Raw genomic sequence first — 57671 nt, 5'->3', positions numbered from 1 at the left:
GCGGTCCTCGACCCGCAAGGCAAGCTGTCCATGTACGAGGCCGTGGCGGCCAACTTCGAAGGCGTGTTCGAGCCCCTGCGGGGCGTGGCCACCATGGTGTTGGAGAAGCTGGCCCAGAAGGCCTGAGCCGCAAGGCAGCCTTGTTGTTCTGCCCCACCTGGACGGGAAAAGCCCGACCCGGGCAGCGTGATATCGTCGACGCGATGAAGCGTACACCCTTGTTCGAGACGCATGAGGAGCTCGGGGCGCGCATGGTCGAGTTCGCCGGTTACGCCATGCCCCTCAACTACCCGACCGGCATCAACGAGGAGCACCTGGCGGTGAGGCAGGGCGTCGGGTTGTTCGACGTGTCGCACATGGGCGAGGTCCGTGTCATCGGGCCCGACGCCACGGAGTTCCTGCAGTTCGCCACCCTCAACGATCCCGGGCGTTTGAAGCTGGGCCGGGGGCAGTACAGCATGCTTCCGAACGACCGTGGAGGGCTGATCGACGACCTGTTCGTGTACCGCGACGGTGAACAGGAGTACCTGATCGTCGCCAACGCCGCCAACAAGGACGCGGTCTTCAGCCACCTCCAAGCACTGGCGCAGGGTAAGGATTGCCACGTGATCGACGAGTCCGACTCGGTCGCGCTGCTCGCCTTGCAGGGCCCGGGCGCCCCGCTGCTGCTCGGGCAACTCACCGACGTCGACCTCGGGCAGGTCAGGCGCAACGCCACCCTCGACATCACCCTCTCGGGCATCCCGGTGCGGGTCAGCCGCACGGGCTACACGGGCGAGGACGGCTTCGAGATCTACCTGCGGCCGACCGACGCGGTGGCGGTGTGGCACATGCTCACGCTGGCCGGCGCCACGCCCTGCGGCCTCGGGGCTCGCGACACCCTGCGGCTCGAGGCCGGGTTCCCGCTTTACGGCCACGAGCTCACCGAGACCTCTAACCCGCTCTGCACGCCGTTCGCGTGGGTGGTCAAGGACAAGCCGTTCTTCGGCCGCGAGGCCATGTGGGCACCCGACTGCACCCGCATGCTCGTTGGCCTGCGGTTGAGCGAGAGGGGCGTGCCGCGCCAGGGCTACCGCGTGCTGAACTTGGCCGGTGACGCCGTCGGTGAGGTCACGTCCGGCGTTCTCTCGCCCCTCACGCGAGACGGCATAGGCTTCGCCTGGATCGACACCGCACTGTGCGAGGCCGGTACGGAGCTGACCGTCGAGATCCGCGGCCAGGCTGTCGCGGCGCGAGTGGCCAAGCCCCCGTTCCACGGGGCATGATGCGAGTAAACGGCCCGCGCCCCGCTGGCGCGGCCTGAGGAGAACAGATGAACACACCCGAAGAACTCCGCTACGCCCCCACTCACGAGTACGCCAGGCGCGAGGACGAGACCGTCACCGTGGGCATCACGGACTTCGCCCAGGACCAGCTCGGCGACGTCGTGTTCGTGGAGCTGCCAGAGTCTGGCCGCCGCGTCAGTAAGGGCGAGCAGGTGGCGGTGGTGGAGTCCGTCAAGACCGCCTCCGACATCTATTCACCTGTCAGCGGCGTCATCACCGACGTGAACGGTGCGCTCGAGAACACACCCGAACTCATCAACGACCAGCCCTACACGGGGGGCTGGCTCTTTCGCGTCGAGATGGAGAACGATGCGGAGCTCAACGAGCTGCTCGACGCCGACGCGTATCAGAAGAGCGCTTTAGAGGAGGGCTGAGTGCGCTACGTCCCCCACACGAGGGAGGACGTCGAGCGGGCGCTGAACAAGGTTGGCGCGCCCTCGATCGACGCACTCTTCGCCGACCTCCCGGCCGCGCTGCGTGACCCCGAGATCGACCTGCCCAGCGGCATGGACGAGGCCGGCCTGCTGGAACACCTGCAAGGGCTGGCGGCCAAGAACGACGTGGCGGGCCCCAACTTCCTGGGCGGCGGCCCTAGGCGCCACTTCATGCCCGCCGTCACCGCCCACCTCGCCATGCAGAGCGAGTTCGTGACCTCCTACACGCCCTACCAGCCCGAGGTGGCGCAAGGACTCCTGCAGGCCACCTTCGAGTACCAGACCGTGATGGCCGAGCTCACGGGCCTGCCCGTGAGCAACGCGAGCATGTACGACGGCGCCAGCGCCGTGGCCGAGGCCGTCCTGCTCGCCATGCGTCAGACGGGCCGCGACCGCGTGCTCGTCAGCCGCGGCGTACATCCCGAAACGCGCGCGGTGATAGCCACCTACCTCACCGCCCTCGACACGGTGGTCGAGGTCGTCGACCTCGACCCTCACACCACGGTCCTGCCCGACATGGACGACGGCGTGGCGTGCCTGGTTGCCCAACAACCCAACTACCTCGGTTACGTCGAGGACATGAGCGCGCTGACCGAGGGCGCCCATGCGGCCGGGGCGTTGATGGTGGCGGCCGTCGACCCGCTGAGCCTCGCCGTCCTCGCGCCTCCGGGAGGGTACGGCGCCGACATAGCCGCCGGCGACGGCCAGACCCTCGGCAACCCCCTCGACTTCGGTGGTCCCGCCTTCGGCTTCATGGTCGTTAGAGACGAGCTCATCCGCCAGCTACCGGGCCGCCTGGTGGGCCAGACCGTGGACGTGGACGGCCGCCGCGCGTTCGTGCTCACGCTGCAGGCCCGAGAGCAGCACATAAGGCGTTCAAAGGCGAAGTCGAACATCTGCTCCAACCACCAGCTGACGGCCGTCATGGCCGCCATCAACGTTGCGGCGTTAGGGCCGCAGGGCCTGCGCGACCTGGCCCTCGGCTCGCTGGCTAACGCCCACGCCCTGGGCGCGGCGCTGAGTAACGCGGGTTTCGAACCCGAGATCGAGCGGCGCTACTTCAACGAGTTCGTCCTGAAGGTGCGGCAGAAGCCGGCGGCGCTTCGCAGCGCGCTGGCAGCGCACGGTGTTCATGCGGGCGTGGAAGTGCCCCCCGAGTACGGCTTCGGCAACGCCATCGTCTTGAGCGCCACGGAGAGCACGACTCGCTCTCACATCGGGGCGCTGGTGGCGGCGCTCACCGCCTCGGGAGAGGGCCTCGGCGCGCCCGCCGGCTACGGGGAGGTGGCCAGCCATGGCTGAGGCCTCCAAGCTCCCCCCCATTCCGCTCCACCCCCAGCTTCCCCTGATCTTCGAACGCTCGAGGCAGGGCCGCCGGGCCTCCCAGCCGCCCACCCCGGCGGCGGTCGACTTGGCCGAGTTGCTGGGTGAGGACAACCTGCGCAAGGAGCCCGCGCGGCTGCCCGAGGTCAGCGAGCTGGACCTCGTGCGGCACTACACCCAACTGGCGCACAGGCAGATGAGCATCGACGCCAACATCTACCCGCTTGGCAGCTGCACCATGAAGTACAACCCCAAGGTCAACGAGGACGCCGCCAAGCTGTTCCAGGACCTACACCCGTACCAGGCCGAGGAGACCGTGCAGGGCGCCCTGGAGCTCCTCTACAACCTGCAGGGCGATCTGGCTGCCATCACGGGCATGGACGCCGTCAGCCTCCAGCCAGCCGCCGGCGCCCACGGGGAGCTGGCGGGCATGCTGATGATCCGGGCCTACCACCGCTCCAGGGGTGAGGGCGAGCAACGCAAGTACGTCTTGGTCCCCGACGGCGCGCACGGCACCAACCCCGCCTCGGCCGCCATGGCGGGCTACGAGGTCGTGGAGGTTCCCACCGGCCCCGACGGCGAGGTCGACCTGGCCGCCTTCAAGGCGCGCCTCAACCCGCAGGTCGCGGGGGTCATGCTCACGAACCCGAACACCTTGGGCCTGTTCGAGCGGCGCATCCTCGAGATCAAGGAGGCCGCCCACGCGGTCGGCGCGCAGCTCTACTACGACGGGGCGAACCTTAACGCCATCGTCGGGCGCGTGCGTCCCGGCGACATGGGTTTCGACGTCGTCCACCTCAACCTCCACAAGACGTTCACTACCCCGCACGGCGGCGGTGGCCCCGGCACGGGTCCTATCGGCGTCAAGGCGCACTTGCGGGAGTTCTTGCCGGTGCCGGTCGTGGCCAGGCGCCCGGGCGGCCAGTTTTACCTCGAGTACGACATCCCGCGCTCCATCGGCCGCATGCGCTCGTTCTACGGCAACTTCGGCAACCTCGTGCGGGCGTACACCTACATCCGTGCCCTCGGCCGCGAGGGGCTCCGGGAGGTGAGCGGCCACGCCGTACTGAACGCCAACTACCTGCGCATCAAGCTCAAGGAACTCGGCTTCACCGTGCCGTTCGACCGGGTGAACATGCACGAGTTCGTGGCACAGCCACCCGGCGGCCTGCGCACGCTCGACATCGCCAAGGCGCAGCTGGATCACGGCATGCACCCGGCCACCGTCTACTTCCCCCTCATAGTGAAGGAAGCGCTGATGGTCGAGCCCACGGAGACGGAGTCGCTCGAGTCGTTGGACGCGTACGCCGAGGGCCTCGCGGACGTGCTACAGCGCGCGGAGGAGGACCCCGAATACCTGCACGGCGCGCCTTACAACACGCCGGTCAGGCGTCTCGACGAGGTGCGCGCCGCCAGACAGCCCGTCCTGAAGTACGAGTTCGGCGCGGACTGAACCACACGAACCGAGGCGCCCCGGGCTCGTTCGTCCGGGGCGCCAAAACTATGCGGTCGTAGCGTTCAGCTACCAGTTACCGGGTTCAAGAAGAGCAGGACGACGAGCCCTCGCCGCTGGGTGGAGCCGCGCCGTCGGTGCGGAAGCTGTGGCCGCAACCGCACTCGCTGGAGGCGTTGGGGTTGCTGACGCTGAAGCCGCCGCCCATCATGTTCTCGACGTAATCGACCTGAGAACCCTTCAGTAGCGGCCAACTCCGCTCGTCCACGACCAGCCTCACGTTGCCTACCTCGAAGACGTGGTCGCCGTCCAGGCGCTGATCGTCGATCTTCATGCCGTACTGATAGCCGCTGCAGCCCCCCGACTTCACGAACACGCGGATGGCCGCGTTCGCCTTGTCGTTGCCTGCGAGGAGCTGGCCGGCCTTCTCGGCGCCCGCCGGCGTGAGGGTCATGTGATCCTGGTCTGCCATCGACTGCTGCATGCGGGCAGGATACAGCACCCGCGCGGCCTTGCGCAGGGGCGAGGTGACGTTCGCACGTCTGGACGTGCCGGCGGGCGCCCGGTATACTTCCTACCCGGCCGCGGCCCATGCGGAAGCCTGGCGCCGGCCACCTGGGGGTATAGCTCAGTCGGTAGAGCGGCGGTCTCCAAAACCGTAGGTCGAGGGTTCAAGTCCTTCTGCCCCCGCCAGACATGCGTCCGGCGCCCGTAGATCACCGGGCGCCGGACGCTTTCTCGACTCGGCGGGCGGCGGTGGGCCCGGCCTGCGGCTGCATCTTGCCGTCTCTAACGGGCAATCCCCCCGTGGTATCTTGGCTGCGTGAACCCGAACACCGTCCGCCCCGCCAAGCCCCTCAGGGTGCTTGCGGCGGTGCTGGCCTGCCTTGCATTCGTAACGCCCGCGCTTGCGGCCACGAACGAGGTCTGGGTGGTGCCGATCGACACCGAGATCACGTCGGCCACCACGGCGTTCGTCCGCAACCGGGTGAAGCTCGCCAACGACGAGCAGCCGTTGGCGCTCGTCTTCTACCTCGATACCCCGGGCGGCGCCGTAAGCGCGATGCAAGACATCGTCGGCATCATCCTTCACGACACCAACGTGCCCACCATCGCCGTGGTTCAGAACGCCTTCAGCGCGGGCGCCCTCATCGCCATGAGCGCCGAGCACCTCGCCATGCTTCCGGGTGCCAGCATCGGCGCTGCGTTGCCGATCCTGTCGACCCCCACCGGCATCCAGGCCGTGGACGAGAAGTTCTCGTCCGCGCTGCGAGGCGAGTTCCGTAGCGTTGCCGAGGCGCGGGGGCGCAACCCCGTCGTGGCCGAAGGGATGGTGGACGCCAAGGTCGAGATCCCGGGGCTGTCGACGAGCTCCGAGCTCGTGACGCTCACGTCCAAGCAAGCCGTCGAGTTCGGCATAGCCGACACGGAGGCCAGGACGGTCGACGCGGCGCTGGCCACCTTCGGCTTCGCCGGCGCCAAGACGGTGCGCCTCGAACCAGGGCTGGCCGAGCGTTTGGCCGGCATCCTGTCGAGACCGCTCATCGCGGCCGCCCTCATCGTCCTGGGGATCGGCGGCCTACTCATCGAGGCGTTCACGCCGGGCTTCGGCGTCCCCGGCGCCATCGGGCTCATCGCGCTGGTGGTGTTCGCCGCCGCCACTTACTTCGCCAACCCCCTCGGGCTGGTCGACGTGGCCATCTTGGTGGTCGGGGTGGTGCTGCTGGCGGTGGAGGTCTTCGTCATCCCGGGCTTCGGGGTGGCGGGCGTCCTCGGGATCGCCGCCATCGTCGTCGCCCTCATCCGCATCTTCGAGGAGGGCGTGGTGCCCGTTCTCGGCTACTCGGTACTCTTCAGCGGGGTGCTGCTGGCGGTGTTGCTCTGGTTGTTGCCGAACAGCCGCCTGGCGTCGGCCTTCCGCCTCACCACCCGCATAGCCACTCCCGACGGGGGCGGCCTGCAGTTCCAGGGCGGCCGCAAGGACCTCGTGGGCCAGGACGGGGTCGCGCTGTCCGACCTCAGGCCGGCGGGGGTGGCGCGCTTCGGTAACGACCGGGTGGACGTGGTCAGCGAGGGCGACTTCGTGAACGCCGGAACACCCGTGCACGTCCTGCGCGTCGAAGGTAATCGCATAACCGTGCGCTCGCTAGCCGAGCCCACCTCCGCCCGTTCGGGCGACAAGGAGACCTAGATGGACATACCGATACTGATCCTCGCCGGTGCCGTACTTCTCTTCTTCATCATCTTGTTCAACTTCATCCCGGTTGGGCTGTGGATCTCGGCGGTGGCGGCGGGCGTCAAGGTATCGCTCTTCTCCCTCGTGGCCATGAGGCTCAGGCGGGTGCCGCCCAACCAGATCATCTTGCCGTTGATCAAGGCCGACAAGGCAGGGATAGCGGTAACCCAAGACCAGCTCGAGGCACATTTCCTGGCGGGCGGCAACGTCAACCGCGTGGTGGATGCGCTCATCGCGGCCGACAAGGCGCAGATCGCGCTGCCCTTCGATCGGGCGGCCGCCATAGACCTGGCCGGGCGAGACGTGCTCGACGCCGTGAAGGTGTCGGTCAACCCGCGCGTCATCCAGACGCCCAACGTGAGCGCCGTGTCGAAGGACGGCATCGAGCTGATCGCCACGGCCCGCATCACGGTGCGCGCCAACTTGGAACGCTTGGTGGGCGGCGCGGGCGAAGAGACCATCATCGCGCGCGTGGGCGAGGGCATCGTCTCCTCCATCGGCTCCACCGACAGCCACAAGCACACGCTCGAGAACCCCGACACCATCTCCAAGACGGTGCTGGCCAAGGGCCTCGACTCGGGCACGGCGTTCGAGATCCTCTCGATCGACATCGCCGACGTGAACGTGGGGCGCAACATCGGGGCACAGTTGCAGACCGACCAGGCCGAGGCCGACAAGCGCGTGGCGCAGGCCAAGGCCGAGGAGCGGCGGGCCATGGCCGTGGCCGCCGAGCAGGAGAACCGTGCCCACGTGGAGGCCATGCGTGCCAAGGTCGTCGAGTCCGAGGCCGAGGTCCCGCTCGCGGTGGCGCAGGCCTTCAGGGACGGCAACCTGGGCATCATGGACTACTACCAGATCCAGAACATCCAGTCAGACACCAAGATGAGGGGCAACATCGGCCGCGCCGCCGAGGAGGGCAGCGACCAAGGGTGAAGATCGGGTTCGAAGAGATCCTCGGCCTGTTGTTCCTGGTCTTCTTCGTGATCGTGCCACTGTTCACGAAGAAGTCGAAGGGGCCGACGAGCCGTCCGCCACGTGCCCCTGGGCCCGGTCAGGGACCGGCCCGGCAGGCGAGTGGCCCGGGCCACTCGGCGCCGGCCGGCGGGGGTGGCGGTCGAGTAGTCGCCGACACGGGCGGCCAGCCCGGCTCGTGGCGCGAGATCCTGCAGGAAGTCCAGCGCCGCGTGCAGAGCGCTGAGGCGACGGAGGCGGCGGCGAGCGGGCGTGGTCCCGTGGTCGGAGAGCCGAGCCTCGCCGGCCGAGCTACGCCGGGCCACATGCCGCAGGCCGCTGCCGGCGGGCAGGCGGGCACGGCGGCGCCTGCGGGCACGGCGGGGGCGAGTGGTCGACCGGGGTCCAGCGGCGGCGGGCTGGTCAGGAGCGACCCGTTCGGCGGAGGGCTCGTACAAGGACAGACCACTTCGAGCAGTCTTGGCCGCGAGGGGGCCCGGTTCGTTCCCCCGGACGAGGCCGACCCCGCGCGCGTCACGCGACTGCGCTCCAAGGGTCGCACCGCGAGCGGCGCCATGGAAGCGGTCGCCGCCCTGGACGCCTCGACCAGGCGACCAAGGGACCTGGCCACAGCGGCTAGACTGGGGACGGCCGTTCCGCATGAGCAACCGTTCATCGGGACGAGCCGGAGCGAACTCGTGCGCGGCATGATCTGGCATGAGATTCTCTCGGAACCGGCCGCTGTTAGGCGGCTCAGGAGGACACGATAGCGACTTCGATGACGCTCAAGCTGCGCAGCCCCGCCGAGGCCCTGTCCTTGTACGGTCAGAACGACGAGAACCTGAAACTAATGCGAACCCGACTCCGGGCCAAGGTAGTGGCGCGGGGCGACGAGCTTAGGCTCAGCGGCGAACCCACGGAGGTGGCGAAGGCCGAGCGCGCGTTCCGTAACTTGTTGACGACCATCCGCAAAGGGGGTGAGGTCAGTCTGGCAGAGATAACGTTCGGCGAGCTCGACCCCGGCTTCGAGGGTGGAGTCGAAGCCGACTCGAACGCCGCGGAAGGGGTCTTGCCGCCTCCCGCACGAGGCGGACTCCCGGGGATCGGGCGGCTGCCCGACGGGGCCGAGGCCCGGCTTCCTGGCCGTACCCGCCCGAAGACCGCGGGCCAGCGGCGTTACGTGAACGCGATAGCCAACAACCCCATAGTGTTCGGGCTCGGACCCGCCGGGACGGGCAAGACGTACTTGGCCGTCGCCATGTCGGTAGAGGCGCTCATGGCCAACCGGGTGAAACGGATCATCCTCACCCGCCCCGCGGTCGAGGCCGGCGAGCGCCTGGGCTTCCTCCCCGGCGACCTGCAGGCCAAGATCGACCCCTACCTGCGCCCCCTGTACGACGCGCTGCATGACATGCTGCCGGCAGACAAGGTCGAGCGCCTGCTGGAGCAGGGCACCATCGAGGTGGCGCCACTGGCGTTCATGCGTGGGCGTACCCTGAACGACGCCTTCATCATCTTGGACGAGGCGCAGAACACGACTCCGGAGCAGATGAAGATGTTCCTTACGCGCATGGGCTTCAACAGTAAGGTCGTCGTGACGGGCGACACCACCCAGACCGACCTGCCGACGACCATACAGAGCGGTCTAGCTACCGCTAGCGCGATTCTGCAGGACATCGAAGGGATCAGGTTCGAGCACTTCAGCAAGGCCGACGTCGTGCGGCATCCTCTGGTGGCTCAGATCGTCCTCGCCTATGAGCGGCACGCCTAGACGCCTAGCGGGGCCGCCCAGGGCGCGCTACTGGGTGCTCGCCGTACTCGCCGCCGCTGCCTTCGCGCTCATCTTGTATAGCGTTTACGGTACGCGCCAGCGCACCCCGCTGCGGGTGGGCCAGGCCAGCCCGCAGGAGTTCGTCGCCCCGGTCGACACTCAAGTGATCGACATGATCGCCACTCAGCGTGAGCGGCAGTCGGCACGCTCCCAGATCGAACCCGTCTACACGCCCGACCCGCAGGTCACGGCCCTGGTGCTGGCCGCCATCACCAGCTCGGGGCTGCCGACTCACGTCGTCGACGAGGTCATCAGTCGTTACCGTGCTGCCGGCGGCGTGCGTGCCTCGGAACTGCCCGGGCTGGTGGATGAGCTAGTGGCCCAGTCACCGCCCGAGAGGCAGCGAGAGGTGCGCCTGGTGCTCGACAAGCGCTTGGTCGCGAACTCCGTGCCCAACGACCGCCTCACACAGGTGGCCCGCGACGCGGCCGCCGCGGCGGTGGCCCCGGTCATGCAGTCGCTGGAGGCCGGCCAGGTGATTGTGCGCGCGGGAGAGCCGCTCACCGAGGATCAACTGCGCGTGCTCGACTCGCTCGGCCTCTACAGCGCACGCACCGAGGCCGCGACCCAAACCGCGTGGATCGTCGTTGGCGTCGCGCTGCTCTCGCTCCTGCTGCTCGCTCCCCTGGTCGTGGCCAGGGTGCAACTGAGCAGGGCCATGACCTTCAGGAAGATCGCGTTCCTGGTGGCGCTCACGCTGGGGATACTGGCGCTCCAACGGGTCGCCCTCGACTTCTCCGCGCATTTCCTCTTCGCCCTGCTGGTGCCCCTGGTAGTCGCCGCACTGCTGGGGCCTCGCCTGGCGCTGCCCTGGGCGGCCTGGATGGCCCTCGCAATGGGCATCATGGTCCCGGCTGCCCCGCTATACGCCGTGGCCGGCACGCTCATCGGGGGGGCCGTGGCGGCGCTGATGGTCCGCAGCGCCGGCAGCCGCCTCACCCTGCTGCTCGCCGGCAGCGTCGGCGGGCTGGCGGCGGCGCTGTCGTTGGTGGCCCTCGTCCTCGTCGGTGGCGGCATGCCCATGGCCTCCATGGCAGCCGGCGCCATGCTTCTGGTCGCCGGCGGCGTACTGGCCGGCGTTCTCGCCCTTGGGCTCCTGCCCATCGCCGAGGGCGGGTTCGGGTTCCTCACGGACTTCCGCCTCACCGAACTCTCGAGCCCCAGCAATCCGTTGCTTCAGCGGCTCATCACGGAGGCCCCGGGAACGTACCAGCATAGCCTGATAATCTCGAACCTCGTCGATCAGGCCGTGAACAGCGTTGGCGGCAACGCCCTCCTCGCGCGGGTGGGCGCCCTCTATCACGACGTGGGCAAGATCAAGCGGCCCGGGTTCTTCGTCGAGAACCAGTTCTCGGGCGACAACCCGCACGACCGGATCAGCCCGCACCTCTCGTACCTCATCGTCACCAGCCACGTTCGCGACGGCGTCGAACTCCTGCAGGAGTACCACCTGCCCGAGGAGCTGCTGCAGTTCGTGGAAGAACATCACGGGACCACCGTTCTCAGCTACTTCTACAAGCGCGCCCTCGACGAGGGCGAGGTCGAGGAGCTCAACTTCCGTTACCCGGGGCCGAAGCCGCGCTCGAAGGAGACGGGCATCCTCATGCTCGCCGACGCGGTCGAGTCGGCGTCCAGGACCCTCACCGACCCAACGCCCACGAGCATCCGTTCTCTCATCGACAAGCTCATCAAGCAGCGGCTGCAAGACGGCCAGCTCGATGAGACGCCCCTGACCTTCAACGACATCGAGGTCATCGCCGCCACGTTCCAGCGCATGCTCACCGCCATCCTGCACCGGCGCATCACCTACCCGAGCGCCGACGAGCTCAAGGGCCTGAAGCGCTCGCGTTCCGAGCGCTTCGCGGCCGTCTCGGGCGGGCATGTCGCCTAAGGTAGAGGTCATCGACGAGACGAGGAGTTACCGCCTCAACCGGCGGTTGCGCGACGTCGTGGCGGCGTACATGGAGGCCACGGGCCTCGGGGGCCGCGAGGTGACGATCGTGTTGACGAGCGACGCGGCGATCGCGGAGCGCAACTCGAGGGACCGCGGCGTCGCGGGCCCCACCGACGTGCTCTCGTATCCGACGTACGAGCCGGACGGGGCCTGGTTCCCCGGCGTCCCGTCTTTAGGCGATCTGTTCATCAGTCTCGACACCGCGAAGAGACAGGCCAAGGCGCACGGCCACGCCCTGGCCGACGAGGTGCTGGTCCTGGCGGCGCATGCGCTCACCCACCTCAGCGGCCACGACCATCAGGACGAGGCGGCCTGGGAGCCCTTCAGGGCGGCACAGGCTCGTATCTTGGAGCTGGCCCGGGAGCGGCCCGACGCGTGACGGGCCGAGGCAACGTGCGGCGCTCCCTCGGCTTCGCGGCGACGGGCCTCGCGAGGGCGTGGCGCGATCAGCGCAACTTCCGCGTGGAAGTGGCCCTGGCGGCGGTCGCCGTCGCCCTGGGCTGGTTGACGGGCGCCGCCCTCGTACCCATCGTCGTGGTGATCGGACTCGTGTTGGCACTCGAACTCGTGAACAGCGCCGTGGAGGCGTTGGTCGACCTGGTACAACCGAGTCATCACGAACTGGCGAAGGCCGCCAAGGACCTGGCCGCGGCCGCCGTCCTCGTGGGCGCCGTCATGGCTGCGGTGGTCGGTGTCCTGGTCATCGGGCCACCGCTCGTGCGCGCGCTGCGTGCGATCTTCTTAGGAGGTTGAGAGGTGACCGACACCGAGCCCGCTCCTGAAAGCGTGCCCCAAGACCTCCTGCGAGCGGCCAGGGCGGCGCTTGCGAACGCCTACGTGCCCTACTCCCACTTCCCCGTCGGCGCCGCGCTGAGGAGCGCCTCGGGCATCGTGTACTCCGGCGCGAACGTGGAGAACGCCAGCTACGGTCTCACGCGCTGCGCTGAACAGTCGGCGGTGCAGGCCATGGTCACCGCCGGAGAGCGTGACTTCACCGAGATCGTCGTGGTATCGGGCTCGGAGGTTCCGGCGTCACCGTGTGGCGCCTGCCGTCAGATCCTCTTCGAGTTCGCGGGGCACGCCCGCGTCTACCAGGTCAACGCCGCCGGCACCGTGGTGGCGTCGACGGTCGCCGGCCTGCTGCCCGGCGGATTCCGTCTGTGACGGTTGCGGCAGGCATGCGTTTTCTCACGACGTCATAGGTATACTTCGGCTTGATGCCTCGACGTCTCCTGATAACGTTCCTCGCGCTGGCGGCAGCGTTTACCCTGCTGCAAGCGCCGGCCGCAGCCCAGGGTGTACCCGCCATAACGCGGGTGGTCATCCTGCCGTTCGACACCGACGCGACCGTCTCGCCCTACCAGCTCGGCCTCCCCACCGCGCTGCAGCACGCGCTCAACCAAGTGCCGAACCTCTACGCGCCACCGGTGGGAGACGCGGCCCTGGTGGCCAACAAGGCCGCCGCCGCACAACTCGACGTTGGCGCCACCATCGGCCGGCTGTTCGATGCCAACGCGGTCATCACAGGCCGCGTGGCCACCGGCGGTGGCGGCGTGAAGGCCACCATCAACGTTGCCATCGGTGGCGCCGTCAAGCCGGTCGAGGTCCAAGGCGCCACGCCGGCGGCCCTCGCGACGGCGGCGGCCGAGGCCGTCTTGCGTATTGTGCTGCCCGAGTCATCGGCAGAGACGTTGAAACGCGTCGGCGACGCGGCCGGGCAGACGCCTTCGGTGCCCAGCCTCGGGCCTACGGGCCTGGCCGCTTCGGGCCTACCGGGCGCACGCGCGGAGGATCTCAAGGCGGCGGCCGATCTCGACGCCGGCTCTGCCTGGGTATTGGTGGAATACGCGCGCGTCCTGGCGCTCGAAGGCGACCTGAGCGCCGCCGTGGCTGCCGCCAAGCAAGCCGCCACCCTGGCCCCAGCCGACGCCGAGGTACAAGCCGGCGCGGGGGTGGTGTTCGATGCAGCCAACGACCTAGAAGCCGCCGGCGCCGCCTTCGCCGCCGCCCTGGCCACCAACCCCGCGCACGCGGTGGCCCTTGCCGGGCGCGCCGCCGTCGAAGCCGCCTCGGCCACCGCTGGCGGGGCCGACCCGAGCGCCGACCTGCAGGCCGCCATAAACGCCTACCCGCGGTTCGTGGACGCCTACGTCAGGCTGAGCGCCCTGCAGCCCGACTCGCAGCGCGCGCTGCAGACCCTCCGCAGGGCCGAGACCTACGCGCCCGAGTCCATCCTGTTGCGCAGCACGGTCATGCACCGCCTGATAGAAGGCGGCGCCGCAGGCGACGCGCTGGCGTACCTGCAACAGGCCCTGGCGGAGCCCCTGGCCCGCTCAGCAGGCCTCTACGCCCTCGCGAGGCTACTGCCATCGACCTATGCCGACAAGGCCCTGGCCATCGTCCAGGACGGCCAGGCCCTCTACCCGGGCAGCACCGACCTCAAGGTCGCCCAGGCGGACCTGCTGCTGCAGAGCGGGCACGCGGAGGAGGCCGAGGCCATCCTGCGCCCCCTCTACACCCAGGCGCCCAACGATCTGGCCGTCGGCAACCTTCTCGCGGTGGCGCAGGCTCGCCGGGGCGACCTGGAAGGCGCGCAGCGCACGTTCGAAGCGATGCGGGGTCAGGGCGCCGACGTGGACCGGAGCCTCGCCGAGCTCTACCTGGCTGCCGGCCGCGCGAGCGGCGCACTCAAGTTGTTGGAGCCGCTGGTCGCCGCCGCTCCCGACGACGCCGAACTGCAGGCGCTCTACGGCACTGCCCTGGTGCGGCTCGGCCGCTTGGACGACGGCAAGCAGGCCCTCGACAAGGCCCTCGCCCTGGAACCTGGCCAGGCGCTGGCCAAGCGCAGCCTCGAGCTCCTCGACCAGCAGCGCCAGCTGACCGGCGGCGCCGACGTGACGTTCGACGAGGAGGCCGGCGTCGCGTTCCAGCAGGGGCTCTACGCCCTGGACGTCAAGGACTACACCGCGGCGGCAAGCGCGTTCGCCCGTTCCAACGCGGCACAGGCGACGGGCCTGGCGTCGTTCTACCTCGGCTACGCCAAGCAGCTCGGCGGCGATACCCGCGGCGCCGTCGACGCCTACCAGGTAGCGCTTCAGTCGTACCCGGACTCCGACATCGTGCTCAACAACCTCGGCTACGCGCAGATCGAGCTCGGGCGCTTCGATCTCGCCCTCGACTACCTCCGCCGGGCGGTGGCGAGCAACCCGGACAACGCGCAGGCACACCTCAACCTGGGCATCGTGTACTACGCCATCCAGCGCTTCGACGAATCGATATCCGAGTTCACGGAAGCCGGCCGGCTCGACCCGAGCCTCCAGGCGACCACCGATGGGCTCATCGCCGACGTCCGCAAGCGCATGGGCCAGTAGGGCCCGCCGCGTAGGGCGACGGGCCGCGACCGGGGCCACGCCGCGGTAGGTTCCGACCGAAGCGCTACCATGGAACGCATGACGATCAGGAACGCCGTGAAGGCGCTGGCCCCCTACCGCTTCACGCCGCATTCGGAGCCCATCAAGCTCGACCAGAACGAGAGTCCCGACGACGTTCCACAGGCCGTCAAAGAGCGCGTCTTCCGGCACATGCTCGAGGTTCCCTGGAACCGCTACCCACACCTCACCCCAACGGCCCTCGAGGGACGCCTGGCCGCGCGGCACGGTTGGGACCCGGCCGGCGTCGTCGTGGCGAATGGTTCGAACACGCTCATACAGGCCCTCACGGTGGTGTCCGGCATAGGCCGCACCGTCGTGACGGTCACGCCGACCTTCGCCGTCTACGCCCAGCAGGCGCGCCTGCTGGGCGCACAGCTCGTCGAAGTGCCGCTCCTTCCGGGCTTCGGACTACCCAGCGCCGACCTCCGGTCGGCCATGGCCGACCGCCCCGGCGTCATGTTCCTCGCCAACCCCGCCGCGCCCACGGGCAACCTCTTCAGCGAGGCGCAGGTCGAGGACCTCATCGAGGCCGCGGGCCAGGCGATGCTCGTGGTCATCGACGAGGCCTACGCGGAGTTCGCCGGCGGCAGCCTGACCGGGCTGGCGCTGCGCCACCCCAACGCCGTCATCCTGCGCACTTTCAGCAAGGCGCTCGGGCTGGCCGGCGCCAGGATAGGCTTCGCCCTCGCCCACCCCGACGTGGCCGAATCCGTGCGCAAGGCGCTCCTGCCGTTCAGCGTGAGCCCCTGGCAGGAAGCGGTTGCCGCGGCGCTGCTCGACGAACCAGAGCTGGTAGCTGCGCGCGTAGAGCACGCGCTCCACGAGCGCGAGCGCATCAGGACCGCCCTGGCCGGGTTGCCGGGGATCGAGCCGTTCCCGACCAGCGCGAACTTCATCCTGTTCAGGACCGCGGACCCGGCCGGCCTCTACCGGCGGCTGCTCGCTGCCGGCGTGGTGATCAGGCGCCAGGACCACCTGCCGGGCGCGGCGGGTTGCCTGCGCGTGTCGGTGGGCACCACGGCCGAGAACGACGCTTTCATCGCCGCCTGCGAGGCGGCCGTGATGGAAGTACCCCAAGCCCACGGAGGAGACCGATGAGCCGCAACGCGCGAGTCGAGCGCAACACGCGCGAGACCCAGATCCAGGTGACCCTAGACCTAGACGGCGCCCCCGGCGCGACCAGTGGCGCGGCGACGGGTCATGGCTTCCTCGACCACCTGCTCGAGCAGGTCGTGCGGCACGGCCGCCTCGACCTGGGGGTGAAGGCCGTCGGCGACCTGCACATAGACGTGCACCACCTGGCGGAGGACACCGGCATCGTCCTCGGTCAGGCCGTGGCGAAGGCGCTAGGCGACCGGACGGGGATCGAGCGTTACGGCAGCTCGTTCGTGCCGATGGACGAGACGCTCGCCCACGTGGTGCTCGACCTGTCGGGCAGGCCCCACATCTCCTTCGAACCGGGCGCTCTCAGCGGCGAGCCGGGAGGTTTCGGCGCCTACCACCTGCGAGAGCTGCTCAGGGGCTTCGCCAACCACGCCGGGGCGACGCTGCACGTGCGACTGCTTGCCGCCGACGAGACGCACCACGCCTGCGAGGCCATCATGAAGGCCTTCGCCCGCGCACTGCGCGACGCGACGCGGGTGACGCACGAGGGACTCCCCTCGACCAAGGGCCTGCTGTGAGTTTCGAGACCGTGGTCATCGACTACGGTGCGGGAAACCTCCACAGCATCGAGCGGGCGCTCGAGCGAGCGGGCCTCTCACCACGGGTCGTAGCCGACCCGCGAGAGGTCAGTGGTCCAGGGCTACTGGTGCTACCCGGCCAAGGCCACTTCGGCCAGGTCGCCAGGGCCTTCCGCGCGTCCGGCTTCGAGGACCTGGTGCGACGGCACATCGCTGCCGGCAGGCCGTTCCTGGGCATCTGCGTGGGACTTCAACTCCTCCTACGGGGCTCCGAGGAGGCGCCCGACGAACCGGGGCTCGGCATCGTCGAGGGCTGGGCGCGGCGCTTCCCCGCCGGCCTGGGGAGCGTGCCGCAGATGGGCTGGAACCAGCTCACGCCTCGCGGGGCCTCCCCCCTGCTCGAGGGCGTCGCGCCCGGGGCTTACGTTTACTTCGCCAACTCGTATTACGCCGACCTTACGGGTCACGGCCCCGCCCTGAACGGGGCGACGACCGAGTACGCCGGCGTGACCTTCCTGTCCGCGATGTCGCTCGGCAACGTGCACGCCACGCAGTTCCACCCCGAGAAGAGCCAGGCGGTCGGCCTGCGGATACTTGCCAACCTCGCGCCTATCGTGCAGCAGGCGGCCGCGTGATCGCCCGCGCGGCCATCACCTTGCTGCTCATGGCCTCGGCGACGTTGGCGACGGCCCAGGCCTGGGCGGTCCAGACGGTTGCGCTGCGCGACTACCGGGAGGCGCAGGCCGCCGCGCAGGAGTTGCGCGACCGCTCGTTCGATGCCTACACGGAGTTCGCCATGCAAGACGGACTGCAGTTCGTGCGGGTAAGGATCGGTTGCTATACGGACAGGGCCGCCGCCGAGGCCATGGCTTCGGTGCTGGCCGGGAAGATCGTCAGCGAGGCTGCGGTCGTGGAGTTCACCTCGGGTGCCCCAGCGCACGCCTGCGCCACGAGCACCGTGGGCTTCGTCAAGCCGGGTGAGTGGGAGCCCTTGACCGAGCCCGGCGCGGTGCCGGCCTTCGCGGTGAAGGTGGCCGGCCGCGAAGCGCGCGTGGTCCACGACGGCACCCGCTGGCGGGTACTACAGGGGCTCGGCCCCATCCCCGAGGCGGCCGCTGAACCCGCGGGTGAGTTCCAGGAACTGGTGAGGGGCGGCGTCCGGTTCGTGGCCCAGAAGCTCGGCAGCAAGGAATATGTCGTCTGCCCGGGCCGCTTGCTGGCTCACGTGGGTAAGGTGGCGATCGTGGAACAGGGGGACCTCCTGGTGGCGTGCGAGTTCACGGAGGAGACGCCGTGACCGACTCCTCAGGCGCTGCCCAGCCCAGGGTGCGCCCGCTCGTCATCCTCACGGGCGTCAGCGGCGCCGGTAAGACCACGGCGCTGCACGCGCTCGAGGACGTCGGCTTCTACACCGTCGACAACCTGCCGCCCGGCCTATGGCGGGGCCTGGTCGAGAAGGTGACCGACGAGTGGAAGGGCATCTGCATCAGCATCGACATCCGCGCGCGCGGCCTTCTGGCCGAGGCGCCGACGGCGCTTGCGGAACTGACGTCGCTGGGCCACGTTCCGCGCCTGCTGTTCCTCGACGCCTCCGACGAGGTGCTCGTGAAGCGCTATAACTTCACGCGCCGCGCGCACCCGGTCTCGACGGGCACACTGACCGGTGACCTCGCCGCCGAGCGCGTGGCCTTGGAGCCGCTGCGGGCCCTGGCAGACGACGTCATCGACACCACGGCAACGAGCGCGAGGGCGCTGACTCAACTCCTGTGGGACCGCTTCTCGGGCGGGACCGGCACGCTCTTGAGGCTCGTGTCGTTCGGCTTCAAGCGTGGTGCCCCCACTGACGTCGACGTGGTTCTCGACGTGCGGGGGATGCCCAACCCGTTCTACTCCGAGACGCTGCGGCCGCTGCCAGGAACCGACGCCGAGGTGCAGCGCTACGTCTTCTCGCCGGAGGCCCTCGAGCTCTACCAGCAGATCCGCTTGCTCGTGCGCTCCCTCGCGTATCTGGCCGAAAGCGGCGGCAGGAGCAACTACGCGGTCGCCGTGGGGTGCACCGGCGGTCAGCACCGCTCGGTGGCGGTGGTGGAGCGCTTGAGCCATGACCTGGCGGGCGCCTACCGCACTCAAACACAGCACCGTGACCTGGCCGCCGCCCTCGCCGAGCATGAGCAAGGGGGCGGTGAAGCGCCATGAGACCCGTGTGGGACGGCGCGCGTAGGCTGCGGCTCTGGTTGGCGCCGGGCATGGGCGTCAAGCGCCACATGGTGGCGGCTATCGGCGGTGGCCTGGCTTTGGTGCTCGGCGCTGTTCTGTTCACGCTCTGGGTCTACGGCGAGGGCCGCGCGGAGCTCTCCCAACCGGTGGAGCGCGTGCTCAGCTCCCGGCCCTGGGGTGCGATCGGCGGCTGGGTCTCGTTCGCCGTGGCCCTGTCGGGCCTGACCCTGACGGTGGTGGCCATCGGCCGCCTCAACCGGTCGCTCCTCTCCAACTGGCTGCCCCACCCCGACGACGCGGCGCGCCTGCTCAACCGCCGCCTCGTCCTGGCCCGCGGCCCCAGGGTGGTCGCCCTGGGAGGTGGCACGGGGCTCTCGAACCTCCTGCGCGGCCTGCGCAAGCACACGTCGAACCTGACTGCCGTGGTGGCCGTCAGCGACGACGGCGGCAGCTCGGGGCGGCTGCGCGAGGCCTACGGCATGCCTGCCCCTGGCGACCTGACGGACTGCCTGGCCGCCCTCTCCGACAACGAGTCCGAGTTCACGCGTCTCCTTCAGTACCGTTTCGACCGCGGCCGAGAGCTGAGCGGCCACACCTTCGGCAACCTGTTCATCACCACCGTTGCCGAGGTCGAGGGCGACTTCGGCAACGCGCTGCGCCTGATCAACCGCCTGCTCGATCTCTCCGGTGCGGTGTACCCCGCGACGGCCGAGGCAGTCACGCTGGTAGTCGAGAAGGAGAACGGGGAGACGGTAAGGGGCGAAGAGAACCTGCGCAACGCGCCGGGGCCGATCAAGACGCTCTCGACCGAACCCGCCGATCCTGAAGGCCTGCCGGAGGTGGAGCAGGCGATCCGCCTTGCCGACCTGATCGTGCTGGGCCCCGGCAGTCTGTTCTCGAGCACGATCCCACCGCTGGTCGTGCCATCGGTTCGCGAGGCCGTCAACCTCAGCAGCGCCAAGCTCGTCTACGTGTGCAACATCATGACGGAGGCGGGCGAGACGGACGGGTTCGACGCTTTCGATCACGTGGCAGCCCTGCGCAACCACGGAGTACGCCTCCCCGACATGGTGCTGTTGAACTCGACCCCAGTGGACCGCGGCCGGCTGGAGAACTACCGCGGGGAGGCAGCGGAACTCGTCGACGCCGCCAGGCAGCGGTTCGAGGAGGCGGGGATCGAGCTCGTCGAGGCGCCCCTACTCGGGAGCGGTGAGCACGCCAAGCACGACAGCGACAAGCTGGGAACCGCACTCGCAGTACTCGCCACCCGGCGCGATAGCAAGCCGCGGATCCTCCAAGCGGTGCGCATGACGCCAGGAGCCTCCGCTTGAACCTCCTCCCGATCCTGGCTCTCGTCGCGCTGACCACCGTTACCGACCCCAGCGGTGACGCCTTCGGTGACGGCACGCTCACCCCGCCCACCGCCCCCATCTATGCGAACGTGGCCGTCTTCGACCTGCAGTCGGTAACGCTGGACAAGGCCGAGCAGGGCACGAGGCTCGCGGTCACCCTCGGCTCCCTCGGGCTCCCCGCCGACAAGGCGGCGCCTAGTGGCGCCGCTGCGTCTGGTTACGCGGCTGCACCTGGCGACGCCCATGCCGCCGGCGATGGCGACGTGGCCGGCCACGCTGATCTCACCACCCTGGACGGGCCCATTGGGGCCGCCGCAGGCGAGGACGCCGGCGAGGAGGCCCCGCTCGAAGGCTTCCTCCCGGCGGTGGTAGACGTCTATCTGGGCGCTGTCACTGGGGGCTCGAGTCGCACGCTCCCGGGGCCGGACCTCGGCTTCCCTGACGGGACGGGCTGGGAGTACGCCGTCCGGATCACGAGCGCCGGAGCGTTCTTCGTCACCTACCCCCAGACGACGGACGAGCCGCCCAAGGAGCCCGACGAGCCTGTGGACGTGTCATCCCTCCCGCGCCGCCACCTCGATGTGTACGCCACCGGCAATACCCTGGTGGTCTACCTGCCCGTCACGCTCGCCGCCGACACCCAGATTCACGCCATGACCGGCGTGTACGACCCCTTCTCCGCGAGCGGCTGGCGCGGCCTCTCGGAGACCCCCTCGCCGTGGCAGTACTCCGGCGCCACCGCGCAGCAGAGCCCCGTGGTCGACCTGATCGCCCGCAACGCCGACGCACAACGTGACGCGCTGAGGAGCGGGGTCCTGCCCCGTGCCGGAAACGAATCCTCGCTCTGGAAGGTCCCGTGGCTGTGGGTCATGGTGGCCGGCCTCTTGGTTGCCGTAGCGGGGCTGGTCATGCGCGGTCGGGTTCGCAATCCCCAACCCGCCGTCGCGGACGAGCCGTCGGCCGCGGAGGGCGCAACGGCCCCTGAGGCCACAGAGCCCCCCGAACCGAAAGATGCCGAAGGTGCCGTGGACGCAGAGGCACCGATGGTGGCCGAGCCGGAGGACGCCGCGGAGGTTGCTGAACCGGAGGACGCCGTGGAGATCGCCGGGCCGGAGGACGCCGTTGGGGTGGCCGAGTCGGAGGACGCCACGGGGGTTACCGAACCCGAGGACGCCACGGAGGTCGCGGTCGTGGCCACGCCCCCGCCGCCGGAAGCGAACGAGGACCAGTCCTCGCTCGAAACCCTGACAGCTCCGGAGGATGGCGCCGCAGACGGGGAGCTGGAGGGACTGGTCGGCCCCGAGCCCACCACGGCTCCGGCGGATGGCGCCGCAGACGGGGAGCCGAAGGGACAAGCCGGCCCCGAGTCCACCACGCCCGCGGACGAGACTGGGAGCGCCGCTACCGAACCCGGCCCCGCGGGCGCCGACCCGTTCGGCACGGCGGTCGAGGAGAGCTTCCTACTGTCCTTGGACGATCCGCGAGCCATCACGGACCTGCTCAGCGAAGATGACGCCGAGGAGAGCTTCTGGCACCCACGCGCGAGGAGGGTCCAGGTAGGGACCCCTGAGGCGGGTGACGCGGCTTCGCACCAGGACGAAGCCGGGGTACCTGGGAACGATGAGGACGAGGGTGCCGGTTAGACCGGTGCCAGTGCGTCAACTGCTGGATTCTCAACCGCCGTAAGTGCCGGTGGCCGTCACTTCTGGGGTCACCGTGCGCTCCACTCGCCCCCCAAGGCTGCGTAAGCGCTCGGCTAGGCCCTCGTACCCCCGGTCCACGAAGCGCATGCCACCCACCTCGCTGAGCCCCTCCGCCGCTAGTGCCGCCACGACCAGCGCGCCGCCGGCGCGGATGTCCGCCGCGTACATGGCGGCCCCTCGGAGCGGACCACCGCGGATCTCGAGTCGCTGTTCCTCCAACTGCATCCGCGCTCCCGCGCGGGCCATCTCCTCCACGTGAGTGAACCGGTCCGGGTAAACGTGATCGCGAACGTGGCTCAGTCCGGGCAGCGTGGCGAGGTAGGCGGAGAAAGGGGCCTGCAGGTCGGTCGGGATGCCCGGGTACTCGCGCGCCTCGATGTCGACCGGGCGCAGCGGACCCGACGCGTCGACGCTCACACTGGTCGCGCCGCGGGTGACGACCACGCCGGTGCGTTCCAGGGCGTCCAGGACGGCGCCAAGGTGGTCGGGCTCCAGGTCGTCGACGGTGATGGCGCCCCTCGTGGCCGCGGCGGCGAGCAGGAACGTGCCGACCTCGATGCGGTCTGCGATGGGCCGGTGATGTACCCCGTGAAGCTTCTCGGCACCGTGCACGACGATGGTAGACGTGCCGGCGCCCCGCACGTCGGCGCCCATGGCAACCAGCATGGCGGCAAGGTCGGGCACTTCGGGCTCGCGGGCGGCGTTCTCGATGACGACCTCGCCCGCCCCCAGCGCAGCAGCGAGGAGCACGTTCTGCGTGCCCCCAACCGTGGGCGCCTCGAACCGCACCGTGCCGGCCAGTTTGCCGGTGCGCTTGGCGTAGAAGTCGCCGTCCTCTTCGACGATCACTGCGCCCAGCGCCTGGAACGCCTCGAGGTGGCGGTCCACGGGTCTGGGCCCGAAGGCGCAGCCACCAGGCATGCTCACGCGCGCCTCGCCCGCTCGTGCAAGGAGGGCGCCCATGATGACGAAGGAGGCTCGCATCTTGTTGACCAGGGAGTATGGGGCGTGATGGTTGCGCAGGTTGGCCGCGTGAAGGTGGAGGTCGTGCCCGTCCCAGCGGGTCTCTACGCCCACATGCCTGAGGATCTCCTCGCTCACGAGCACGTCGGAGAGCATCGGAACGTCGTGGAGAACCACGGGCTCGTCCGTCAGCAGGGAGGCGAGCATGAGGTACAGGGCGGAGTTCTTGGCGCGGTAGGCGCCCAGGCTTCCCGAGAGTGGGATTCCTCCGCGTACCAGCAGGACGTCGTGGTTCTCCATCGGCTTCTCCCCAGGCGCGCATGGCGCCGACACGAGACTTCGCAAGGCACCCCGAGAGGGGCGGAGGGCTTGCCGCGGACCAGCGGTCTTACGGTCTTATGATGTGCAACTTACACAACACCCTCATGCGGAGTGTAAGCCGTCACATCACACGCGTCAAGGACATGCTCATCCTGCTATAGTCGGAGCACTGAGTAAGTGGCGCATCGCACTCGTTCGACCCCGAACGCCATGTGGTCACGGTCGTGACGCGCCGCAAACGGAGGGAAGGCCTTGGCCAAGCGTGAGAAGAGCAAGCGGTTGCAGGTCGTCATCACCGAGGAGCAGGATTCGCTCCTGACCAAGACCGCCTACCAGCTCTCGAACCCGGAGCGGCTCGTCTCCAAGTCGGAAGTAGTGCGGCTGGGCATCGAGATGCTCAACCGGGCGGTGGAGCAGGGCGCCCTCGATCCGGAGATCCTCAAGGCGCTGGACGAGGCCTAAGGCCGGGTCGCCAGGGAGATGTTCGAGGCGGGCGACAAGGTCGACGGCCGGTACGAGGTCCTGGGGCCGCTCGGGGTGGGCGGCATGGCCCACGTCTTCCGCGCGCGTGACACCCACTTGGAGCGCATCGTCGCCCTCAAGGCGCTGCGGCCACACCTCACCGAGGCCGACAGCGAGCGCTTCAGGCGCGAGATCCGCGCCCTCGCCCGGCTCAACCACCCAGGCATAGTCACGATCTACGACCTCGGGCTCGGGGAACACGTCTACTTCGCGATGGAACTGATCGAGGGCGGCCCCATCACGGAACTGGGGCCGTTCGAGGGTGATCCCGAAGGGGCCGACCGGATCCTCGGCGCAGCCATCACCGTGGCGGAGGCCCTCGGCTACGTGCACCGGCTGGGCATGGTCCACCGCGACCTGACACCGAGGAACATCCTGGTCACGCCCCAGGGAACGCCCAAGGTGATGGACTTCGGCCTCGTGCAGCTCACCGAGAGCTCGCGCGCCCTCACCAGGACGGGCTTCACCTTGGGCACCCCGCAGTACATGGCGCCGGAACAGGCGACCGGCGAGCCTACCGGCGCGGCCACCGACCTCTACGCCTTCGGCGCCGTCTTGTACCGCACGGTCACTGGCGTGGCGGCCTTCGACGCCGACAACGACCAGGCCGTCTTGTACCAGCACGTCTACGGCACGCCAACTCACCCCCAGGAACTCAACCCACAGGTCCCGACGTCGCTGGCGCGCCTCATCCTGGCGCTGCTCGAGAAGGACCCGGGCAAGCGGCCCACCTCGGGCTGGGCGGTGGCCGACGCCCTACGCGCCATCCGCAGCGCCGCGCTGCAGCGCGCGCCGCAGCAGGCTCACGCGGGCCCGGGGCGTACCGGCGCCTACCCAGTTGGCCCCGCCAACCCCACTACGCTCAAGCGCCGCTGGACGCTCGAGCTCGACGAGGGCCCGCAGTTCCCCTCGGGCCTGTCCTCCGCCGGCGGCTTCCTGCTCGTCGGCCAGCGTTCCGACGCCCTGGCGGTGGTGCGGCCGGCAGACGGCGGGCTGCAGGCCACGTTCGCGCTCCAGGACGAGGCCAGCCAGGCGCCCCTCGTGGTGAGCGACGTTCTCTACCTCGCGAGCCGCGACGGGGCCATGCGGGCCCTCAACTGGCCCCGGGGCGACCTCGCCTGGGAGCGCCTCGACGACGAGGTGGTGGGCGCCGCGCCGTACGGCCACGAGCTCATCGTGGCCCTGGGCGACGGCGTGGCGCAGTGGACCAGCGAGGGCCAGGAACGCTGGCGCCTGGACCTGGGGGCGAGGCCGTCCACGGCGCCGACCCTACACGCCGGCCTCTCGCTCATACCCACTCGTGACGGCTGGCTGCACGCGGTGCGCACGCCCTCAGGCACCTCGGCCTTCAAGGTCGACGTCGGTGCCATAACCACCCCGCCCTCAGCGGCCGGTGGCCTGCTCCTGATCCCCGTGAGAGCGGGCGAGGTGCACGCCTTCGACCTCGCCAAGCGTGAGGTCGTGTGGAGTTACGACCTCGAGGGCGAGCAGTGGTCCACCCCGGTGATCTGGCAGCAGTACGTCTACGTCGTGTCCTGGGGCCAGCGGCTTCACTGCCTGTCGCTGCGCAGCGGCGACGACGTTTGGACCCGCCCGCTGCCGGCGCCCGTGACGGCGTCGCCGGCGATAGCCGCCGGCACCCTCTACGTTGCCACCGAGGGCGGCGACCTCATAGTCCTGGACGCCCGCAGCGGGCGCGTCCTGCTCCTCGACAAGGTCGCCAACGCCGCCATCCAGGCGTCTCCCCTGCCCCTCGGCGACCGCGTGATCGTGGCCGCCCTCAACGGCACCGTGGCCGCTTACGGCTGAGGCGGCCACCGAGCAGCGGGCGGCAAGCGCGGGCCGGCCAGGCGCTGGCCAAGCAAGCGCTGGCCGAGCAAGTGGTGGCCGGTCAGGCGCTGGCCGGCAGCTCCTTCTCGGGTAAGCGTGGCTCCACCCCGTCGCTGACGAGCTTGTACTCGTAGGCGTCGATCAACGCCTCGTAGGACGCCTCGATTATGTTCGTGCTGGCGCCCACGGTGCTCCACGTGGTGGTGCCGTCGCCCATCTCCACTTGCACGCGCACCAGGCTCGCCGTGCCGGTCTCGGCGCCAGACAGCACACGCACCTTGTAATCGCGCAAGGCCAGCGTGCGCAGCGCGGGGTAGAACGAGCCCAGGGCCTTCAAGAGGCAGCGGTCGAGCGCGTTGACGGGGCCGTCTCCCGAGGCGGCGCTATGCTCCTCGTGGCCCCCCACGCGCAACCTCACGGTGGCCTCGCACCGCGGGCTGCCGTCGTTCTTGTCGATCATCACGGTGAAACCGTCGAGGTGGAAGTACGGTTCGAAGCCGCCCTGGACCCTGCGGGTGAGGAGCTGAAAGCTCGCCTCGGCGCCCTCGAAGGCGTAACCGCGCGCCTCCAGCTCCTTGATGTGAGCTACCACCGTGCGCGTGTCCGCGCCGGCGGCGTGCACCGCGTGACCGCCCCCGCCTGGAAGCGCGTCCGCTGCGCTTGCCCACTCCGCCAGCTTGGCCACGACGTTGGCGCGGCCGGAGAGGTCGGACACCAGCACGTGGCGGCGGTTGCCCACGCTTTCGGGCGGGACGTGCTCGTAGGTCTCGGGCGCCTTGTTCACGGCCGACACGTGAACCCCGCCCTTGTGCGCGAAGGCACCGTCGCCCACGTACGGGGCACGGACGTTGGGCGCCAGGTTGGCCCGCTCGTCCACGTAACGCGAGAGCGCCCTGATCTCGACCAACCGCTGCGGCTGGTCGCGGCCCAGCTTCAGGGCCAGGTTCGCGATGATGCTGACGAGGTTGGCGTTGCCGCACCTTTCCCCGTAGCCGTTGATGGTCCCCTGCACGTGGCCGGCCCCCGCGTCCACCGCGGCCAACGTGTTGGCCACCGCCAACTCGCTGTCGTTATGCGCGTGGATGCCCACCGGCACCGGGCTCATGCCGACGACGGCGCGCGTCAGCTCCGCCACACGACTGGGCAGCGTGCCGCCGTTCGTGTCGCACAGCACCAGGCGCGCGGCGCCCCCGGCCAGCGCGGCGCGCAGCGTCGCCAGCGCGTACTCCCCATCGGCCGCGTGGCCGTCGAAGAAGTGCTCAGCCAGGTAGAAGACCTCGCGGCCCTGCGCCCTGAGGTACTCGACCGACGAGCGGATCATCTCCAGGTTCGCTTCGAGCGACGCGCCAAGGGCGTGCTCGACGTGAAACGTCCACGACTTGCCGAAGATGGCCACGATCTCGGTGCCGGCGCCCAGGAGCGCCCCGAGGTTGGCGTCGTCCTCGGCCGCAGCGTCCTTGTGCCGCGTACTACCGAACGCCGTCAGCTTCGCGCGGCTTAGCTCCACGTCCCGCATGATCTCGAAGAAGCGCGCGTCCTTCGGGTTCGAGCCCGGCCAGCCGCCCTCGATGAAGTCGATGCCGAAGGCGTCCAAGCGTTTCGCTATCGCCACCTTGTCGTCGCTGGTGAAGTGCACGTCCTGCCCTTGCGTGCCGTCGCGCAGGGTCGTGTCGTAAACCTCGACGGCGGCCCGGGGGTGGGTCACGGTAGCGTCATGGTCAAGACCGGCCCGTCCGACTTGGCCTTGCCCACGCCCGCGGCGAGCTTGTTCATGACGTCCACGTAGGCGAGCACGGAAGAGTGCACCACGTCGGTGGAGATGGCCCGCCCGAAGAGCGTCTGACCACCCGCCGTCACCCGGATGGTCACCTCACCCAGGGCGTCCGTGCCGCTGCCGATCGCCTTGAGGTCGTAGCTCTCGAGCACGAACGGGATGGGAGCGAGGCTGGAGAGCGCCTTGAAGGCCGCGTCGACCGGGCCGGAGCCGGTGGCGGTGGCTTCGAGGAGCTCGTCGGGCGTGCGCAGGCGTACGAGGGCCTGGGGCGTCATGCCGCCGGTGCCCGACTGGAACTGGACGTGCTCGAGGCGGTAGGTCTCCGCCACCTTGACGATCTCGTTCTCCACGAGGGCCCGGAGGTCGTCCGTGGTCACGCTCTGCTTGAGGTCGGCGAGCTCCTTGAACTGCTTGAAGAGGTCGTTGAGCTGCTCCTGGCTCAGGTCCTCGTAGCCCAGCTCGCCCAGCCGTTGCCGGAAAGCGTTGCGCCCGGAGTGCTTTCCCATCACGAGCACGCCCGCCTCGCGGCCCACGAGATCGGCGTTCATGATCTCGTAGGTGCTCTTGTTCTTGATGACGCCGTCTTGGTGGATGCCAGCCTCGTGCGCGAACGCGTTCTCGCCCACCACCGCCTTGTTGGCCTGGACCATCATCCCCGTGTAGCGGGAAACGAGGCGCGAGACGCGGTAGAGCTCGCGGGTGTTGATGCCGGTCTCGTGGCCGAAGTGATCGCGCCGCGTGTAGAGGGCCATGGCGACCTCCTCGAGCGACGTGTTGCCGGCGCGCTCGCCGATGCCGTTGATGGTCACCTCGACCTGCGTGGCGCCGTTCTCCACGGCGGCCAGGGTGTTGGCCGTGGCCATGCCGAGGTCGTCGTGGCAGTGCGTCGAGATGCTCACGCCGTGCGCCTCGGGAACGTTCTCGAAGATGTCCCTGATCAGCGCCCCGTAGTCCTGGGGGGTGCCGTAACCGGTCGTGTCGGGGATGTTGACAGTAGTGGCGCCTGCCTCGATGGCCGCGCGCACGAGCTGGTACACGAATGCCGGGTCGGCGCGCATGCAGTCCTGGGCCGAGAACTCGACGTCATCGGTGAACTGCTTGGCGTACCGCACCATCTCGTCGGAGATGGCCAGCACTTCCTCGCGTGACTTGCGCAACATGTACTCGAGATGCACGTCCGAGGCGCTGGTGAAGATGTGGATCCGGCCGCGAGCGGCCGGCGCTATGGCCTGCGCCGCGCGTTCGATGTCGGGCTTGTGCGTGCGGGCGAGCGCCGCTATGACGGGCCCCCGCACCTCCTTGGAGATCTTGTGAACGCAGTCGAAGTCGCCCGAGGACGTGATCGGGAAACCTGCCTCGATGATGTCGACACCCAACTTGGCGAGCGCCTGGGCGATCTCGAGCTTCTGTTGCGTGTTCAGCGCGACGCCTGGGCTCTGCTCCCCGTCGCGCAGCGTCGTGTCGAAGAACTTGATGTACGCCATGCCTCTGACCTTCCCCGCTCCCTGGTGGGAGCGAACTCAGCGCTTGGTACCGATGAACGGCATCATCTTGCGAAGGCGCGCGCCGGTGCGCGCCAAGAGGTGCATCTCGGTGTTCTTGCGCCCCGCCTTCAGGCGCGCCTGGCCGGTCACGTTCTCGGTGAGGAAGTCGTTGGCGAAAGCGCCACTGCGGATGTCGGCCAGTATCCTGCGCATCTCGGCCTTGGTCTCCTCCGTCACGATGCGCGGCCCCGAGCGGTAGTCACCGAACTCCGCCGTGTTGCTGACGGAGTAACGCATGCGTTCCATGCCGCCCTCGTAGATGAGGTCGACGATCAGCTTCATCTCGTGCACGCACTCGAAGTAGGCGATCTCGGGGTCGTAACCCGCCTCGACGAGGGTCTCGAAACCCGCCTGCATGAGGTGCGACACTCCACCGCAGAGGACCGCCTGCTCCCCGAACAGGTCGGTCTCGGTCTCCTCACGGAAGCTCGTTTCGAGCACGCCCGCCCTCGTGCCGCCGATGGCCTTGGCGTACGCGAGCCCTAGGTTCTTGGCGTTGCCGGTCGCGTCTTGGTGGATGGCGAGGAGGCACGGCACGCCGGCGCCCTCGGTGTAGACGCGGCGCACCAGGTGTCCGGGGCCCTTCGGGGCCACCATGAAGACGTCCACGCCTTGGGGTGCGGCGATCTGCCCGAAGTGCACGTTGAAGCCGTGCGCGAACAGCAGCGCGTTGCCGGCCTCCAGGTGCGGCTGGATCTGGGCCTCGTACACGCTCCTCTGCACCTCGTCGGGCAGCAGGATCATCACCAAGTCGCCCGCCTTGGCGGCCTCGTCCACCTCCATGACCGTCAGGCCGGCGGCCTCGGCGTCCGCCCAGGAAGCGGATCCGCGGCGCAGGCCCACTACGACGTCGCAGCCCGATTCCTTGGCGTTGAGCGCGTGAGCGTGGCCCTGCGAGCCGTAACCGATGACCGCCACGGTCTTGCCGGCCAGGTGTTGGAGGTTGGCGTCTGCGTCGTAGTAGATGTTGGCCATGTTCGGTTGTTCTCCTAGTCGAGTGCGGCCGCGGGAGCCGCGCGATGAGTGCGTTCTGGCTGCTTGTCGGGATGGGCTCCGGGGAGGGGAAGGGTCGTTCGCCCGCGCACGCTAGGCGGGCGCCGCCGTCGTGCGCTCCAGGGCCACTCGTCCAGTGCGGATCAGTTCGACGATCCCGAAGGGCCGCATCTGCTCTATGAAGGCGTCCATCTTGGCCTCGTCGCCGGTCACCTCGAACACGAGCGCCGAGCGTGCAACGTCGACGATGTGGGCGCGGAAGTCCTGAGCGATCTGCCTGATCTCCACGCGCTCGTCGGGGTTCTTGACCGAGACCTTGAGGAGCATCAGCTCGCGGTCCACGGAGCGGCTGCGGGTGTGATCGACGACCGTCAGCACGTCGATGAGCTTCTGCAGCTGCTTCTCGACTTGCTCCATGGTGTCGTCGGAACCGCTGACGACGAAGGTCGTGCGGCTGATTCCCGGACGCTCGGTCTGGGCCACGGACAGCGACTCGATGTTGAAACCGCGCCTGGCGAAGAGGCTGGCGATGCGCACGAGGACGCCCGGCTGGTCGCGCACGACCACGCTGAGCACGTGCCTTGCGCTCACTTGGTCACCGCCGCGACCTCGGGCTCGGTCGGCTCGTCGGCCGGTTCCTGGTCGCCCAGGATCATCTCGTCGACCCCGGCGCCGGACGGCACCATCGGGAACACCTTCTCGGCCTCGTACACGAAGAAGTTGAGCAGTACCGGCTTCTTCGCGGCTATCGCGGCCTCGATGGCCGGCCTGGCGGCGTCGCGGTCGAAGATGTTGTGGCCCTCGATGCCGTAGGCGCCCGCCAGCTTCGCGAAGTCGGGGTTGGAATCGGCGAGGTACACCTCGCTGTAACGCTGGGCGTGGAAGAGCTCCTGCCACTGCCGCACCATGCCGAGCATCCCGTTGTTGAGGATGGCGATGACGATGGGCAGGTTCTGCTTGTATAGCGTGGCGAGCTCCTGGATGTTCATCTGGATGCTGCCGTCACCGGCGACCAGCACCACCGTCTCACCCGGCCGCGCGATGGCGGCGCCGATGGCCGACGGCAGGCCGAAGCCCATGGTGCCCAGGCCGCCCGAAGTGATGAAGGAGCGCGCCTTGGTCGTGGGTAGGAGCCTCGCCGCGAACATCTGGTGCTGACCGACCTCGGTGGCGACGATGCAGTTGCCGCCCGTCGCCTCGCGCAGCATGGCGAGGACCTCCTGAGACACCAGTGGCTTGTCGAGCTGGTACTTCTCGGGGTAGGTGGCCTTCCAACCCTGCAGCGTCTCGCGCCAGGGACCGATGTCGAGGTAGCCGAGCTCCTGCGTCAGGCGGGGCAACACGTCGCGCAGGTCGCCCACGACCGGCACGTGGGCCCTCACGAGCTTGCCGATCTCGGCCGGGTCGATGTCGATGTGCACCACCGTCGCGTTGGGCGCGAAGCGGCTGATCTTGCCGGTAACGCGGTCGTCGAAGCGGATCCCGGCCGCCAGGATCAGGTCGCAGTTGCTGATGGCCTTGTTCGCCGTTACGGTCCCGTGCATGCCGGGCATGCCCAGCGTCTCGGTCGCGGCGGGCGGGTAGGACCCGATGCCCATGAGCGTCGTTATGACGGGGATGCCCGTCCGCTCGACCAGGTCCGCCACCTCGCGCGGCGCCACCTGCCCGCCGCCCCCGACGATGAGAACGGGGCGCTTGGCGGCGATGACGGCCTCGGCGGCCTTACGGATCTGCTTCGCGTGCCCCACGACCGTCGGGCGGTAGCCGGGCAGGTCGATCTCGACGTCGAGCGACCCCTCGAACTTGGCGAGCTGGACGTTCTTTGGCACGTCGATCAGCACGGGCCCGGGGCGGCCGGTGCCGGCTATGTGGAAGGCCTCGGCAAGGACTCGCGGCAGGTCGGCCACGTCCTTCACGAGGTAGTTGTGCTTGGTGACCGGCCCGGTGATGCCGTAGACATCGGCCTCCTGGAAGGCATCGGTGCCGATCAGCCCGCTGGGCACGTTGCCGGTGATGGCGACGACGGCCGAGGAGTCCATCATCGCCGTGGCCAGGCCGGTCACCAGGTTCGTGGCCCCCGGCCCGGAGGTCGCGAAACAGACCCCCACCTTGCCGCTGGCGCGGTAGTAAGCGTCGGCCATGTGGGCGCCGCCCTGCTCGTGGCGCACCAGCACGTGCTTGATCTTCGAGTCGTACAGCGCGTCGTAGATCGGCATGATCGCGCCGCCCGGGTGCCCGAATATCACCTCCACGCCGTGCCGTTCGAGCATCTTCATCACGACTTCCGAACCCGTCATCGACTACCTCCACCTGCTCTTGCGCTAGTAACTGGTCAAGCACCGCGGCCAACTGAAAAGCCCCGCCGATTCGCATCCGGCGGGGCTCATGGGCAGGCTTGAACGACGGCTAGCCGGCACGACCCCTCGAGCTGAGAATTAGGCCCCAGCTGATCGTCGCCCCGAACCGTGAATCCGTCATTGGCGCGCACTATAAGGGCGCCCTTCGGGCCGTGTCAAGGCGAATGTGCTCCTCGTGCGGCACAGCCGGCAGCTCACGCGGGACCGGCGTTCCAACCGAGGCGCCGGCCGGAACGCCGCGCCGCGGCCGTTCTCGGCGCCCGGACGTGACGACCGAGTACGCCGGTCGCCCGCTGGCGGTACAGAATCTAACCAGATTTGCGTCTTGGAGGTCGGACATCGAAATCCTACGCGTATCAGGTTCATCCCGGCCGAACTCGGTGGCGGGCGCCATCGCGGCGCTATTGCGGAGTGCCAGCGAGGTGGAGGTGCAGGCCATCGGGCCGCACGCCGTCAACCAGGCCGTCAAGGCCATCGCCATCGCGCGGTCGTACATCGAGTCCGAGGGGCTCGGGCTGCATACGGTCCCCTCGTTCGTGAAGCTGGAGCTCCACGACGAGGAGCGCACGGCCGTCAGGTTCCTGATCGAGTCGTTCATGCTGGCTGGCGAGGAGCGCTCGAGGAACGAAGACCCCACCTGACCTGGGCCCTTCCGCCGAGTGCCGGTGGCGTACATTGATCTGATGGCGAAGGGCGGCGCGCTTAACTCGACGACCGACCGTGGCGTACCGCGTGGGAGGCCCGGCGAGGCCGCGCGGCGGGTGGCGCTCGAGGCGCTCAACCGCATGGAGCATGGCGAGTTCCTCGCGCCGACCCTCAACGACCTGCTGGCAAGATCGGGCCTGGCGCGGGAGGACCGCGCCCTGGTCACGGACCTCGCGTACGGCGCGGCCCGGCGGCGCATCCTCCTGGACGCCGCGCTGGCGCCGCTCCTGGCCAAGCCGGAGCGGCTCCCCCCTGCCGTGCGCGAGATACTTCGCTTGGGGGCGTACGAGATCCTTTACCGCGGCACGCCGGCCTACGCGGCCGTGAACGCGTGGGTGAGCTTGACCAAGGCCGAGGCGAAGGCGCTCTCTGGCCTGGTGAACGCCGTGCTTCGGCGCGTGCGTCCCCCGGCGACCGCCGGCGACCCTGCCGTTGAAGCCTCGTTACCGTCATGGCTATGCGCGTCCCTGGTGCGGGGCCTGGGCGCCGCCGCAGCGGGGGCGGCGTCTGCTGCCATGCTCGAGCCGGAGCCACTCTGGTTGACCGCCTTCAGCGAGGATGCCGAGGCGCAACTGACCCGAGAAGGCGCGACGGCGCTTCCCCTGCAAGTAAGCGTGCACCCGGGTTGGCCGAAGAGCCTTCGGGTCAGGGCGCCGTTGAGCGTCGACCGGCTGTCGGCATTCGAGCTCGGACTCGTGCAGCCTCAGAACCCCACCTCACTGGCCGCCGCGCTGTTGCTCGGAGCTGGAACGGGCGACCGGGTCCTCGACCTCGCTAGCGGGGGCGGCGTCAAGAGCGCCGTGTTGGCGGCGCTGGGGGCCGAGGTGACGAGCGTGGAGTTGAACCCCCGGCACGTGGCTGCGGCGCGCAAGAACCTGGCTCGGCTGGGCCTCGCGGCCGAGCACGTGATCGCCGACCTGACCCACCCTCTCGACCTCGAGCCGGCGCCCTTCGTCCTGCTCGACGCACCCTGCAGCGGCACCGGCACGCTCCGCGGTCACCCCGAGATCAAGCTGCGCCTCACGCCTGGCGACGTGACCGCGGCCGCCGCGCGCCAGGGCCTCATGCTGGAGAGCGCCGCCGGAGTCACCGCGCCCGGCGGCATGCTGCAGTACGCCGTCTGCGCACTGACCGCCGAGGAGGGCCCGGCCGTGGTCGCGGACTTCCTGGACCACCACCCGGAGTTCCAGGCCGAGGACTTCGCCCTACCGCTGACCACGCTGGCCGTCGGGGCCGGCAGGTTCGTCCTGCCACTGGAGGGCCTCGACGGTTTCTACCTGGCGAGGCTGCGGCGGCGCGCCTAGCAGCCAACCGTAGCCCTGGCGCGGCGGCGCAACCAGCTACCATCCGTAGCCCTGGCGCACCGGCAGAATCCGCGGGCACCCCGGCACCGCTCATGGCGAACTCGCGCCATGCCCGGTAGTCTGACTCATGCCCGAAGTAGCGCAAGAGCAGGCACGCCGGTTGTCGGAACCACTATCCGACCGCGTTCACGCCGTTCTCGGCGGCGTGAACTGCGCCATCGTCGAGATCGGCGAGGGCAAGGCCCTGCTGGTCGACAGCGGCCAGGACAAGGAGTACGGCCGCAAGATCCGCAAGGCGCTCGAGGCTCTGGACCTCGAGCTGAGCGTCATCCTCACGACCCACAGCCACGCCGATCATTACGGCGGCAACGCCTACCTCCTGCGGCAGTTCCCCCAGGCCCAGGTGTGGGCGCCCGAGGTGGAGGCCGAGATCATCCGGACACCCTACCTGGAGCCCGTCTACCTCTTCCACGGCGCCAAACCGCTGCCCGAGCTGACCGGCAAGTGGCTGCAGGCGGACCCCTCCCCCGTCCACCGTGTGATCGGCGCCGGCGAGGAAACCGTGGGTGGCGTCACGCTCACCCTGGTCGACGTCCGCGGCCACGCCCACCGCCAACTGGCCGTCTTGGTGGACGACGTCCTGCTGGCCGCCGACGCTGTCTTCGGGGTCGAGACACTCGAGAAGTACCCGATACCGTTCGCCCAGGACGTGATGGGCCAACTGGCGGCCTTCGACACCGTGGCGGCCCAGCCGGCACGCTTGCTGCTGCCCGGCCACGGAGCCCCCACGACCGACCTGGAGGGGGTGGCCGACCTCAACCGCCGCGCCGTGCTGCGCGCCGCCGGCGCGATACTCGACTGTTGCCATGGCTCCTCCACCGAGGAGGTCGTCGCCGGCTCGGCCCGCGCCCTCGGGATCGTCATGACCGACCTCGCGCGCTACCACCTGAACTACTGCGTGGTTTCCGCCCACCTGGGGCGGCTGCGAGAACTGGGGCTCGTCGACTGCGCCGTCGTCGACTCGCGGCTCGAGTGGAGCAGGGCGTGAGGTTCACCAGCGCCGGCGCCGCACGCACCGTGACCGGGAGCTGTCACCACCTGGAGGTCGGCGACTACGGCCTACTGGTGGACTGCGGGCTCTTCCAGGGCGGCGCCGAGCTCGACGCGCTGAACTCGCAGCCCTTGCCGTTCGATCCGGCCTCCCTGAACGCGGTGCTGGTCACCCACGGGCACCTCGATCACGTCGGGCGCCTGCCGCTGCTCGTGAAGCGGGGTTACCCCGGCGCCTTCATCGCGACCCGCGCGACGGCCGAGGTGGCCGCCGTGATCCTGCGCGACTCCGCCAAGTTGCAGGAGGAGGACTTCGAACGCAGCCTGCGCAAGGCGCGGCGCGCGGGGCGGGAGCACGAGCTGGAGGCGCCGCTCTACACGTCGGCCGACGCCGAGGCGGCGATCGCCCGCTTCAAGGGCATCGGCATGGGCGCGCCCGTGCCGCTGGGCGCCAAGGTGACGGCCACCTTCAGGCCCGCGGGTCACATCCTTGGCAGCGCCTACATCGAGATCTCGACGCCGGAGGCGCGCCTCGTATTCTCGGGCGACCTGGGCAACCGGGAGAGCACCATCCAGGCACCGGCGCTGCCGCCGGGCGAGTGTGACGTGCTCGTCATCGAGTCGACGTACGCCGACCAGGTACACCCCAGCCGCGCCGTCACCGAGGCGCACTTCCTCGACGTGCTCAAGCGGTCCCTCGGCCGTGGCGGCAAGGTCATGATCCCGACCTTCGCCACGGAGCGCGCGCAGCAGATCCTCTACCTGCTCGATCGCTTCATGACCGCCGGCGACGTGCCGAGCGTTCCCGTGTTCCTCGACTCACCCATGGCCGCCAAGATGACCCACCTCTACCAGGAGTGCGCCAACGACTTCCGGCCCGCCATCGCCCGCCAGCTGGCATCGGACGACGACCCGTTCGAGCCGCCCACCATGCAGTACACCGTGACGGCCGAGGAGTCGAAAGCGATCAACTCGTTCGAGGGCGGCGCGGTCATCATCGCCGGTTCGGGAATGATGACCGGGGGACGCATCAGGCATCACCTCAAGCACAACCTCTGGCGCGAGGAGGCGAGCCTCGTGATCGTCGGCTACCAGGCTCGGGGCACGCTCGGCCGCATCCTCCTCGACGGGGCCCAGCGGGTCCGGATCTTCGGCGAGGAGATCGCCGTGAAGGCAAGCGTCGAGAACATCAAGGGGTTCTCGGCGCACGCGGATCACGACGACCTGATGGCGTTCTTGGAGCCCACGCGCGCCGAGAAGGTGCTCATCGTGCACGGCGAGCCCGAGGTGATGGACGGCTTCGCTGCCCAGTTGAACGCGACTTCTCAGCGCGCCATGACACCGGAGCGTGACGTGCCCATCGAATTGTAGTCAGCGTGCGCCGGCGCCTACTCCCCAGAACGGCCCCGGAACGTCGCCTAGGCGTCGTCAGCCACCTTACGGAGACGATGCCTCGTGAGGGGGTTGAATAGCCGTATGGATTGGGAACTGCCTGTCATAGCGTTGCGCACCCAGGTGGTGCTGCCGCGCACACTGGAGAACGTGGACGTCGGGCGACCGAAGTCCAAGCGGGCGCTGGAGGAGGCGCAGGCCGGTGACAACCGCGTCCTGCTCGTCGTCCAGCGCGATTCGCGCATCGACGACCCGGGCGAGGACGACCTGTACGAGGTCGGGACCCTCGCGGTGGTCAAGCAGGTCATCCGCCTGCCCAACGACACCCTGCAGGTCCTGGTGGAGGGCCGCGACCGCGCCCGCATCGAGGAGTACGTACAGGGCGGCGCCCTGCGCGCGCGGGTGAGCACCGTGAACGAGGTGGGCGTGGACCGCCAGGACGAGTCGGTCCAGGGCCTCATCGAGCAGGTCAAAGTGGCCTTCGGTGAGTACGCCCAGCAGAACAAGAACATGCGGCTCGACTCCTTCCACTTGGAGAACCTCCGCGCCATGAAGGAGCCCGGTTCGTTGGCCGACGTCGTGGCGAAGTTCGCCACGTGGGAGGTCGCCGACAAGCAAGCGGCGCTCGAGGAGGCCGTGGCGGTCAAGCGCCTCGAGCTGGTCTTCGGCTTCCTCACGCGCGACCTCGAACGCTTCGACACGGAGAAGGAGATCAGCGCCCGCGTCAAGCAGCAGATGGACTCGAACCAGCGTGAGTACTACCTGCGCGAGAAGATGAAGGCCATCCAGAAGGAGCTCGGTTCCGGCGAGGAAAGCGAGTCCGACGACCTCCGCGGCAAGATCGAGGCCAAGAACATGCCCGATTACGCCAAGGAGCGGGCCCTCAAGGAGATCGACCGGCTGGACAAGATGGCGGGCGGCTCGCCCGAGGCCACCGTCGTCCGCACGTACCTCGACACCCTCATCGACCTGCCCTGGAGCGAGATGGACGAGGAGCACCTCGACATCCTCAACAGCCAGGCGGTGCTCGACGAGGACCATTACGCGCTCGAGGAGCCCAAGGAGCGCATCCTGGAGTTCCTCGCCGTCAGGCAGCTCACCAAGGACGTGGAATCGGCCGACTACAAGGCGCCCATCCTCTGCCTGGTTGGTCCGCCGGGGGTCGGCAAGACCAGCCTCGGCAAGTCCATCGCCCGCAGCCTCAACCGGAAGTTCGTGCGCATGAGCCTGGGCGGGGTGCGCGACGAGGCCGAGATCCGCGGCCACCGCCGCACCTACATCGGCAGCCTCCCTGGCCGCATCATCCAGGGCATGAAGACCGCCGGCACCATCAACCCCGTCTTCTTGCTGGACGAGGTCGACAAGATGACGGCCGACTTCCGGGGCGACCCGTCGTCTGCCCTGCTCGAGGTCCTCGACCCCGAGCAGAACAACACCTTCGCCGATCACTACCTCGAGATCCCCTACGACCTGTCGAAGGTCATGTTCATCACCACCGCCAACTCGCTCTCCACCGTGCCGCGGCCGCTCCTCGACCGCATGGAGGTCATCCACCTCCCCGGTTACACGCTGGTGGAGAAGCTGGAGATCGCCAAGCGTTACCGGGTGCCGCGGCAGTTGCGCGACCACGGGCTGGCCGATCACCTCACCATCGACGACAGCGCCCTGCGGCGGATAGTCACCGAGTACACCCGCGAGGCGGGGGTGCGCAACCTCGACCGGCTCATCGCCAAGACGGCCCGCAAGTCCGCCAAGGAGTTCCTGACGACCCCGTGGGAGGGCGTGCGCAACGTCGACGCCGAGGCCGTTCGCGGCCTCCTCGGAGTGCCTCCTTACCGCGACGAGAAGGCCGAGAAGGAGCCGCAGGTAGGGCTGGCACACGGGCTCGCGTGGACGTCGGTAGGCGGAGTGACGCTCGACATAGAGGTAGTGGCCGTTCCAGGTAAGGGCGTCGTCACTCTCACCGGCCAGCTCGGCGACGTGATGAAGGAGAGCGCGCAGGCCGGCATCGCCTACTTGCGCAAGCACGCCGGCGATTACGGGATAGCCCCCGACTTCCACGAGAAGCGCGACCTGCATGTGCACGTTCTCGAAGGGGCCACACCCAAGGACGGCCCGTCGGCCGGCATCGCCATCGCCAGCGCCGTCGTGTCGGCCCTCACGGGCCGCCGCCTGCGCGGCGACGTGGCCATGACGGGCGAGATCACGCTGCGCGGCCGCGTGCTACCCATCGGCGGCGTCAAGGAGAAGCTGCTGGCGGCGCACCAGGCCGGCATCGGCACCGTCATCCTGCCTCAGGACAACGAGGCCAACTTAGAGGACGTGCCGGAAGTCATCCTCGCGGATCTCGAGGTCGTGGCCGTCAGCGACTTCCACGAGGTGCTCAAGTTGATGCTGCTGGCCGAGGAGAGCAGCGAAGCTGCCGACTTCGTCCCGCCCCCCGACGACGCGCCGGGTGCTCAGCCGGGGGCCACTGCCGGAAGCTGAGGCCCAGGTCGCCTACGCCGTCAAGTAGGCGGAGAGCCTGGACGGAGCCAAGCACGCCCCGGGCCGCTCCGCCGGGTCGAGCGCGGACCGCCCATCGCCGACCTAGCCGCCTGGGGGCTCCGGTGCCACCCACGGGAGCAGGGCCAAGAGTACGGCCTGCACGTACAGTTCCGACCGCGTGACCAGGCCCCGGCTCAGCACCCCCGCTGCGCCGGGGCCGTCCTTCGCCCTCTCGAGGCCGAAGGCAGCGTCCAGCGCCGTGCCCAACTCCGCGCCCCTCATCACGGGCCCGGCCAGGTGGTCGGGAACCTCGAACGCCGCGCTGCAAGCGCTTCCCTCCAGGCCGTAGCGGTCAACGGCGACCACCCACGCGCTCGTGAACAACCGGGGCCCCGGCGGTTCGGCGCCACGCCCTTCCCCGCCCCGGGCGGCGGTCGGGCGCCACGCTACTCCGGCCTCTATGCCGATGCCCAGCAACGCGCCTGGCACCAGCCTCAGAGCGCCCGCGGCCCTCGCCCGGGCGCCCCGGAAGGTCTCCTCGTCGCCCACCGGCTGGTTCGCCACGTGTGACGGGGCTCGAACGGGCGTCACGGCGACGAACCCGCCGTGAACGCGCCGCAGCGCGGTCTCCACGGCACTGACCTTCGCCGGGCTCACCGACCCCAGGGCAACGCGGCCCAACGTCGCAATCGCCTCGGCGGCGACGCCGGTCAACAGGGGCTCACCCCCGCTCAAGCGCCCACCGCCGAGCGCAGGACCTCGGCGTCGCCGGTGAGTCGGTAGGTTCCCAGGGCCGCAGGTAGGACGACGGTGCCGCCTTCACGCACCGTCGCCTCCTCGCCGCCGCCGCTCACGGTCAGCTCGCCGCGCACGCTCACCAGGATCTCCAACGAGCGACGCTCGGTGCGGTACTCCCTCGTCTCGCCGGGCATCACCACCCGATGGTCGAGCACGAACTCGGGAAGTGCGACCAGCCGCGCGAAGCCGTCGCCGACTGCCGTGACGGGGTTCGCCGGCGGCGGCGCCCCGGACAGATCCGCCACCGCCAGGGCCCTGTCCAGGTGGAGTTCTCGTGGTCGGCCGTCGGCGGCCAGTCGGCCGTAGTCGAAGAGGCGGTAGGTGAGGTCGCTGGCCTGCTGGATCTCGAAGAGGAAGCACCCTGCCCCAACGGCGTGGACCGTGCCGGCGGGGTTCACCACGACGCTCCCCCTGGCGACGGGCAGCCGGTGCATGAGGTCCGCGAGCGTGCGCTCCGCCACCGCTTGGCGCACCTCCTGCTCGGTGAGCGGCCGGCGAAACCCCCACAGCACGGACGCCCCTCGCGCTGAGTCCAGTAAGAACCAGGCCTCGGTCTTGCCGAGGTGACCGCTGCCCGGGTGCTCGCGCAGCGCGTAAGCGTCGTCCGGGTGCACCTGCACGGAGAGGTCCTGGGCCGCGTCGATGAACTTGGCCAAGAGCGGCACGCGGGGGCCGTAGCGCAGCATGGCGGTCTCGCCCACGAGGTCGGCCTCGGCGGTGGCGGCCACCATGCCGAGGGTATCCCCCGAGTGCGGCCCGTTCAGGACCACGCTGGAGGCGTCGAGCAGCCACGCCTCCCCGACCGGCTCCCCTTCGGGGCCGCTGACCGGTAGGTCTCCCCTCCCGCCCAGCCACGCGGCCAGCCTCGACCCGCCCCAGAGCCGGCGGTACAGGTGCGGACCGAGGACCAGCGGGTACGGCTCGAACCCCCCGCTCACCCCGCGGCCGCCTTCGGAAGCTTCTTGCCGGGGTTCATGATGCCCGCGGGGTCGAGCGTGTCCTTGATGGCGCGCATGAGCGCCAGCGCCGCGCCGTGTTCGCGCTCCATGTACTTGAGCTTGCGCAGGCCCACACCGTGCTCCCCCGTGGCGGTGCCGCCGGCGTCCAACGCCCGGTAGGTCATGCGGTCGACGATCCCCTGCGCCGCCACCCGCCGCGCGGGATCGTCCTCCATGTACAGCGTGAGATGGAAGTTCCCGTCGCCGACGTGGCCCACCAGGTTGGCGTCGAAGCCGTTGGCGGCGCAGTCGTCGAGCGCCGCGGTCAGCGCCTCCGGCAGGTTCGAGATGGGCACCGCCACGTCCGTGACCAGGCTTTCCAGCCCGGGGTGCGAGGCGTTGGAGGCGAAGAGCATGGTGTGGCGCGTTTCCCATAGCCGCGCGCGTTCCGTGGCGTCCGTGGCGGCCTCGAACGCGGTGGCCCCGGCGTCCTCGGCGAGGTCGCGGGCCAGTGCCACCTCGGCCCCTATCCCTGCCGGGTTGCCGTGGAACTCGAGGAAGATGGTCATCTCCTCCGGGAAGCTGGTACCCGAATAGGCGTTGGCGGAGCGGATGCTCGCGGCGTCGACCAGCTCGCAGCGCGCCACGGGCACGCCGGCCTGGATCAGCCGGGTAACGAACGACGTGGCCTTGAAGGCGTCGGGGAACGGCAGTCGCGCGGCCGCGGCAGCCTCGGGCAGCCCGACGAGCCTGACGGTCACCTCGGTGATCACCCCCAGCGTTCCCTCGGCGCCGGTGAACAGCGCGCACAGGTCGTAGCCGCTGGCAGACTTGCGGGCGCGATTACCGAGCCGGAGGATCTCGCCGGTGGGGGTCACGACCTCCAACGCCAGCACGTAATCGCCCGTCGTGCCGTAACGAACGGCCGCCGTGCCCGAAGCGTTGGTGCTGACCATGCCGCCCAGCGAGGCGTGAGCGCCGGGGTCTATCGGGAAGAACAGTCCGTGGCGGCGCACGTGCTCGTTCAAGCGCGGGTACGTGACGGCGGGCTGCACCACCGCAAGGAGGTCCTCGGGGTGCGCCTCGAGGATGAGGTCCATGCGCCCCAAGTCGAGCGAGATGCCTCCGGCCGCGGGAACCGTGTGTCCCTCCAGACTGCTGTTGGCGCCGACCGGGGTAACGGGGACGCCCTCTCGTGACGCGAATTGCAGCAGGGCGGCGACCTCGGCCGTGCTCTGCGGGTAGACGACGGCCGCAGGGATTACGCCCTTGGCGTAGGACTCCCCGTGGGAGTGTTGAGCGAGCACCGCGGCGGACGTGTCTACACGGTCGGCGCCGAGCAGGCTCGCGAGTTCGTGGGCGACGTTCATGGGCCCTACTCTAATGCGGAGGCCGGCTTACCTACCTCGCTGCCTGAGCCCTTCCGGTGGCCGGTAGGCCGGGGACCCCGCGCGGCAGCCGGTAGGCCGAGGACCCCGTGCACCAGCCGGTAGGCCGAGGATGCTTCACGGCAGCGGCAGGCCGAGGACCCCGCGCTTCCGGTGCCGCGACGCTACACACTAGACGTTAGGCAATAGGCACTAGGCGCTAGACGTTACGCAAACGCGGGTCCAGCACGTCCCTGACCGCGTCGCCCAGCAGGTTGAAGCCGACCACGGCGAGGAAGATGGCGAGGCCCGGGAAGAGCGACATCCAAGGTGCGCGCAGGAACTGCGTGAAACCGTCGCGGATGAGCAGCCCCCACTCCGGAGCGGGTGGCTGCGCGCCGAGGCCGAGGAAGCCCAGGGCCGCCACGTCCAAGATGGCGGTGCCGATCGACAGGGTCAGCTGCACGATGAGGGGCGCCATGCTGTTGGGCAAGACGTGCATGAGGACGATGCGTGGGGCGCCCGAGCCCAACGAGCGCGCCGCCTGCACGAACTCGGACTGCCTGACGGACAACACCACGGAGCGCACGATCCTCGTGTAGATGGGCACCTGCGTGATGGAGATGGCGATGAGGGCGTTGGTGAGGTTCGGACCGAGCGTGGCCACGATGGCGATGGCGAGCAGAATGCCCGGGAAGGCGAGCAGGATGTCCATGGACCACACGATGATGGTGTCCGTCCAGCCACCCACGTAGCCTGCCAGGAGGCCGAGGATGGTCCCCGTGACCACGGCGAAGGCCACGGCCGCCAGGCCTACGCGCAGGCTGATGCGCCCGCCGTGGAGCACGCGAGTGAACTGGTCGCGGCCCAGCTCGTCGGCGCCGAACCAGCGCTCCGCGCTTGGGGGCGCTAGGCGGGCGCGGAGGTTGCGGTCGCGCGTGGCGTCGTAAGGCTTGATGATGGGCGCCAGCAGCGAGACGAGAACCAGGAACAACACTATGCCCATCCCGAATACCCCGGTCGGGTGACGGAAGAAGCGCTTCAAGGCGTCGTTGCGGCGCTGGGGGGAAGCGGCCTCGACGCTCACGAGTACTGGATCCTCGGATCGATGAGTCCGTAAGACAGGTCGACGAGCAGGTTCACCAGCACGAACATGGTGGCCACGAAGATCACTCCGCCTTGGATGATGGGGTAATCACGCGCCGAGATGCCGTCGTAGACCCAACGCCCGATGCCCGGCCAGCTGAATACGGTCTCGGTGAGGATGGCGCCCGAGAGGAGGGTGCCGAAGCTGAGGCCGATGACGGTGATCACGGGCAGGAGCGCGTTGCGTAGCGTGTGCTTGCGCACCACGACGCGCTCGCTCAGGCCCTTCGCGCGCGCGGTGCGCACGTAGTCCTGGCCGAGCACCTCCAACATGGCGGAGCGGGTCATGCGCACCACGATGGCGAGGGGGATGGTGCCCAGAGCGACTGCCGGCAGCACCAGGTGCCTGAGGGCGTCCCAGGTGGCTGTCAGGTTGCCGCGCAGCAGCGAGTCGAGCACGTAGAAGCCGGTGATGGGCTGCAACTGGATCTGATTGGAGATGCGGCCGGACGGCGGTAGCCAACCGAGGACGACGGCGAAGAAGTAGATGAACACGATGGCCAGCCAGAACACGGGGAACGACACGCCCGAGACGGCCAGCAGCATGACCCCGGTGTCGGCCAACGTGCCGCGCCTAAGGGCCGCCCACATGCCGGCGGGAATGCCCACCGCCACGGCCAGGAACATGGCCGCGAGCGTCAGCTCGAAGGTGGCTGGGAACCTGTGTTTGAGGCTGTCGGTGATGGGGACCAGGGTGAAAATCGAGCGCCCCAGGTCGAGGCGGATTAGACCGCCCATGTAAGAGAAGTACTGGCTGTCGAACAACGCCTTGACGTTGCCGGTCTCCTTGAACTTTGCGGTGTTGACGAAAAGGGGGCGGTCGAGCCCAAGGTCTGAGCGCAGACGCTCGACCAGGGCAGGGGCGGCTCGCTGGCCGAGCATGGCGACCGCCGGGTCGCCCGGCAGCACGCGCGTTAGGAAGAATATCAGGAGGGTAACGCCGATCAGGACCGGAATCAGGCCAGCGACGCGGCGCAGAACATAGGCGGCCAAGCTTCAACTCCAAGCTGATTCGTGGGACGCGTGCCCAACCCTCGAACCCATCACCGAGCGCGCCCCACACGTGCCGTCGGGCGCGCCGTACTCAAGATAAAGGATGCCGTGAGGCGCCCGAGAGAATGGGCGCCTCACGCGAACAAGTAAACCTACTCGGTCTTGGTGACCGGGATCAGGCTCACCGAAGAGTAGCCGAGCGGGCTGGGCTGCCAGCCGTCGATGTTGGCGCGCACCGCGTTCAGCGAGCGGTTGTGCGCCATGGGGATCGAGATGGCCTGGTCGGCCACCGTGTCGTTGACCTGCGCGTACAGCTCGGCACGCTTGGTCTGATCCGAGATCTGGCGGGCCTCGTTGAGGAGGGCCAGGGTCTCGGGGCTGTCCCAGCCGAGGCTACCGGCGGCCGAGGGGCCGAAGAAGGTGAGCAGGAAGTTGTCGGGGTCGGCGTAGTCGGCGTTCCAACCCAGCATGTACATCGGGAACTTACCGGTCGTGTAGTCGGCCAGGTAGGTGGTCCAGTCTTCCGTCATGAGGTTCGCGGTGATGCCGACGTCGGCCAGGTACGAGGCGACCGTCTCGGCGATCGGCTGCGGGGCCGGGAAGTACGGGCGGCTGACCGGCATGTACCAGAACTCGGTCGTGAAGCCGTCCGGGAAGCCGGCCTCGGCAAGGAGCTCCTTGGCGTGCTCGGGGTCGTACTTGTACGGCCAGGGCTCGCCGTGCCCGAACAGCACGGGCGGGAGGTGATCCTGGGCCACCACGCCCAGGCCCTGGTAGAACGCATCGACGATGGCGTCGCGGTCAATGGCCGTGGCGATGGCGCGGCGAACCAGCACGTTGTCGAGCGGCTTGTTCATCTGGTTCAAGGCGATGTAGCCGACGTTGAGTTCCGAGTCGGCGATGGCGACCTTGAGGTTGGGGTCGTTCTCGACGGTGGGGAGGTCGTCACTAGTGAGCAACACGGCGATGTCGATGGTGCCGGCCTGCAGTTCCGCCAGGCGGGCGGTGGGCTGATCGATGCCGCGGAAGATGACGCGTTCGACCTTGGGCTTCTCGCCCCAGTAGTCGTCGTTGCGCTCGAGGACCACACGCTCGCCCTCGACCCACTCGACGAACTTGAAGGGGCCGGTGCCCACGCTACCGACACCCGGAGTGCCGTAGTTGACGCCGTTGGCCTTGACCGCGGCGGGGCTGTTGAACTGGAAGTAGACGGCGGCGAACAGCGCGGGGAGGAACGGAGCGGGCTGGGTGAGCGTGAGTTCGACCGTGTACTGGCCCGTTGCCTTCACGCTCTCGATGAGGTTGCCCTCACCGATGGGGCCACCGAAGACCCAACCCCAGGGCACGAACGTCTTGCCCTGGTCGCGCCCGCTATAGGGATCGTTGGGGTCGTTCCAGCGGTCGATGTTGAACTTGACGGCCTCGGCGTTGAACGGCGTGCCGTCGTGGAACTTGACGCCCTGACGAAGCTCGAACGTCCACACGGTGGCGTCGTCGTTCGCGCTCCAGGAGGTAGCGAGAGCGGGGATGAGGTCGGTCTTGCCGGGCGCGAAGTCGACCAGGCGCTCGGTGATCTGAGAGCTGACGACCAGCGAGTTGCCGTCTTGCGAATCGACGCCTTCTAGGGAGGAGGGGAAGCCGCTGGCCCCGAATACCAGGGTCTGGGCGCTTGCCAGGCCGAAGGTCAAGAACAGGGCGAGTAGAACTGACAGTCTCTTCATGTAGCCTCCAATATCCACGACGTGGACAGCACGGAAACTCCGCGGACCCCGCGTCTCCTGAGAGTGGCGTTGCGCGGCTCCGGCTGTGCCTACGTTCGACGCTCACGATGTTATCACGTGAAGTAACTCACAGCGAGGCACCTGCCTTGACGTAACTTTCATGATGTGAACGCCGCTGCGTGCTTGCGGGCGCGGCGGCCCGCGGCTCAGGCCAGCTCGCTCAGGGCGGGCTGCCGCGGCACGCCGGGCACGAGCCGACCGTCCAGTAAGCGCAGCGTGCGCACGCCGGGCCTGTCGACCAGGCGCTCGTCGTGGGTCACGGCCACGACGGCGGTGCCCTCTTCGGCGGCGAGTTCGAGGAGCAAGGAGAACACGGCCTCGGCACGCGCGTGGTCGAGGGAGCCGGTGGGCTCGTCGGCGAGTAGCACCCGCGGCTCGAGTGCCAGGGCTCGCGCTACGGCGGCACGCTGTCTCTCACCGCCCGACACGCGCGAGGGCGGGAAGTGCAGTCGTTCTCCCAGGCCCACGCGCTCCAGCAGCTCCTTGGCGCGCTTGGCGTCGGGCTGCCCGACTATCCTGCCGGGCATCATCACGTTCTCCAGAAGCGAGAAGTCGGGCAACAGGTAATGGTTCTGGAAGATGAGGCCCACGTGCCACGCCCGCCTGGCGGCCAGCTCCCGCGGTGGATGCTCGTGCACGGCGAAGTCGCCCCAGTAGATCTCGCCGCCGTCGGGGCGGTCGAGGCCGCCGAGGAGGTGCAGCAGCGTGCTCTTCCCCGAGCCCGAGGGGCCGAGGACCGCTACCACCTCGCCCTCGTCCAGCGCCAAGGACGCACCTCGAAGCACCGGCACATCGCCGCCCGGAGCCTTGAAGCGCCGCACCAGATCGCGGGTCGCAAGTGGCTGACTCACGGGGTTACTATAATGGCAAGCTGAAACCCGTCGCTCGCCCAAGTTTGGAACCCATCAACGGGCTGCTCGAAGTGGAGTTGGTGTGAACAGCGAACCGGATAGCAACCAGCTACTTCGCCTCTTGAAGAGTGTGCCGCTCTTCCGTGACGCCCCGGAGCGGGCGCTCGAGATAGCCGCGGCCGCCGTCCGGAAGCGCGTTTACGAGCCCAACGCCACCGTTTTTCAGGAGGGAGACCAGGGCGAGGCGCTCTACATCGTCTCGGCCGGGCTCGTGAAGCTGTCGAAGGTCGACCTCGGGGGCCACGAGAAGACGCTGGCCATCCTCCAGTCGCCCGAGTTCTTCGGCGAGATGGCCCTCCTCGGCGAGACTACCCGCAGCGCCACCGCCACCACCCTCGGGGAGATGCACGCCTACCTGCTCTTCAACGACGACTTCCGCAAGCTCATTGCCGACTACCCGGCCATCAGCCTCAACCTCAACGCCACCCTGGCCGAGCGCCTGCGCGGCATGGACGACGAGTCGCAGATCCTCTCCTACAAGGACGCCCAGGGCCGGGTGGCCTACGTGCTCCTCAGGCTTTATCAGGGCGGCGTCGTGGAGCGCGAGGAAGACCGGCCACTCGTGCGCCTCACGCATCAGGAACTTGCGAACCTGGCGGGCACGTCACGCGAGACCGTCACGCGCGCACTCAAGGCGTTGGAGGCCGAGGGGGTCATCGAGACGCGGCCGAAGGAAGTGTTCATCACCGATCCGCAAGGCCTGGACGAGATCCTGCACGGCATCCGCTAACGTTCTGCCAAGTCGGGGGATAAGGCCGCGCGTGAAGCGGCTGGGGATCGCGCGGGTCGGGTTCCGCCCACGGAATCAGGCCGCGCGGGTAGCGCCCGCTGTCCGCTTGGCGAGCCGCGCCCGCAGGTGCGGCTCCACCTCCGGCCAGTCCAGGTCGGTGATGCCGTACACCATCGAGTCGCGCACGTAACCGTCCTTGGCAACCTGATGCCTGCGGAGGACCCCCTCGAAGCGTGCGCCCAACGCGAGGATGGCCCTCTGCGAGCGAACGTTGCGGGTATCGGTGTGGATCTGGACGCGGTGCATGCCGAGGGAGTCGAAGGCGAACCCCAACAGCAGCAGCTTGCAATCGACGTTCACGCCCGTCTGGAAGAGCGTCGGGTCGTACCAGGTGAAGCCGAGTTCGCACCGACGGTGCCGGATGTCGACCTCGCTAAGGCGGCTGGTGCCGATGACGCGGCCGGCTGCATCGAGCACGGCCACCGGGTGCGCCGTGCCGGCCGCCCGCTGCGCCAGCACGGCGCCGAAGTACTTCTCGGCCTCGGCCTCCGTGGTCGGGGTGGACGTCAACCTGAACTCGTCGGGGTTGGAGAAGGCGATCTCCAGGAGCGCCGGCAGGTGCGCCGGCGTCAGGGGCTCCAAGCGCACCAGGCTCCCTACCAACACGGTGTCGGTCGGCAGGCTGACCGTGGCGCTCACCTGACTACGCGCGGGGTGTCAGCGGCGAGCTTCGTGTCCTGGTCGAGGTCGAGGTCGAACGGCACGATCTCGGCGTGATCGACGAGCCTTTGCACGCCTACCAGACTACCGATGACTACCCCGTGTGTCACCACCACCAGGGTGTTGAAGCGCCGGTAGCGCCTCAACACGGCCACCACCCGCTGGCGCACCTCCTCGATGGACTCCCACGGCGCGTTCTCCTCCAGGCGCGTGCCCGACAGGCTCTGCCGGGCGCGCTCGAAGGAGTTCGGATCGAGCTCGGTGAGCGGGTCCTTCTGCGGCAACCACTCGTGGAGGTCGTGTTCGACGTATAGCGGCTTGTTGATGGCGCGGCTGAGCAGCGCGGCGGACTCCAGCGCCCGGGTGTAGGTGCTGCACAAGATCGCCTCAGCCTCCTCGAGCCGGTAATCGCGCGCGATCGTGTCGATCTGTAGGCGGCCCAGGGCGGTAAGCGGGGCGAAGTCCTTCGCCCAACCCTTGGCGCCGCGCGACTCGACCAGATTCCAGTCCGTCTCGCCGTGGCGAACGAAGTAAAGCCTCAACTCAGGGCCTCGCAGAAAGTGTAGTCGTGTGCGGACAGCGGGCGGGTACTCGTCATCGGCAGCAGGTCCTCCACGCGGCGACCGAGCAGAACGGGGATCGGCCGAGCGACCCCGCCCGCGCTCACACGCTGACACCAAGTTAGCAGCGCACCAACTCCGGGCTCTGTTCGAATGTTTACTCGACCTCCAGAGCCAACCAGAAAGCGCGTCCCACCCGGTTACAATCACCGTATCGCCATGGACGTCGCTCCCCTCTACCGCAACGTGACGCTGGCCGTAGCCTCGGCTCCATTCGTGAAGTCGGTCATCAGCCGCTACGGCTGGCGCGTGGGGGTCGGGCGGTTCGTGGCCGGTGAGGACGTCTCGAGCGCCGTTCCGGCTCTACTGGCCATCCAGCAGAGTGGCCGCCGCGTCATCCTGGACCTGCTCGGCGAGGCAGTGGGCAGCGAACGGGGCGCGCGGGCGGTCGCCGACGAGATCGAGGACTGCCTGGTGGTGACTCAGGCGGCCGGCGTGGAGCCGTACCTCAGCGTCAAGCCAACGCAGCTCGGTCTCGGCGTCAGCCCCGAACTCGCGTTCGAACTCGCAGACCGCGTGGTGCGCCGTGCACTGAGCCTGGGCGGCCACGTGTGCCTCGACATGGAGAACGTCCCTTTCGTGGGCGGCACGCTCGACCTGTTTGAACGCCTGCGCGAGGCCGGGCACCAGGGCGTGAGCACCGTCTTGCAGAGCTACTTGTACCGGACGCCGGAGGACCTCGAACGAGTGATCGAGCTGGCCAAGCGCTACTCGGGCGTTACGGCCTTGCGGCTGGTCAAGGGCGCGTACAACGAGGCGCCCCAGGACGCCATCCCCGACGTGCGCAAGGTGGACGACGCTTACCGCACACTCGCCTTCCGCGCACTCGAGGCCGGGCTCAAGCTGAACATCGCCACCCACGACGAGGCCCTGCTGCGCGAACTGCTCGCGTACGCCCGTGGCGCCAGGCTCGGACCGGAGCGCTACGAGGTGCAGATGCTCTACGGCGTACGGCCGCAACTGCAGGAACGGCTGACGGCCCAAGGGCACCCCGTGCGCGTGTACGTACCGTTCGGCGCGGACTGGTACGGCTACTACAGCAGGCGGCTGGCGGAGCGGCCGGCCAACCTGGCGTTCGTGGTGCGCGGCCTGTTCGGCTAGCACCCCGGTAACGCCCCGCAATGCGGCCTCGTTGCCGCTCTCGCGAGAGGAGAAAGCCCATGCTATTCGAGCCATACAGAAACGAACCGTTCGCGGACTTCACCGACCCCGCCACCCTGACGCGCTTCCGAAGGACGCTGGAAGACGTACGGGGCCAACTTGGCAAGGACTACCCCCTGACCATCGACGGCGAACACGTCACCACCGGTCAATACCTGGAGTCGCGCGACCCGTCGCGCAAGGATCGGCTGGTCGGGCGCGCCACCAAGGCCGGCCCCCGCGAGATAGAACTGGCCATCGACGCCGCCTGGCGGGCCTACGAGGGCTGGTCGCGTTGGAGCATGGAGGACCGCGCCCGCCTGCTCGTCAAGCTGGCAGCCATCATGCGCCGCAGGCGCGAGGAGCTGGCCGCCTGGGAAGTGTTCGAGGCTTCCAAGAACTACCTCGAGGCCATCGCGGACGTCGCGGAGGCCATCGACTTCTGCGAGTACTACGCCCGCATGGCGCTCACCCACGCCGCGCCGCTACACTCCTACACCCATGCCGGCGAGGAGAACACCACGGTGTTCCAACCTATGGGCGCCGGGTTGGTCATCCCACCGTGGAACTTCCTCTTGGCCATCCTGGTCGGCACCACCGTCGGGCCCGTGGTCGTCGGCAACACCGTAGTGGTCAAGCCCTCCCCCTCCACGCCGATCATCGCCGCCAAGTTCATGGAGCTGGTGGCCGAGGCCGGCTACCCGCCCGGCGTCATCAACCTGTTGACGGGCGACGACGCCGTGCTGGGCGACGCCCTGGTCGACCACCCGCGTGTGCGCTTCATCAACTTCACGGGCTCCGTGGGCACCGGCACGCGCATCTTCGAGCGCGCCGCCAAGGTACAGCCCGGCCAGACGTGGCTCAAGCGCACGTTCCTCGAGATGGGCGGCAAGGACGCTCTGATCGTCGACGAGACGGCCGACCTGGAACTGGCCGCCCAGGCCGCGGTGACCAGCGCCTTCGGCTTCCAGGGCCAGAAGTGCTCCGCCATGAGCCGCCTGATCGTGGTGGACGAGGTTCACGATGAGCTGCTGGAGCGCGTCAAGTCGCTGACCGAGAAGCTGACGATCGGCCCGGCGGACGAGAACCCGGACGTCGCCCCTGTGATAAACGAGCGCCAGTACCAGAAGATCCTCGGCTACATAGAGTCGGGCAAGGCCGAGGCGCGCCTGGTGACGGGCGGCGGCCCAGCCGCCGGCGACGGCTGGTTCATCCAACCGACGGTATTCGCCGACGTGCCGGTGGGCGCCACTATCGCCTGCGAGGAGATCTTCGGGCCCGTCATGGCTGTGCTGCGCGCCAAGGACTTCGGGCACGCGCTGGAGATCGCCAACGGCAGCATGTACGCCCTCACGGGCGGCGTCATCAGCCGCAGCCGGGAGAACCTGGCGCGCGCCCGCGCCGAGTTCCAGGTGGGCAACCTCTACCTCAACCGTAAGATCACGGGCGCCCTCGTGGGCGTCCAGCCCTTCGGCGGCTTCAAGATGTCGGGTTCCAACACCAAGGCCGGCGGCCCGGACTACCTCAAGAACTTCATGGAGATGAAGACGACCACCGAGCGCTTCTAGGCCAGAACCATCGAGGCCGGTTCCGGTCCCCAGGCTGGTTCCGGTCCTAACCCCGGATCCGGTCCTCGGGCCGCCGCTGACACCGTCACGGCCAACGGCGCCGCGGCTGCTCACCGGTCGTCAAACGCCGGCCGCCAGGCGCAGCATGATGACGAGGTGGCAACCCCATCCCGCCAGCACGAAGAGGTGCCACAGCTCGTGATAGCCGAACGTCGCCGGCCACAGCCGGGGGCGCTTCAGCGCGTAGACGACCGCGCCCACGCTGTAGAAGAAACCGCCGATCCCGAGCCAAATCATGTTCTCCAGCCCTAGCGCCTTCGCCACGGGCACGATGGCCACGACCACCAACCAACCCATGGCCAGGTACAGCGCAGTGCTCAACCAGCGCGGGGCGCCCAGCCAGAACGTCTTGAACAGCAACCCGCCGACGGCGAAGAGCCAAACCAGCCCGAACAGCCACCACCCCCAGGTGGCGAACTCGGGCTGCATGGCCACCAACGCGATCGGCGTGTAAGAACCCGCGATGAGACCGTAGATCGCGCCGTGATCCATGCGCCTGAGCCAGCGTTCGAGGCGCGGGCCGGCGAAAACGGAGTGCAGCGCCGTGCTGGCGCTGAAGAGCACTACGGAGGACGCCCCATAGATGAGGAACGCCACCAGCGCGGTGGTGCTCGACCTGGCCATGACGACCAGGACGATAGTGGCGGCCAGCGACAGCACGGCGCCTGCTAGGTGAGTCAGCGCGTTCACCGGCTCCCTGAGGAACCCGTGCGAGCTTGCCTGAGAGGACGTACCCATATGGGCCAGTCTAGGGCCCAACACGTAAGGCGACCGTAACGACCGTAGGTTCAGGCGCGCGCGGGTGCCCTGACGACGCAGCCGAACGCACCCGAAACGAAATCCGTAGGTTCAGGCGCGCGCGGGTGCCCTGAGCGGCGCTCGCGCCACTCGGCGGCGGCCGCGCCACTCAGCGCTCGAGCGGCAAGTTGGCGGGCGCCTTCTTCCTCGCCGGCAGCACGTAGCGCGCGCCGGTCCAGAGCAGGATGATGCCGAAGATTATCTGCAGCGGCCTCTCGGGGGTGAGCAGCGCGAGCTTGCCGCCCCCGAACGCCCCGATGGCGACGCCGATTATCAGGCCCAGCACGAGCCGCGCGTCTATGCGCCTGTTGCTGACGTGCACGGCGGTCCCGGCTATCCCGGCCGGGATCATGACGGCGAGGCTGGTTCCCTGCGCGAGGTGTTGCTCCAGGCCGAATGCCAGTACCAGCAACGGCACGATGAAGGCGCCCCCGCCTATCCCGAGCAGGCCCGTGAGCGTCCCCGACAGGAGCCCCAACAAGACCGCGGCGGGCAGGCGCCAGGCGCCGCCTATCCCCTGCCCGCTCACCTCTAGCCCGAAGATCAGGCTGATGGCCGCGGCGATGAGCAAGAGGCCGAAGATCCGCTTCAGCACCCCTGCCGGCACCCGGGCCGAGTACGCGGCGGCGAAGGTGGAGGTGATCACCGCTGCGATGGCGACGGGAACGGCTATGCCCCAGTCGAGGGCTCCCCCACTGGCGTACGCCCAGGCGCCGATGAGCCCGGTGAAGACGACGGCGACCAGGCTGGTGGCGTGCGCCTTGTGCTGGCTCACCTTCGCCCACCCGGTGAGCAGCGGGATGATCACGACGGCGCCCCCGAGACCCACCATGCTGCCGAAGAACCCACCCGCGAGGCCGATGACGATAGCGCGACCGGAAAGTGACATCACGCGCTACCCTACACCCAGGAAACGACGTGGGTGAGCGCCCCCCGGCCCCTCGCCGCCAGGTCAGGCCCGGCAATCACGGCCGCCGGACGCTGCCGCAGCTCCCTCGCCACGCCGCCCCGTATGGTTAGGCATGTTTCGGCCAGTCACGAATCCAGCGGGCGAGCTCCCCGACCTCTCCCGGTTCGCCGCCGTCCTGTTCGACCTCGACGGCGTCCTCACCCCCACCGCCACCGTGCACATGCGCGCGTGGGAGGCCCTCTTCGCCGACTACCTAGGGGCGCATGCGGGCGTGGCGCCCTACGGCACCCAGGACTACTTCGACCACATCGACGGCAAGCCCCGTTACGAGGGCGTGGCTGAGCTACTACGGTCGCGGAACATCGAGCTGCCGTGGGGTGGGCCCAACGACCCGCCCGAGGCCGACACCGTCTGCGGCCTCGGGAACCGGAAGAACGTCGTCTTCCAACGAGTGCTGAGCGAGGAGGGAGTGACCCCGTACCCCGGGTCGTTGGCGCTGCTGGAGCGGTTGGAGGCCAGCGGCACACCCATGGCCGTGGTCTCGAGTTCCAGGAACGCCGTCAACGTGCTGGCCGCGGCCGGCCTGGCAGGCCGCTTCCCCGTCGTGGTGGACGGCGCCCTTGCTGCCGCCGAGGGGCTTGCCGGCAAGCCGGACCCCGCCACCTACCTGGCCGCCGCGCAGCGGTTGGGGGTCCCGGCGGGGCACGCGGTGGTGGTCGAGGACGCACTCTCGGGTGTGGAGGCGGGGCGCGCCGGAAACTTCGGCCTGGTGGTGGGCGTCGACCGCGGGGCCGGAGCCGACGAGCTGGCAGGCGCCGGCGCCGGGCTGGTGGTGGCGGACCTGGCGCCCCTCGCCGAGGCCGTGGCGACCCCGCCGCTCGACAGGCGCCTCTACCCGGTCGACGAGTGGCGGCTGGTGGAGAGGGCCCGCCCTTCCGCAGAGCGGCGCGGCCAGGCCGAGACGCTCTTCGCGCTGGGTAACGGCTACCTGGGGCTGCGAGGCAACGGCGAGGAGGCGGGATCCGCCTACGAGCACGGCACGTTCATCAACGGCTTCCACGAGACCTGGCCCATCACTTACCCGGAGGCGGCCTACGGCTTCGCGACCGTCGGGCAGACCATCCTCAACCTGCCCGACGCCAAGACCATCCGCTTACGCGTCGGTGACGACGAGCTCGACCTGGACACCGCCGAACTCGACGACTACGAACGCGCCCTCGACATGGCGGGGGGCAGCCTCGAGAGGCGCCTCCTGTGGCGCACGCCGAGCGGCAACCGCGTGGCAGTCAACTCGCGCCGGTTGGTCAGCTTCAGTGACAAGCACCTGGCCGCGATGGAGTACACGGTCACCCTGCTCGACGCCGACGCCCCCGTGGTGATCACTTCGTCGCTGGTCGACCGGCAGGACGAGCCGGGCGCCACGGCGGCTACCGCGCCACCACCCGGCACCGCCGAGTTCGACCCGCGCAGGGCCGAGGACATGAGGGGTGCGCTCGTGCCGCAGCGTCATGGGGAGGTGGGGGGCCGCCCATTCCTTGCCCACGCGACGCGCAACTCACGCCTGGGGGTGGCCGTCATGCTCGACCACCGTTTGGTAGTTGACACTCCCTTCGAGGCCACCACCACCGTCTCCCCTACGCAGGCAAAGGTCACTTTCGAACTGCACGGCAGGCGCGGGGCAAGCACCACGCTTCACAAGCTGGCCGCCTACCACGACGGCGCAGCCGACCGGGTCGACGACCTGGTGGCGGCCTGCAGCCGCACCCTCGACTCCGCGGCGGCGGGTGGGGTAGGCGCGCCGGTGGACACGCAGCGGCGGTGGCTCGAAGAGTTCTGGGCCGACGCCGACGTGCGCGTGACGGGACAACCGGCCGTGCAGCAGGCGCTGCGCTGGAACCTGTTCCAACTGGCGCAGGCTTCGGCACGCGCCGACGGGCGCGGCATAGCCGCGAAGGGCGTGACCGGCAGCGGCTACTCGGGGCACTACTTCTGGGACACGGAGATCTACGTCCTGCCGTACATGATGCATACCCGCCCCGCCGTCGCCGAGGCGGCGCTCTCGTTCAGGCACGCCATGCTGCCGGCCGCCAGGCGCCGCGCACGGGTGATGGCCGAGGAGGGCGCCCTGTTCCCGTGGCGCACCATCAACGGCGAGGAGGCTTCGGCCTACTACCCCGCGGGCACGGCGCAGTATCACATCGACGCCGACATCACCTACGCCGTTGCCAAGTACGTAGCGGCAACGGACGACCGTGCCTTCGCCGAGGGCCACGGGGCGGACATCGCCGTGGAAACGGCCCGCATGTGGGCTTCCTTGGGGTACTTCGAGGCCGGACCCCCGGAGTCGTTCCACATCAACGGCGTGACCGGGCCCGACGAGTACAGCGCCGTGGTGGACGACAACTTCTACACCAACGTGGCCGCGCGCTTCAACCTGCGTTTCGCGGCCGACATGCTGGAGGAGCTCGCGCGAACGGCGCCCGAAGCCGCCGCTGCGCTCATCGCACGCCTGGGAATCGAGGACTCCGAACCGGCGTTCTGGCGCCGCGCGGCCGACTCAATGCACGTGGGCTTCGACGCAGAGCGCGGCGTGCACCTCCAGGATGCGCGCTTCATGGACCGCGAACCGTGGGACATACCCGCCACGCCACCCGACAAGCGCCCGCTGCTACTTCACTACCACCCGCTGGTCATCTACCGCCACCAGGTCTTGAAGCAGGCCGACCTGGTGTTGGCGATGTACCTCTACGCGCTCGAGTTCACGCCAGCAGAGAAGCGCGCCGCCTTCGACTTCTACGACCCGCTCACCACCGGCGACTCCACGCTGTCGGCGGCCGTGCAGGCGATCATGGCCGCCGAGGTAGGGCACCACGACCTGGCGGCCGACTACTTCGAGCGCATGCTCTACGTCGACCTGGCCGACAAGCACGGCAACGCGGCCGACGGCGTGCACATCGCCTCCGCCGGCGGCACGTGGCAGGCGGTGGTGGGCGGCTTCGGCGGCATGCGCGACGACGGGGGCCGCCTGCGCTTCGACCCCCGCCTCCCGGCTGGCTGGGAGGCGCTGGAGTTCAAGCTGCGCTGGCGCGGCGCGCGCATCAGGGCCAGGGTCACGCGCGACGCCATCTCGCTTGCTGTCGAGACGCCTGGGGCGCGAACCTACGAGGCCCTCACCCAGGTGGAGGTGCGCGGTGAACCCTACTCGCTCTCGGCCGCGGAGCCGCTCGCCGTTCCTTTGAACGACAGGAGCGCCGCGCCGGGCTAGGGACCGCCACGGCCGCTGCGGGCCGCCACGAGGGCATCGCAACGCCAATGCAGGGCCGGAGCTTGTCTCGCAGTACGGACAATGCGAAGTTTCATCATCGGCCCAGCCACCCGGTGTCATGCTGATTCGATGTAGAACACGCGGATCGCCAGTGGGAGCGCCCCAAGGCAGTCGCCGCGTGCCGCCCATCCTCGGAGGTCCCCCGGCCGTCTCATGTTCAAGTCGCAGGCAACCCGCATCACCGTACTCGTCGCCGCCGTCGCCGCCTGCGCCGTGCTGCTGCACGTTGCCGGCCCGGGGAACTTCGTGCTGGTGTACAACTTCTACTTCGTCATCTTGCTGGCCGCCTACTGGTACTCGGTCCGGGGTGGCGCCCTCGTCGGCGCCCTATCCGGCTTGGCGGCTAGCCCGTTCCTCATCGCCTCAACGCCGAGCGAGTATGGCGCCGGCGCCTGGGCCGTCAGGATGGGCTACTTCGTCTCCATCGGTCTCGTCTCCGGCCTCATGAGGCGCAAGCTCGCCAGGCGCCGCCTGACCCTGGAGGCCAACGTCACAAACCTCTCGCGGACGTACGCCCGGACGCTCGAAGCGCTGACCAAACTCTTGGAGAGCCACGACGAGGAGACGTCCGGTCATTGCGAGCGCGTCGCTTACAACGCCCTGAGGCTAGGCGAGCGCCTTGGCCTGCGGCCGAGGGATCTCGAGACGCTCTATTGGGCCGGTTACCTGCACGACGTCGGCAAGCTGGCCACCCCGGCCAAGATCCTGCTCAAGGCCGGGCCGCTCACCCAT

51 protein-coding genes and 1 tRNA gene (2 of these 52 cut by a window edge) are annotated in these 57671 nt (G+C 69.1%); 34 read left to right on the top strand and 18 right to left on the bottom strand.

Annotation, left to right across the window (positions count from 1 at the left end; translation table 11 throughout):
* The 5 genes from ROY82_05780 to gcvPB form a co-directional block, all read left to right on the top strand.
* A protein-coding gene (locus tag ROY82_05780) for a GTPase domain-containing protein (GenBank protein MDT3681973.1) crosses the window boundary here: on the top strand, window positions 1-126 show its final stretch. 465 nt of this gene lie to the left of the window's left edge; the window shows 126 of its 591 coding nt (coding positions 466-591); its start codon lies off the left edge, out of view; its stop codon occupies window positions 124-126.
* Window positions 127-203: 77 nt separating this feature from the next.
* On the top strand, window positions 204-1265 hold the full coding sequence (gcvT, locus tag ROY82_05775; GenBank protein MDT3681972.1) for a glycine cleavage system aminomethyltransferase GcvT: 1062 nt from the start codon (window positions 204-206) through the stop codon (window positions 1263-1265).
* 47 nt (window positions 1266-1312) lie between these two features.
* Window positions 1313-1699 (top strand): glycine cleavage system protein GcvH, encoded by a 387-nt coding sequence (gene gcvH, locus ROY82_05770; GenBank protein MDT3681971.1) that lies wholly within the window; start codon window positions 1313-1315, stop codon window positions 1697-1699.
* On the top strand, window positions 1700-3061 hold the full coding sequence (gene gcvPA / locus ROY82_05765; GenBank protein ID MDT3681970.1) for an aminomethyl-transferring glycine dehydrogenase subunit GcvPA: 1362 nt from the start codon (window positions 1700-1702) through the stop codon (window positions 3059-3061).
* Complete coding sequence (gene gcvPB, locus ROY82_05760) at window positions 3054-4535, top strand: aminomethyl-transferring glycine dehydrogenase subunit GcvPB (GenBank protein MDT3681969.1); 1482 nt, start codon at window positions 3054-3056, stop codon at window positions 4533-4535. Before gcvPA ends, gcvPB begins: the two co-directional genes overlap by 8 nt.
* 85 nt (window positions 4536-4620) lie before the next feature.
* Here gcvPB and ROY82_05755 read toward each other — a convergent pair whose 3' ends face one another.
* Entirely contained in the window at window positions 4621-5019 is a 399-nt protein-coding gene (locus tag ROY82_05755; GenBank protein MDT3681968.1) for an iron-sulfur cluster assembly accessory protein, read from the bottom strand.
* Between the two features lie 133 nt (window positions 5020-5152).
* Here ROY82_05755 and ROY82_05750 point away from each other — a divergent pair.
* The 17 genes from ROY82_05750 (at window position 5153) to ROY82_05670 (ending at window position 21832) form a co-directional block, all read left to right on the top strand.
* A tRNA-Trp gene (locus tag ROY82_05750) sits at window positions 5153-5228 on the top strand.
* A 130-nt stretch (window positions 5229-5358) separates the two neighbouring features.
* Window positions 5359-6726 carry an NfeD family protein gene (locus ROY82_05745; GenBank protein MDT3681967.1) on the top strand — a complete coding sequence of 456 codons (1368 nt, stop codon included), beginning with the start codon at window positions 5359-5361 and terminating at the stop codon, window positions 6724-6726.
* Window positions 6727-7704 (top strand): flotillin-like protein FloA, encoded by a 978-nt coding sequence (floA, locus tag ROY82_05740; GenBank protein ID MDT3681966.1) that lies wholly within the window; start codon window positions 6727-6729, stop codon window positions 7702-7704. It abuts the gene before it with no gap.
* Window positions 7701-8492 (top strand): hypothetical protein, encoded by a 792-nt coding sequence (locus ROY82_05735; protein MDT3681965.1) that lies wholly within the window; start codon window positions 7701-7703, stop codon window positions 8490-8492. The genes floA and ROY82_05735 overlap by 4 nt, the downstream gene beginning before the upstream one ends.
* 8 nt (window positions 8493-8500) lie before the next feature.
* A complete protein-coding gene (locus ROY82_05730; protein MDT3681964.1) occupies window positions 8501-9493 on the top strand; it encodes a PhoH family protein in 993 nt (330 codons plus the stop codon).
* Window positions 9477-11444 (top strand): HDIG domain-containing protein, encoded by a 1968-nt coding sequence (locus ROY82_05725; GenBank protein MDT3681963.1) that lies wholly within the window; start codon window positions 9477-9479, stop codon window positions 11442-11444. The genes ROY82_05730 and ROY82_05725 overlap by 17 nt, the downstream gene beginning before the upstream one ends.
* Window positions 11434-11886, top strand: coding sequence for an rRNA maturation RNase YbeY (gene ybeY / locus ROY82_05720; protein ID MDT3681962.1), 453 nt, complete (start codon window positions 11434-11436; stop codon window positions 11884-11886). The genes ROY82_05725 and ybeY overlap by 11 nt, the downstream gene beginning before the upstream one ends.
* Entirely contained in the window at window positions 11883-12260 is a 378-nt protein-coding gene (locus ROY82_05715; GenBank protein MDT3681961.1) for a diacylglycerol kinase, read from the top strand. The genes ybeY and ROY82_05715 overlap by 4 nt, the downstream gene beginning before the upstream one ends.
* Window positions 12261-12263: 3 nt before the next feature.
* The gene (cdd, locus tag ROY82_05710) at window positions 12264-12671 is read left to right on the top strand and encodes a cytidine deaminase (protein ID MDT3681960.1); all 408 of its coding nucleotides are present in this window, start codon (window positions 12264-12266) and stop codon (window positions 12669-12671) included.
* Window positions 12672-12724: 53 nt separating this feature from the next.
* Window positions 12725-14878: a tetratricopeptide repeat protein gene (locus ROY82_05705; protein MDT3681959.1), complete on the top strand. Its 2154-nt coding sequence runs from the start codon at window positions 12725-12727 to the stop codon at window positions 14876-14878.
* Between the two features lie 78 nt (window positions 14879-14956).
* Window positions 14957-16036: a histidinol-phosphate transaminase gene (gene hisC, locus ROY82_05700; GenBank protein ID MDT3681958.1), complete on the top strand. Its 1080-nt coding sequence runs from the start codon at window positions 14957-14959 to the stop codon at window positions 16034-16036.
* On the top strand, window positions 16033-16620 hold the full coding sequence (gene hisB, locus ROY82_05695; GenBank protein ID MDT3681957.1) for an imidazoleglycerol-phosphate dehydratase HisB: 588 nt from the start codon (window positions 16033-16035) through the stop codon (window positions 16618-16620). The genes hisC and hisB overlap by 4 nt, the downstream gene beginning before the upstream one ends.
* Window positions 16617-17255 carry an imidazole glycerol phosphate synthase subunit HisH gene (gene hisH / locus ROY82_05690; protein MDT3681956.1) on the top strand — a complete coding sequence of 213 codons (639 nt, stop codon included), beginning with the start codon at window positions 16617-16619 and terminating at the stop codon, window positions 17253-17255. Before hisB ends, hisH begins: the two co-directional genes overlap by 4 nt.
* Complete coding sequence (locus ROY82_05685; GenBank protein MDT3681955.1) at window positions 17252-17917, top strand: SPOR domain-containing protein; 666 nt, start codon at window positions 17252-17254, stop codon at window positions 17915-17917. Before hisH ends, ROY82_05685 begins: the two co-directional genes overlap by 4 nt.
* Window positions 17914-18816 carry an RNase adapter RapZ gene (gene rapZ / locus ROY82_05680; GenBank protein ID MDT3681954.1) on the top strand — a complete coding sequence of 301 codons (903 nt, stop codon included), beginning with the start codon at window positions 17914-17916 and terminating at the stop codon, window positions 18814-18816. The genes ROY82_05685 and rapZ overlap by 4 nt, the downstream gene beginning before the upstream one ends.
* Complete coding sequence (gene yvcK / locus ROY82_05675) at window positions 18813-20168, top strand: uridine diphosphate-N-acetylglucosamine-binding protein YvcK (protein MDT3681953.1); 1356 nt, start codon at window positions 18813-18815, stop codon at window positions 20166-20168. The genes rapZ and yvcK overlap by 4 nt, the downstream gene beginning before the upstream one ends.
* Window positions 20165-21832, top strand: coding sequence for a glucodextranase DOMON-like domain-containing protein (locus ROY82_05670; GenBank protein ID MDT3681952.1), 1668 nt, complete (start codon window positions 20165-20167; stop codon window positions 21830-21832). Before yvcK ends, ROY82_05670 begins: the two co-directional genes overlap by 4 nt.
* Before the next feature lie 30 nt (window positions 21833-21862).
* Here ROY82_05670 and murA read toward each other — a convergent pair whose 3' ends face one another.
* On the bottom strand, window positions 21863-23155 hold the full coding sequence (murA, locus tag ROY82_05665) for a UDP-N-acetylglucosamine 1-carboxyvinyltransferase (GenBank protein ID MDT3681951.1): 1293 nt from the start codon (window positions 23153-23155) through the stop codon (window positions 21863-21865).
* Between the two features lie 273 nt (window positions 23156-23428).
* On the opposite strand from murA, the gene ROY82_05660 reads away from it, so the two are divergent.
* The gene (locus ROY82_05660; protein MDT3681950.1) at window positions 23429-23638 is read left to right on the top strand and encodes a transcriptional regulator; all 210 of its coding nucleotides are present in this window, start codon (window positions 23429-23431) and stop codon (window positions 23636-23638) included.
* Between the two features lie 18 nt (window positions 23639-23656).
* Window positions 23657-25507, top strand: a complete 1851-nt coding sequence (locus ROY82_05655; protein ID MDT3681949.1) for a serine/threonine-protein kinase — start codon at window positions 23657-23659, stop codon at window positions 25505-25507.
* A gap of 82 nt (window positions 25508-25589) precedes the next feature.
* On the opposite strand, the gene cimA is transcribed toward ROY82_05655, so the two are convergent.
* From cimA to ilvB, 5 genes are all read right to left on the bottom strand, one after another.
* A complete protein-coding gene (cimA, locus tag ROY82_05650) occupies window positions 25590-27233 on the bottom strand; it encodes a citramalate synthase (GenBank protein MDT3681948.1) in 1644 nt (547 codons plus the stop codon).
* The gene (locus ROY82_05645) at window positions 27230-28786 is read right to left on the bottom strand and encodes a 2-isopropylmalate synthase (protein ID MDT3681947.1); all 1557 of its coding nucleotides are present in this window, start codon (window positions 28784-28786) and stop codon (window positions 27230-27232) included. Before ROY82_05645 ends, cimA begins: the two co-directional genes overlap by 4 nt.
* A 36-nt stretch (window positions 28787-28822) precedes the next feature.
* Window positions 28823-29821: a ketol-acid reductoisomerase gene (gene ilvC / locus ROY82_05640; protein MDT3681946.1), complete on the bottom strand. Its 999-nt coding sequence runs from the start codon at window positions 29819-29821 to the stop codon at window positions 28823-28825.
* A gap of 111 nt (window positions 29822-29932) precedes the next feature.
* A complete protein-coding gene (gene ilvN / locus ROY82_05635; protein MDT3681945.1) occupies window positions 29933-30430 on the bottom strand; it encodes an acetolactate synthase small subunit in 498 nt (165 codons plus the stop codon).
* The gene (ilvB, locus tag ROY82_05630) at window positions 30427-32136 is read right to left on the bottom strand and encodes a biosynthetic-type acetolactate synthase large subunit (protein ID MDT3681944.1); all 1710 of its coding nucleotides are present in this window, start codon (window positions 32134-32136) and stop codon (window positions 30427-30429) included. Before ilvB ends, ilvN begins: the two co-directional genes overlap by 4 nt.
* 398 nt (window positions 32137-32534) lie before the next feature.
* On the opposite strand from ilvB, the gene ROY82_05625 reads away from it, so the two are divergent.
* From ROY82_05625 to lon, 5 genes are all read left to right on the top strand, one after another.
* Complete coding sequence (locus ROY82_05625) at window positions 32535-32837, top strand: stage V sporulation protein S (GenBank protein ID MDT3681943.1); 303 nt, start codon at window positions 32535-32537, stop codon at window positions 32835-32837.
* Window positions 32838-32879: 42 nt separating this feature from the next.
* Entirely contained in the window at window positions 32880-34205 is a 1326-nt protein-coding gene (locus ROY82_05620; protein ID MDT3681942.1) for a transcription antitermination factor NusB, read from the top strand.
* 127 nt (window positions 34206-34332) lie between these two features.
* The gene (locus ROY82_05615) at window positions 34333-35253 is read left to right on the top strand and encodes an MBL fold metallo-hydrolase (GenBank protein MDT3681941.1); all 921 of its coding nucleotides are present in this window, start codon (window positions 34333-34335) and stop codon (window positions 35251-35253) included.
* Complete coding sequence (locus tag ROY82_05610) at window positions 35250-36626, top strand: MBL fold metallo-hydrolase (GenBank protein MDT3681940.1); 1377 nt, start codon at window positions 35250-35252, stop codon at window positions 36624-36626. Before ROY82_05615 ends, ROY82_05610 begins: the two co-directional genes overlap by 4 nt.
* Window positions 36627-36731: 105 nt before the next feature.
* Window positions 36732-39134, top strand: a complete 2403-nt coding sequence (gene lon, locus ROY82_05605; GenBank protein MDT3681939.1) for an endopeptidase La — start codon at window positions 36732-36734, stop codon at window positions 39132-39134.
* A 102-nt stretch (window positions 39135-39236) separates the two neighbouring features.
* Here lon and ROY82_05600 read toward each other — a convergent pair whose 3' ends face one another.
* The 7 genes from ROY82_05600 to ROY82_05570 form a co-directional block, all read right to left on the bottom strand.
* Complete coding sequence (locus tag ROY82_05600; GenBank protein ID MDT3681938.1) at window positions 39237-39869, bottom strand: inosine/xanthosine triphosphatase; 633 nt, start codon at window positions 39867-39869, stop codon at window positions 39237-39239.
* On the bottom strand, window positions 39866-40870 hold the full coding sequence (locus tag ROY82_05595) for a type I phosphomannose isomerase catalytic subunit (protein MDT3681937.1): 1005 nt from the start codon (window positions 40868-40870) through the stop codon (window positions 39866-39868). The genes ROY82_05600 and ROY82_05595 overlap by 4 nt, the downstream gene beginning before the upstream one ends.
* Entirely contained in the window at window positions 40867-42240 is a 1374-nt protein-coding gene (locus tag ROY82_05590; protein ID MDT3681936.1) for an FAD-linked oxidase C-terminal domain-containing protein, read from the bottom strand. The genes ROY82_05595 and ROY82_05590 overlap by 4 nt, the downstream gene beginning before the upstream one ends.
* Before the next feature lie 217 nt (window positions 42241-42457).
* Window positions 42458-43324 carry an ABC transporter permease gene (locus tag ROY82_05585; protein MDT3681935.1) on the bottom strand — a complete coding sequence of 289 codons (867 nt, stop codon included), beginning with the start codon at window positions 43322-43324 and terminating at the stop codon, window positions 42458-42460.
* Entirely contained in the window at window positions 43321-44376 is a 1056-nt protein-coding gene (locus ROY82_05580; protein MDT3681934.1) for an ABC transporter permease, read from the bottom strand. Before ROY82_05580 ends, ROY82_05585 begins: the two co-directional genes overlap by 4 nt.
* Window positions 44377-44528: 152 nt before the next feature.
* Window positions 44529-46097, bottom strand: a complete 1569-nt coding sequence (locus ROY82_05575) for an ABC transporter substrate-binding protein (protein ID MDT3681933.1) — start codon at window positions 46095-46097, stop codon at window positions 44529-44531.
* Between the two features lie 206 nt (window positions 46098-46303).
* Complete coding sequence (locus tag ROY82_05570) at window positions 46304-47008, bottom strand: ABC transporter ATP-binding protein (protein MDT3681932.1); 705 nt, start codon at window positions 47006-47008, stop codon at window positions 46304-46306.
* Window positions 47009-47090: 82 nt separating this feature from the next.
* Here ROY82_05570 and ROY82_05565 point away from each other — a divergent pair, with 82 nt between their 5' ends.
* Window positions 47091-47798: a Crp/Fnr family transcriptional regulator gene (locus tag ROY82_05565; GenBank protein ID MDT3681931.1), complete on the top strand. Its 708-nt coding sequence runs from the start codon at window positions 47091-47093 to the stop codon at window positions 47796-47798.
* Between the two features lie 75 nt (window positions 47799-47873).
* Here ROY82_05565 and ROY82_05560 read toward each other — a convergent pair whose 3' ends face one another.
* Both ROY82_05560 and ROY82_05555 read right to left on the bottom strand, forming a co-directional pair.
* Window positions 47874-48497, bottom strand: a complete 624-nt coding sequence (locus ROY82_05560; protein MDT3681930.1) for a GNAT family protein — start codon at window positions 48495-48497, stop codon at window positions 47874-47876.
* The gene (locus ROY82_05555) at window positions 48494-49060 is read right to left on the bottom strand and encodes a histidine phosphatase family protein (protein ID MDT3681929.1); all 567 of its coding nucleotides are present in this window, start codon (window positions 49058-49060) and stop codon (window positions 48494-48496) included. Before ROY82_05555 ends, ROY82_05560 begins: the two co-directional genes overlap by 4 nt.
* A 237-nt stretch (window positions 49061-49297) precedes the next feature.
* Between ROY82_05555 and ROY82_05550 the strand changes: the two genes are divergently transcribed.
* The gene (locus ROY82_05550) at window positions 49298-50239 is read left to right on the top strand and encodes a proline dehydrogenase family protein (protein MDT3681928.1); all 942 of its coding nucleotides are present in this window, start codon (window positions 49298-49300) and stop codon (window positions 50237-50239) included.
* A 59-nt stretch (window positions 50240-50298) separates the two neighbouring features.
* Window positions 50299-51846, top strand: coding sequence for an L-glutamate gamma-semialdehyde dehydrogenase (gene pruA / locus ROY82_05545; GenBank protein ID MDT3681927.1), 1548 nt, complete (start codon window positions 50299-50301; stop codon window positions 51844-51846).
* A gap of 120 nt (window positions 51847-51966) precedes the next feature.
* Here pruA and ROY82_05540 read toward each other — a convergent pair whose 3' ends face one another.
* Window positions 51967-52644: a hemolysin III family protein gene (locus ROY82_05540; protein ID MDT3681926.1), complete on the bottom strand. Its 678-nt coding sequence runs from the start codon at window positions 52642-52644 to the stop codon at window positions 51967-51969.
* 169 nt (window positions 52645-52813) lie between these two features.
* Window positions 52814-53593, bottom strand: a complete 780-nt coding sequence (locus ROY82_05535; protein MDT3681925.1) for a sulfite exporter TauE/SafE family protein — start codon at window positions 53591-53593, stop codon at window positions 52814-52816.
* A gap of 133 nt (window positions 53594-53726) precedes the next feature.
* On the opposite strand from ROY82_05535, the gene ROY82_05530 reads away from it, so the two are divergent.
* Window positions 53727-56879 (top strand): HAD-IA family hydrolase, encoded by a 3153-nt coding sequence (locus ROY82_05530; GenBank protein MDT3681924.1) that lies wholly within the window; start codon window positions 53727-53729, stop codon window positions 56877-56879.
* Between the two features lie 213 nt (window positions 56880-57092).
* A protein-coding gene (locus ROY82_05525) for an HD domain-containing protein (GenBank protein ID MDT3681923.1) crosses the window boundary here: on the top strand, window positions 57093-57671 show its 5' portion. The gene runs 423 nt beyond the window's last position; the window shows 579 of its 1002 coding nt (coding positions 1-579); its start codon is at window positions 57093-57095; its stop codon lies off the right edge, out of view.

The sequence above is a fragment of the Truepera sp. genome (assembly GCA_032027045.1).
Lineage (GTDB): Bacteria > Deinococcota > Deinococci > Deinococcales > Trueperaceae > JAAYYF01.
This window is presented reverse-complemented; position numbering and strand designations above follow the sequence as displayed.

Coding starts and splice junctions, on each gene's coding strand:
- gcvT (MDT3681972.1), top strand. CDS start 204: ATGAAGCGTACACCCTTGTTCGAGACGCATGAGGAGCTCGGGGCGCGC.
- gcvH (MDT3681971.1), top strand. CDS start 1,313: ATGAACACACCCGAAGAACTCCGCTACGCCCCCACTCACGAGTACGCC.
- gcvPB (MDT3681969.1), top strand. CDS start 3,054: ATGGCTGAGGCCTCCAAGCTCCCCCCCATTCCGCTCCACCCCCAGCTT.
- ROY82_05755 (MDT3681968.1), bottom strand. CDS start 5,019: ATGCAGCAGTCGATGGCAGACCAGGATCACATGACCCTCACGCCGGCG.
- floA (MDT3681966.1), top strand. CDS start 6,727: ATGGACATACCGATACTGATCCTCGCCGGTGCCGTACTTCTCTTCTTC.
- ROY82_05730 (MDT3681964.1), top strand. CDS start 8,501: ATGACGCTCAAGCTGCGCAGCCCCGCCGAGGCCCTGTCCTTGTACGGT.
- ROY82_05725 (MDT3681963.1), top strand. CDS start 9,477: ATGAGCGGCACGCCTAGACGCCTAGCGGGGCCGCCCAGGGCGCGCTAC.
- ybeY (MDT3681962.1), top strand. CDS start 11,434: ATGTCGCCTAAGGTAGAGGTCATCGACGAGACGAGGAGTTACCGCCTC.
- ROY82_05705 (MDT3681959.1), top strand. CDS start 12,725: ATGCCTCGACGTCTCCTGATAACGTTCCTCGCGCTGGCGGCAGCGTTT.
- hisC (MDT3681958.1), top strand. CDS start 14,957: ATGACGATCAGGAACGCCGTGAAGGCGCTGGCCCCCTACCGCTTCACG.
- hisB (MDT3681957.1), top strand. CDS start 16,033: ATGAGCCGCAACGCGCGAGTCGAGCGCAACACGCGCGAGACCCAGATC.
- yvcK (MDT3681953.1), top strand. CDS start 18,813: ATGAGACCCGTGTGGGACGGCGCGCGTAGGCTGCGGCTCTGGTTGGCG.
- murA (MDT3681951.1), bottom strand. CDS start 23,155: ATGGAGAACCACGACGTCCTGCTGGTACGCGGAGGAATCCCACTCTCG.
- ROY82_05655 (MDT3681949.1), top strand. CDS start 23,657: ATGTTCGAGGCGGGCGACAAGGTCGACGGCCGGTACGAGGTCCTGGGG.
- ROY82_05645 (MDT3681947.1), bottom strand. CDS start 28,786: ATGGCGTACATCAAGTTCTTCGACACGACGCTGCGCGACGGGGAGCAG.
- ilvC (MDT3681946.1), bottom strand. CDS start 29,821: ATGGCCAACATCTACTACGACGCAGACGCCAACCTCCAACACCTGGCC.
- ilvB (MDT3681944.1), bottom strand. CDS start 32,136: ATGACGGGTTCGGAAGTCGTGATGAAGATGCTCGAACGGCACGGCGTG.
- ROY82_05620 (MDT3681942.1), top strand. CDS start 32,880: ATGGCGAAGGGCGGCGCGCTTAACTCGACGACCGACCGTGGCGTACCG.
- ROY82_05615 (MDT3681941.1), top strand. CDS start 34,333: ATGCCCGAAGTAGCGCAAGAGCAGGCACGCCGGTTGTCGGAACCACTA.
- lon (MDT3681939.1), top strand. CDS start 36,732: ATGGATTGGGAACTGCCTGTCATAGCGTTGCGCACCCAGGTGGTGCTG.
- ROY82_05590 (MDT3681936.1), bottom strand. CDS start 42,240: ATGAACGTCGCCCACGAACTCGCGAGCCTGCTCGGCGCCGACCGTGTA.
- ROY82_05575 (MDT3681933.1), bottom strand. CDS start 46,097: ATGAAGAGACTGTCAGTTCTACTCGCCCTGTTCTTGACCTTCGGCCTG.
- ROY82_05550 (MDT3681928.1), top strand. CDS start 49,298: ATGGACGTCGCTCCCCTCTACCGCAACGTGACGCTGGCCGTAGCCTCG.
- pruA (MDT3681927.1), top strand. CDS start 50,299: ATGCTATTCGAGCCATACAGAAACGAACCGTTCGCGGACTTCACCGAC.
- ROY82_05540 (MDT3681926.1), bottom strand. CDS start 52,644: ATGGGTACGTCCTCTCAGGCAAGCTCGCACGGGTTCCTCAGGGAGCCG.
- ROY82_05535 (MDT3681925.1), bottom strand. CDS start 53,593: ATGTCACTTTCCGGTCGCGCTATCGTCATCGGCCTCGCGGGTGGGTTC.
- ROY82_05530 (MDT3681924.1), top strand. CDS start 53,727: ATGTTTCGGCCAGTCACGAATCCAGCGGGCGAGCTCCCCGACCTCTCC.